Annotated in this window: 33 protein-coding genes and 1 riboswitch; of the genes, 20 read left to right on the top strand and 13 right to left on the bottom strand. The window is 73.5% G+C overall.

Going from position 1 to position 41,645, the window contains the following annotated elements; genetic code table 11:
- The coding region (locus ACNTMW_RS02790; RefSeq protein ID WP_426631709.1) for a class F sortase at positions 1-338 on the top strand (338 nt) is incomplete at its 5' end.
- 71 nt (positions 339-409) lie between these two features.
- Here the strand turns inward: ACNTMW_RS02790 and ACNTMW_RS02785 are convergent.
- Positions 410-2,572, bottom strand: coding sequence for an amylo-alpha-1,6-glucosidase (locus tag ACNTMW_RS02785; protein ID WP_426631708.1), 2,163 nt, complete (start codon positions 2,570-2,572; stop codon positions 410-412).
- A gap of 331 nt (positions 2,573-2,903) precedes the next feature.
- On the opposite strand from ACNTMW_RS02785, the gene ACNTMW_RS02780 reads away from it, so the two are divergent.
- From ACNTMW_RS02780 to ACNTMW_RS02770, 3 genes are all read left to right on the top strand, one after another.
- A complete protein-coding gene (locus ACNTMW_RS02780; protein ID WP_426631707.1) occupies positions 2,904-4,688 on the top strand; it encodes a S8 family serine peptidase in 1,785 nt (594 codons plus the stop codon).
- A 28-nt stretch (positions 4,689-4,716) separates the two neighbouring features.
- Complete coding sequence (locus tag ACNTMW_RS02775) at positions 4,717-7,239, top strand: putative bifunctional diguanylate cyclase/phosphodiesterase (protein ID WP_426631706.1); 2,523 nt, start codon at positions 4,717-4,719, stop codon at positions 7,237-7,239.
- Between the two features lie 102 nt (positions 7,240-7,341).
- Complete coding sequence (locus ACNTMW_RS02770; protein WP_426631705.1) at positions 7,342-7,911, top strand: hypothetical protein; 570 nt, start codon at positions 7,342-7,344, stop codon at positions 7,909-7,911.
- 49 nt (positions 7,912-7,960) lie between these two features.
- Here ACNTMW_RS02770 and ACNTMW_RS02765 read toward each other — a convergent pair whose 3' ends face one another.
- Together ACNTMW_RS02765 and ACNTMW_RS02760 are read right to left on the bottom strand one after the other, a co-directional pair.
- Positions 7,961-9,169: a hypothetical protein gene (locus tag ACNTMW_RS02765; RefSeq protein WP_426631704.1), complete on the bottom strand. Its 1,209-nt coding sequence runs from the start codon at positions 9,167-9,169 to the stop codon at positions 7,961-7,963.
- Positions 9,170-9,275: 106 nt separating this feature from the next.
- Positions 9,276-10,556 carry a S1 family peptidase gene (locus ACNTMW_RS02760; RefSeq protein WP_426631703.1) on the bottom strand — a complete coding sequence of 427 codons (1,281 nt, stop codon included), beginning with the start codon at positions 10,554-10,556 and terminating at the stop codon, positions 9,276-9,278.
- Positions 10,557-10,668: 112 nt separating this feature from the next.
- Between ACNTMW_RS02760 and ACNTMW_RS02755 the strand changes: the two genes are divergently transcribed.
- Positions 10,669-13,674 (top strand): AfsR/SARP family transcriptional regulator, encoded by a 3,006-nt coding sequence (locus ACNTMW_RS02755; RefSeq protein WP_426631702.1) that lies wholly within the window; start codon positions 10,669-10,671, stop codon positions 13,672-13,674.
- 60 nt (positions 13,675-13,734) lie between these two features.
- On the opposite strand, the gene ACNTMW_RS02750 is transcribed toward ACNTMW_RS02755, so the two are convergent.
- Both ACNTMW_RS02750 and ACNTMW_RS02745 read right to left on the bottom strand, forming a co-directional pair.
- Positions 13,735-14,484 carry a hypothetical protein gene (locus tag ACNTMW_RS02750; RefSeq protein ID WP_426631701.1) on the bottom strand — a complete coding sequence of 250 codons (750 nt, stop codon included), beginning with the start codon at positions 14,482-14,484 and terminating at the stop codon, positions 13,735-13,737.
- Positions 14,485-14,846: 362 nt separating this feature from the next.
- Complete coding sequence (locus ACNTMW_RS02745; protein WP_426631700.1) at positions 14,847-15,257, bottom strand: transposase; 411 nt, start codon at positions 15,255-15,257, stop codon at positions 14,847-14,849.
- 275 nt (positions 15,258-15,532) lie between these two features.
- Positions 15,533-15,674, top strand: a riboswitch (cyclic di-AMP (ydaO/yuaA leader).
- 276 nt (positions 15,675-15,950) lie between these two features.
- Here ACNTMW_RS02745 and ACNTMW_RS02740 point away from each other — a divergent pair.
- On the top strand, positions 15,951-16,706 hold the full coding sequence (locus ACNTMW_RS02740) for a C39 family peptidase (protein WP_426631699.1): 756 nt from the start codon (positions 15,951-15,953) through the stop codon (positions 16,704-16,706).
- Between the two features lie 42 nt (positions 16,707-16,748).
- Here ACNTMW_RS02740 and ACNTMW_RS02735 read toward each other — a convergent pair whose 3' ends face one another.
- From ACNTMW_RS02735 to ACNTMW_RS02725, 3 genes are read right to left on the bottom strand one after another with little or no spacing between them, the layout of a single operon-like run.
- Positions 16,749-17,213 (bottom strand): hypothetical protein, encoded by a 465-nt coding sequence (locus tag ACNTMW_RS02735; RefSeq protein ID WP_426631698.1) that lies wholly within the window; start codon positions 17,211-17,213, stop codon positions 16,749-16,751.
- Positions 17,185-17,838, bottom strand: coding sequence for an RNA polymerase sigma factor (locus tag ACNTMW_RS02730; protein ID WP_426631697.1), 654 nt, complete (start codon positions 17,836-17,838; stop codon positions 17,185-17,187). Before ACNTMW_RS02730 ends, ACNTMW_RS02735 begins: the two co-directional genes overlap by 29 nt.
- 37 nt (positions 17,839-17,875) lie before the next feature.
- Positions 17,876-19,063, bottom strand: coding sequence for a S8 family peptidase (locus ACNTMW_RS02725; protein ID WP_426631696.1), 1,188 nt, complete (start codon positions 19,061-19,063; stop codon positions 17,876-17,878).
- 103 nt (positions 19,064-19,166) lie between these two features.
- Between ACNTMW_RS02725 and ACNTMW_RS02720 the strand changes: the two genes are divergently transcribed.
- The 8 genes from ACNTMW_RS02720 to ACNTMW_RS02685 all read left to right on the top strand — a co-directional run bounded on the left by ACNTMW_RS02720 (position 19,167) and on the right by ACNTMW_RS02685 (position 29,839).
- A complete protein-coding gene (locus ACNTMW_RS02720) occupies positions 19,167-21,791 on the top strand; it encodes a CHAT domain-containing protein (protein WP_426631695.1) in 2,625 nt (874 codons plus the stop codon).
- 178 nt (positions 21,792-21,969) lie between these two features.
- Positions 21,970-23,817: a DUF6345 domain-containing protein gene (locus tag ACNTMW_RS02715; protein ID WP_426631694.1), complete on the top strand. Its 1,848-nt coding sequence runs from the start codon at positions 21,970-21,972 to the stop codon at positions 23,815-23,817.
- A 410-nt stretch (positions 23,818-24,227) separates the two neighbouring features.
- Positions 24,228-25,742 (top strand): AMP-binding protein, encoded by a 1,515-nt coding sequence (locus ACNTMW_RS02710; RefSeq protein WP_426631693.1) that lies wholly within the window; start codon positions 24,228-24,230, stop codon positions 25,740-25,742.
- Positions 25,739-26,953, top strand: coding sequence for an acyltransferase (locus tag ACNTMW_RS02705; RefSeq protein ID WP_426631692.1), 1,215 nt, complete (start codon positions 25,739-25,741; stop codon positions 26,951-26,953). Before ACNTMW_RS02710 ends, ACNTMW_RS02705 begins: the two co-directional genes overlap by 4 nt.
- 82 nt (positions 26,954-27,035) lie before the next feature.
- Positions 27,036-27,809 (top strand): phosphosulfolactate synthase, encoded by a 774-nt coding sequence (locus ACNTMW_RS02700; protein WP_426631691.1) that lies wholly within the window; start codon positions 27,036-27,038, stop codon positions 27,807-27,809.
- A 24-nt stretch (positions 27,810-27,833) separates the two neighbouring features.
- A complete protein-coding gene (locus tag ACNTMW_RS02695) occupies positions 27,834-28,235 on the top strand; it encodes a VOC family protein (protein ID WP_426631690.1) in 402 nt (133 codons plus the stop codon).
- Between the two features lie 18 nt (positions 28,236-28,253).
- Complete coding sequence (locus ACNTMW_RS02690; RefSeq protein ID WP_426631689.1) at positions 28,254-29,252, top strand: CE1 family esterase; 999 nt, start codon at positions 28,254-28,256, stop codon at positions 29,250-29,252.
- Positions 29,249-29,839 carry a histidine phosphatase family protein gene (locus tag ACNTMW_RS02685; protein WP_426631688.1) on the top strand — a complete coding sequence of 197 codons (591 nt, stop codon included), beginning with the start codon at positions 29,249-29,251 and terminating at the stop codon, positions 29,837-29,839. The genes ACNTMW_RS02690 and ACNTMW_RS02685 overlap by 4 nt, the downstream gene beginning before the upstream one ends.
- A 33-nt stretch (positions 29,840-29,872) precedes the next feature.
- Here ACNTMW_RS02685 and ACNTMW_RS02680 read toward each other — a convergent pair whose 3' ends face one another.
- Positions 29,873-30,556, bottom strand: coding sequence for an MOSC domain-containing protein (locus tag ACNTMW_RS02680; RefSeq protein ID WP_426631686.1), 684 nt, complete (start codon positions 30,554-30,556; stop codon positions 29,873-29,875).
- A 213-nt stretch (positions 30,557-30,769) separates the two neighbouring features.
- Here ACNTMW_RS02680 and ACNTMW_RS02675 point away from each other — a divergent pair, with 213 nt between their 5' ends.
- Complete coding sequence (locus ACNTMW_RS02675; protein ID WP_426631685.1) at positions 30,770-32,419, top strand: GGDEF domain-containing protein; 1,650 nt, start codon at positions 30,770-30,772, stop codon at positions 32,417-32,419.
- Between the two features lie 53 nt (positions 32,420-32,472).
- Here the strand turns inward: ACNTMW_RS02675 and ACNTMW_RS02670 are convergent, their stop codons facing one another.
- The 3 genes from ACNTMW_RS02670 to ACNTMW_RS02660 all read right to left on the bottom strand — a co-directional run bounded on the left by ACNTMW_RS02670 (position 32,473) and on the right by ACNTMW_RS02660 (position 35,546).
- A complete protein-coding gene (locus tag ACNTMW_RS02670; protein ID WP_426631684.1) occupies positions 32,473-33,294 on the bottom strand; it encodes a peptidase in 822 nt (273 codons plus the stop codon).
- Positions 33,294-34,577 (bottom strand): VWA domain-containing protein, encoded by a 1,284-nt coding sequence (locus tag ACNTMW_RS02665; RefSeq protein ID WP_426631683.1) that lies wholly within the window; start codon positions 34,575-34,577, stop codon positions 33,294-33,296. The genes ACNTMW_RS02670 and ACNTMW_RS02665 overlap by 1 nt, the downstream gene beginning before the upstream one ends.
- Positions 34,578-34,772: 195 nt before the next feature.
- On the bottom strand, positions 34,773-35,546 hold the full coding sequence (locus ACNTMW_RS02660; RefSeq protein WP_426631682.1) for a class I SAM-dependent methyltransferase: 774 nt from the start codon (positions 35,544-35,546) through the stop codon (positions 34,773-34,775).
- A gap of 586 nt (positions 35,547-36,132) precedes the next feature.
- Between ACNTMW_RS02660 and ACNTMW_RS02655 the strand changes: the two genes are divergently transcribed.
- Both ACNTMW_RS02655 and ACNTMW_RS02650 read left to right on the top strand, forming a co-directional pair.
- Positions 36,133-36,309, top strand: a complete 177-nt coding sequence (locus ACNTMW_RS02655; protein WP_426631681.1) for a hypothetical protein — start codon at positions 36,133-36,135, stop codon at positions 36,307-36,309.
- Positions 36,306-38,663 carry a glycoside hydrolase family 65 protein gene (locus tag ACNTMW_RS02650; RefSeq protein WP_426631680.1) on the top strand — a complete coding sequence of 786 codons (2,358 nt, stop codon included), beginning with the start codon at positions 36,306-36,308 and terminating at the stop codon, positions 38,661-38,663. Before ACNTMW_RS02655 ends, ACNTMW_RS02650 begins: the two co-directional genes overlap by 4 nt.
- Before the next feature lie 51 nt (positions 38,664-38,714).
- Here the strand turns inward: ACNTMW_RS02650 and ACNTMW_RS02645 are convergent, their stop codons facing one another.
- Positions 38,715-39,008 (bottom strand): hypothetical protein, encoded by a 294-nt coding sequence (locus ACNTMW_RS02645; protein WP_426631679.1) that lies wholly within the window; start codon positions 39,006-39,008, stop codon positions 38,715-38,717.
- Positions 39,009-39,390: 382 nt separating this feature from the next.
- On the opposite strand from ACNTMW_RS02645, the gene ACNTMW_RS02640 reads away from it, so the two are divergent.
- The 3 genes from ACNTMW_RS02640 (at position 39,391) to ACNTMW_RS02630 (ending at position 41,625) form a co-directional block, all read left to right on the top strand.
- Positions 39,391-39,825 (top strand): hypothetical protein, encoded by a 435-nt coding sequence (locus ACNTMW_RS02640; protein ID WP_426631678.1) that lies wholly within the window; start codon positions 39,391-39,393, stop codon positions 39,823-39,825.
- A 131-nt stretch (positions 39,826-39,956) separates the two neighbouring features.
- On the top strand, positions 39,957-41,375 hold the full coding sequence (locus ACNTMW_RS02635) for a HAMP domain-containing sensor histidine kinase (RefSeq protein ID WP_426631677.1): 1,419 nt from the start codon (positions 39,957-39,959) through the stop codon (positions 41,373-41,375).
- 94 nt (positions 41,376-41,469) lie between these two features.
- Entirely contained in the window at positions 41,470-41,625 is a 156-nt protein-coding gene (locus tag ACNTMW_RS02630; protein ID WP_426631676.1) for a hypothetical protein, read from the top strand.
- Positions 41,626-41,645 lie beyond the last annotated feature (20 nt).

Raw genomic sequence — 41,645 nt, 5'->3', positions numbered from 1 at the left:
CCGGCTGGTACTCCCTCGGCCCGACCCCGGGCGAGCCGGGCGCCGCCGTGATCGTCGGGCACGTCGACGGCTACCACGAGCCGGGAATCTTCTACCTGCTGTACAAGCTCAAGCGCGGCGACCAGGTACGGGTCACCCGCGCCGACGGCACCACCGCCCGGTTCACCGTCTACCACACCGAACAGGTCGACAAGGAGGACTTCCCCACCAGCCAGGTCTACGCCACCACCACCCGGCCGGAACTGCGCCTGATCACCTGCGGCGGCACCTTCAACCGGGCGTCGGGCAACTACACCGACAACATCATCGTCTTCGCCGCCCTCACCGGGTCGCGCTGACCCGACTCTTCGCCGCCCTCGCCGGGTCGGGTCAGCCCGACCCGGCGGCCACTCGGGCGGCGGTACCGCCGCTATCCCGCCGGTCGGACGTGTCCGACCCGGCCCTCGGCTTCGATGTCCCAGCGGGTACCGAAGGCCTTGAGTCCCCGGATGCTCACGTGGCCGACGTTGTCACGCAGCAACGGATCGATGCTGAGCTGGCCGTCGTGCGGCTCGATGCCGAGCGCCACCCGGGTGAACAGCAGTGCCGCGCCGGACGACCAGGCCTGTGGACTGCAGGCGGTGGGGTAGGCGATGGGGATGCCGGTGTCGGCGCGCGGGTAGCCGCAGATCGCCTCCGGCAGCCGGTGGTGGAAGTGGTCCGCGGCGTCGGCCATGGCGTACGCCACGTCGTTGGCCTGATCGCGGTAGCCGTAGCGGGCCATCCCGGCGGCGATGATCGAGTTGTCGTGCGGCCAGACCGTACCGCGGTGGTAGCCGAGGGGGTTGTAGGCGGTGTCGGTGGTGGCCAGGGTGCGCACACCCCAGCCGGAGTACAGCTGGTCGGATCTGAGGTGGTCGACGACGGTGCCGGCGCGGTCGTCGGGCACGATGCCCGACCACAGCAGGTGGCCCATGTCCGAGGTCATGGAGTCGATGGGGCGTTTGTCGCCGTCGAGGCCGAGGGCGTAGTAGCCGCCCCGGGCGTCGAGCCAGAAGTCGGTGTTGAACCGGTCCCGCAGTCGCGCGGCCTCGCCACGTAGCCGGCGGGCCAGCGCCGGGTTGTCGAGCGGTCCGTCGGCCAGTTCGGCCATGCGCATCTTGGCGTCGTAGACGTAGCCCTGGATCTCGCAGGTGGCGATCGGCAGCGGCGGCATGCCACTGTCGGAGTACAGCACCCCGTCCCAGGAGTCGCGCCAGCACTGGTTGCCCAGGCCCTCCGGGGAGCGGGTCTGGTACTCGACGTACCCGTCGCCGTCGCGGTCGCCGTAGTGGTCGATCCAGTCCAGCGCCGCCATGGCATTGCCGTACAACTGCCGCACGAGAGTGTCGTCGTGGGTCCAGCGCCAGTACTCCGACAGCAGGACCAGCCACAGCGGGGTGGCGTCGGCGGTGCCGTAGTACGGGTTGTGCGGGTGCAGGCCCAGTTGGGTCAGCTCGCCGGTGCGGACCTCGTGCAGGATCTTGCCCGGCTCCTCGTCGTTGAGGCCGCCGCACCGGGTGCCCTGGTAGTCGGCGAGCATGATCAGTGCGCCCCGGGCCAGGGCGGGACCGTACAGCAGGGTCTGGTACGCGGTGATGATGGTGTCGCGGCCGAACAGGGTGAGGAACCAGGGCAGTCCGGCGGCGGGCAGCATCACGTCCTCGTGCCCGACCCGCATCATGATCCTCAGGGCGGTCAGGTCCCGCCAGGTCTGGTTGATGAGCTGCTCGATCTGGTGGGAGCCGCTGGAGAACCGGGCCAGGTTGTTGCGCCACTCGATGACCGGGTCGCGCGACACGCCCACCGTGGGGGCCGGGCGGCGGGTGGGCGAGGCGATCTCGTCGTCACCGGTCGGCAGTGGAATGTACAGGTCGCACCGCCACCGTTCGTGTACCGGCAGGTCCACCTCCCACACCAGGGCGTCACCGTCGACACGGTCGGCCGGCGGCACGGACCGCACCTCAGTGGACGCGCTGAAGATGTCGTGGCGGTAGGACAGGCGCAGCCGGGAGCCGTCCGGGGCGTGGTCGCGCCTGATGCGCGTCGACCGGTCCCGCACGTGCTGCTTGATCTCGAACAGGTCGGCGAAGTCGGTACCGGCGGCCAACCGGACCCGCAGGTGCAGCTCCTGGTCGGAGTGGTTGATCACCTCGATGCACTCACCGACGCCCCGGCCGACCACCCGGCGGCGGCGCACGCCGAGCGCCCGCGCGGGCAGATCCGGCAGTGTCGGATTGGTGAGGTGGAACGTCACCCGGAAGTGGTCGCTCAGATCGGAGTCCAGGAGAAGCAGGCGGGCGCCGTTGACGGTCAGTACCCACTCGTCGAGGTAGCGGGTGTCGGCGTGCACCAACCCGCCGACCGACCCCTTCGGGATGTCGCCGACCGCGTCGGAGTACAGGAACGTCCGGCCCTCCACCACGGCAACCGCACCGCAGCCCAGCTCCGGCGGTAACGAGCGTAGTTCGGACTCCAGCCGACCGTACACGTCGACCGCGCCAGGGTGCGGATCGGCCGGGGTCGCCCGACGCGGCTGCGTTCGCTCAGCCATCGCGACGCCTTTCCCTACGGCTGCCGGCCAGCCGCGCCCGGTCATCCACAGCACTCGTACAGGACTCGTACCGGGGAGGCCGCATACCGCGCCGCCGGCTCCTCGTCGCAGACGATGCCACGGCCGTCGACACCCGGCCTCACCCGGAACGGGCGAACCTGCTGTCCGGTGGGTAACCGGACGTCGGCGCCGCCGTCGTCCCCGGACCGCGTCCGGCACCAGCGACAGTGGCGTGGGCCATACCCATCCAGGAATGGCCGATCTGCTGACAACCGATCGTCACGGCACGCCCGACGATAGGCACACGGAGTCGTCGTTGCCAGGAGGGCAGATGCGGTTTTTGGTCCGACCCCGACTGCGCGCCGGGATGGTCGCCGGTCTCGTGATGCCAGCGGTGCTGGCCGTGACCGGGTCACCCGCGGTCGCGGCGTACGCGGATCCCGGGCCCGAGGTGCCCGTCATCGTCCAGTACGACGACGCGGCCGCGGCGGCGAAGGCCGTCGCGCGGGTGGGAGGCGTGCTCGGGCGGCGCTTCGAGGTGGCGCAGGCGTACCCGGCGCGCGTACCGGCGTCCGGCATCGGGGCGCTCCGCGCGGCCCCGGGCGTACGGGCGGTCACGCCCGACGGGGCGGTGGCGCTCACGGGCAAGGACTGGATCAGCGACAAGGACGACCTCGCGACGTACGCGGTCAGCTCGGCGACCGGCGTGGCGCAGACGATCGGCGCGCCGGACGTGTGGAAGAAGAAGGACGCGAGCGGCCGGCCGATCACCGGCACGGGTGTCGGTGTCGCGCTGATCGACTCGGGCATCGTGCCGGTCGAAGGCCTCACCGACTCCTCCCGGATCGTCAACGGTCCCGACCTGTCATTCGAGTCGCAGACGCCCGACCTGCGCAGTCTCGACACGTTCGGCCACGGCACCCACATGGCCGGCATCATCGCCGGGCGCGACACCGGGGTCACGCCCGGCACCGAACCGCCGACCGGCTTCGTCGGGGTCGCGCCGGGCGCCACGCTGGTCAACATCAAGGTCGCCGCGGCGGACGGCTCGGTGGACGTGTCCCAGGTCATCGCCGCGATCGACTGGGTCGTGGCGCACCGTGACGACCCGGGCCTCAACATCCGGGTGCTCAACCTGTCGTTCGGCACCGACTCGATGCAGGACCCGAGGTTCGACCCGCTGTCGTTCGCGGTCGAGGCCGCCTGGCGCAAGGGCATCGTGGTCGTCGTCGCCGCCGGCAACTCCGGCTCGGGCGCGACGCGGCTCGGCATGCCCGCGATGAACCCGTACGTGCTGGCCGTCGGCGGAGCCGACCAGCGCGGCACGCTGCCGACCGGTGACGACGCCGTCGGCGACTTCAGCAGCCGGGGCAGCAGCGTCCGGCACGCCGACCTGCTCGCGCCCGGCAGGTCCATCGTGTCGCTGCGCGACCCGAACTCCTTCATCGACACGAACTACCCGACCGGGCTGCTACCCGCCTCGATCGACCCCGGGCTGCGGTTCTTCCGGGGAACCGGCACGTCGCAGGCGGCCGCGGTGGTCTCCGGCGCGGCGGCTCTGCTGCTCCAGCAGCGGCCCGACCTCACCCCCGACCAGGTCAAGCGACTGCTGACGGCCACGGCCACGCCGCTGAAGGGCAGCGACGCGATCAGCCAGGGCGCGGGTGAGATCAACGTCAAGAAGGCGGTCGCCACCGCAACCCCGAAATACACCCAGGCCGCCGTACCGTCGCTCGGTACCGGCTCGTTGGAGGGGGCCCGCGGCGCCGCGCACGTGGTCGACCCCGACACCGGCGTCGAGCTGACCGGCGAGCAGGACATCATGGGCAACGCCTTCGACGCCGCGTGCTGGAGCGTCGCCGCCGGCAACGGATCCGCGTGGATCGACGGTACGTGGAACGGCGCCGCCTGGACCGGTGCGGACTGGAGCACCACCACGCCGTGGTCCGGGCGTACCTGGAGCGGTACGACGTGGGAGGGGCTTACCTGGTCCGGGCGTACCTGGAGCGGTGCGACGTGGGACGGGCGCACCTGGTCCGGGCGTACCTGGAGCGGTACGACCTGGTCCGGGCGCACCTGGAGCGGCGGCTACTGGTCCGGTACCACCTGGGACTGACGTCCCGGCACCGAACTGAGGAGATCAGATGAGCACACCCGGCGGGACCGCCGGCGCCGTAGCGGTCGCCGGTCCATGGCGGTCCCGCCCGGCGGTGCGGATCGGCGCGCTGACCGCCGGCATCGCCGCCGCCGCGATCGCGGCGTATCTGGGCACGTACGGGCCGGCCCTGCCGGTCGGCCGCGCTGATGCGCTCCCGGCCGGCCTGCTGGCGGTGGCGTTCGCGGTGACCGAAGGGTTCGTCGTCCACCTGCGCACGCGCCGCGGCGGGCACGCGATCAGTGTCAGCGAGGCCCCGATGGTGGTCGGCCTGCTGTTCGTGGCGCCGGTGCCGCTGATCCTCGCCCGGGTCGTGGGGAGCGTCGTCGGGCTGGTGCTGGTGCGGCGGCAGCGGGGATTGAAGCTGCTGTTCAACACGTGTCTACTGGCGCTGCAGGCGGTGGCGGCCACGGCGGTCTTCGACGCGGTCGGCGGCGGCGTACATACCGGCCCGCGGGGGTGGCTGGCCGCGTACCTGACCATGTTCACCCTCGAGATCATCGCGATCGTCCTCGTCACCACGGTGATCTCGTTGGTGGACGACCCGGGGGAGTGGCGCCGGCTGCCCGCCGCGCTCCGTGCCGTTCCCCTCGCGGCGGTGTCGACGACGATCGCGCTGCTCGGCGGAGCGGCGATGGTGAGCGACCCCCGTACCGTGGTGCTGATGGCCGCGGTGACCCTCCTGGTCTGCCTCGGCTACCGGGGCTACGTCCGGCAGGGGCAGGGACACGCCCAGGTCGACGCCCTGTACGGGTTCACCCGGGCGCTCGACGACTCGACCGACACGGCCGGGCTGGCACGTACCGTCCTCGACCAGGCGCGGGACCAGATCCGGGCGGAACGGGCCGAGCTGGTCATGCCGGCCGGTGACGGCGACGGCGACGGCTACACCGTGACGAGCATGAGCGGGCCGGGCACGGTCGAAACCGGCCGGATCGAGGGCGCGCCGGCCGGGGCCTGGTGGTCGCCGGCGCTCGCCGGTGACGTCGTGCACCGGCCGCTCGGGTCGGACGGCTTCGACGGGATCGCCGTGCCGCTGCCGATGGGGGAGGCCGGTACCGGCGTGCTCCTGGTCTCGCACAGCCTGCCCGACCTGCCGACGTTCCGGGTACCGGACGTGCGGCTGTTCCAGGCGCTGGCCAACCACGCCAGCGTGGCCCTGACCAAGGCGCAACTGGTGGACCGGTTGCGCAGGGAGGCCGCCGACCGGGAGCACCAGGCCCTGCACGACGCGCTGACCGGTCTGCCGAACCGGCGGCACTTCCAGCACCGCCTCGACCGGACCCTCGCCGGCGGGGTTCCCGCCGCGGTGATGCTCATGGACCTCGACCGGTTCAAAGAGGTCAACGACTCCCTGGGCCACGACGTCGGCGACGCCCTGCTGCGCGAGGTCGGCCGCCGGCTCCGGCAGCTGCTCACCGATGACCATCTCATCGCCCGGCTCGGCGGGGACGAGTTCGCCGTCCTGCTCGCGGGTGCGGACCCCGCCCACGCCGTGGCCATCGCCGAGGAGATGGTCCAGGTGATCGACGCCGCGATCCACGTCGACCACCTGGTCCTGCACGCCCGGGCCAGCATCGGCGTCGCGCTCGCCCCGGAACACGGCGACGACGCGCGTACGCTGATGCGCCACGCCGACGTGGCGATGTACGAGGCCAAGGAGAGCCGCTCCAGCGTCCGTGTCTACGACCCGCGCTACGACCGCAACACGCCCGAGCGTCTCGCGCTGCTGACCGACCTGCGCGACGCCGTGCAGAATCGCGAGCTGACGGTGGTGTACCAGCCCAAGCTCGATCCGGCGACCGGTCGGGTCGCCGGCGCGGAGGCCCTGGTCCGCTGGCACCATGCCACCCTCGGCACCGTTCCGCCCGACCGGTTCATCCCCCTCGCCGAGCATGCCGGGCTGATCCGCCCGCTGACCCTGCACGTGCTCGAGGTGGCCCTGCGCGGTTGTGCCGCGTGGCGCCGGGCCGGTCACGACCTGCACGTGGCGGTGAACCTGTCACCCAACAGCCTGCTCGACGACAACCTGCCCGACATCGTGGCGCGGCTGCTCGGGCAGGTCGGCGTGCCCGCCTGCGCGCTCGTCCTGGAGATCACCGAAGTGGCCCTCATGGCCGATCCCACCGGTAGCGTGGCGACCCTGGACCGCCTGCACACCCTGGGCGTGCGGCTGGCCATCGACGACTTCGGCACCGGGTACTCCTCCCTGGGACGCCTGCGTGAGCTGCCGATCCACGAGGTGAAGATCGACAAGTCGTTCGTGCAGCGGATCGGCGTTGACCCCCGCGACCGGGCGGTCGTCCGTTCCGCGGTGCAACTCGGACATGCCCTGGGACTCCAGGTAGTGGCCGAGGGGGTCGAGGACGCGGCGACCTACGACCAGCTCACCGCCGAGGGCTGCAACCTCGTGCAGGGGTACCTGGTGTCCCGTCCGCTGCCGGCCGAGGAGTTCGCCCGATGGCTGTCCGACCGGCAGGCCGTCACCCGGCACCCCAGCCTGATCGGCTGATCCGCCCCCGGTCGCCGTCGACGGTGCCGCGGCACGGCGCGCGACCGGCGCCGGCGGTGAGGGCGGCGTCGAGGTAGCTGACGAGGCGATCACCGCTGCGTCGTGGTGGGGCTGGGCACGGTGGTCGGGCTGGGCGTGGTGGTGGGGCTGGGCACGGTCGTCGTGATGGTCGAGGACGGCCCGCCGGGAGAGGTGGGTGGGACGACCACCGTCGTCGGGCTCGGCACCGTGGTGGGGCTGGGTACCGTCGTGGCGCTCGGTGTGGTCGTGGCGCTGGGCGAGGCTGTCGGCGACGCGCTGACCGTGGTCGGGCTGGGCACGGTGGTCGGGCTGGGCGTGGTGGTCGGGCTGGGCACGGTCGTCGTGATGGTCGAGGACGGCCCGCCGGGAGAGGTGGGTGGGACGACCACCGTCGTCGGGCTCGGCACCGTGGTGGGGCTGGGTACCGTCGTCGCGCTCGGTGTGGTCGTGGGGCTCGGTGCGGGCGTCGGTGGCTGGCCCCACGCCTCGCCGGCGGTGACGCCGGCCGCTACCGCGGTGCCCGCCGCAACCGTCATCGCGAGTCGACCGAGCGGCTTCATGGCGAACCTCCTGCCGCGCTCGACAGCGGCCGGCGGACCGACCGTCGGAGTCATCCTTCCACCCTGCCCGCTCCGGCTGAGGGCACGCTGAAGAGCATCCGGAGTCGGGCGGGACGGCGGCACGCCGCCGTCCCGCTCCGTCAGCTCGGCCAGGGTACGTGTACCGTCACCCGCTCCCGCAGCTGCTCGCTGATCAGCCACAGCTCGCCGGTGGCGGGCCAGTACGACAGGTTCTCGGTGTTCTTCGGTGCCTTGGTCCAGACGCTGGTCGACTGCCCGCCGACGCCCCGGTGCAGGCAACTCGGGTAGTCGACGCCGTCGCCGATGTTGCCGGCGTACTCCGGGCAGACGCCGGCGATGACGAACTGTCCACCGTGCGACACCGCGCCCTGCATGCCCCACACCGGCGACCCGAACGCCTCGACGGCGCGCACGTAGCCGTCGGCGTCGCGGCGGGGCAGGCCGGTCGCCGGGTCGACCGGCCAGCGTACGATCCGCCCGCCGCCGCGGGTGGTGTACTCCACCGCCACGAAGGAGTTGTCGGTACGGTCGAGTCCGAGGCTGGCGAAGCACGGCCGGTTCCCGGTCGTGTTCGCGCAGCCGCCGCCCTCGTACCAGTACGCGCCGACCTGCGGCAGCGCGTAGGCGTGGTAGGCGGCGTGGAAGTTGCCGTCGGTGCCGACCCCCACCTCGCCGCTTGCGGTGTCGGTGCGCCAGATGTGGGCGAGGTCGAACACGCGCAGCACCGCGCCGCCGGTGGCGACGACGAGCTTGTTGCCGTACCAGTACAGGCCGTGCCCGTGCCCGCTGATGGCCTGGAACGTGCCGGTCGAGGTCGGCTCGACCAGCAGCACGTGCCGGTACCGCAGGGTGGCCAGGTCCACAAACGACACCCGGATGAGCGAGTCGTCGGAGTAGTGCCACGTGGCGGCGACGACCCGCCGCCCGTTCAGTACGGTGCCCGCCGCCTGGGCGTCACCGGAGCCGGTGACCCCCTGCGGGATCCAGACGTTGGCGGTGTCGTCCTCGCCGGTGTCCCAGCAGAACCCGGCGGGCGACAGCGACGCCGCGAGGTTGGTCGGGTGGCACAGCGTGCGCCCCTGCCGGTTGGCGCCGTCGAGCACGGCCGCCAGCCCGGCCGGCGCCAGCCGGGGGTCGCGCTCCAGCGCGGTGATGCGGCTGCCGTAGGTGGCGAACGTGTCGCCGGCCACCAGCCGGAAGCCGCTGGCGTCGATGCGCGGGAAGGTGACGGCGGCCGTGGCCGGCGCGGGGCGGGTCGCCACGGTCCCCGCCACCGCCAGCAGCAGTGCGATGAGCGTCATCAGGGTACGAGCTGGACGGTTCGTCATGGTGAGCGTCCTCGGGTCCGGGGAAGCGATCGGGGTACGGGTCATGGCTGCGGGGGCGCACCGCGCACGGCGGTCCGCGCCGCCGCGCGCGGTGCGACCGGTCGGGTCAGCGGGTGGCGACGTCACCCGGTAGCGCGTTCACCGCGTCGGTGATCTCGGTGAAGAACCCGGTGCACCCGGAAGCGCCTCCACTGGTTACGCCCTTGGCGTGCACCTGTCCGTTGCTGTCGGTGTAGTAGACGGCGCCGCCGGAGTCCCCCTCGTTGAGGCAGGAGCCGCTCTTGGTGCCGCGGGTGACGTTGCGGGCGACCTCGCCGTCGTCGTACTTGACGTCGTAGCTGGTCTCCTGCGCGGTCCAGCCGCACAGTTCCCCGGTCTTGGCGCCGCTGGTGCAGTAACTGTCACCCTTGATCGACTTGCGGTTGTAGCGGGTGATCACGTTGCGCCAGTCGGTGGAGTTGACGCCGTAGACGTAGACCCGGGCGTCGCTGGCCGCGGCGCCGCCGGCGATCTGGATCAGGCCGAGGTCGCCCCGGTCGTACGGGTCGCCCGGGTAGCGCACCGTGCCGACGCCGTCGTTCCAGTTGTTGCTGATGACCGTACCGATCCTGGCCCCGGTCCCGCTGGTCACGGTGCCGCCGTTGGACACGCAGTGCCCGGCGGTCAGCATCCCGTGGTAGCCGCCGTTGCGCCAGGCGAACGCGGTGCTGCACCAATAGCCGCCGGGGACGTTGATGTAGGCGCCGCCGAGGAACGGGCTGGAGTCGTTCTGCCGGCCGCCGTAGTCGGCGCTGGGCAGCCCCACGTCCGGGGTGAGGTGGATGGCGACCCGCGACACCCCGTAGCGGTCGGCGAGGGCCTTGCGCAGCGCCGGGGTAACCGTCTTCGCCTCGACGACGACCCGGTTCTTCTCCTCCTGCACGAACGTGCCGTAGACCGTGTCACTGCCGGGCAGTTCGGTCGGGCTGAGCCCGATCGCCTCGTGCTGGATGCGGGTGAGCGTGGCGTGGCTGTTGGCGACCTGCCGCGCCCGGCCCCGGCCGGTCACCCCGGCGGGCAGGCTGGCGGCGGTCCGGACGCCGGCAGTGGTCGTCGCCTGCGTGACCACCTCACCGGTCGCACGGTCCAGATAGGCCCCGGCCAGGTCGTCGGGGTTCTGCTCGACCCGCTCCTGGGCGGCGGCCAGCGCCGTGGCGACCTGCTCCGACAGCGGCGAGAGGTCGCCGAACACATCGCCGGTGAACACCTCGACGCCGTCCGGGCCGGCGGCCGCGACCACGCGCGTGTCGGACGGTTCGGCGACGGCGGGCGCGGCGGGCACGGCGGCGGCCGCCAGCCCGCCGACCGCCAACACGGTCAGCAGGCTGCTTCGATACCGCAGTTGCATCTGCACTCCTAGGGGGAAAGGGAGTCCAGATCATGTGCGGCGCCGGTATCGCCGTGGTATCGCCGTCCATCGAGTACACTCGCTGGCTGGATCGATGCCACGGGGGTGGCGGGTGATCGAACAGGAAGGCGGTGCGCCGCTGCGCTACCGCATCCTCGGACCGGTCGAGGCCCGCGGGCGTGGCGGCTGGCGCCGCATCCCGGCCGCCCGGCAGCGCCTGCTGCTGGCGTTGCTGATCATCAATCACGACCGGGTGGTCTCCACCGAGCGGCTGCTGGACGAGATCTGGGACGGCCGCCCGCCGGCCAGCGGGGCGAAGGTGGTGCACAACTACGTGGCCCGGCTGCGCCGGCTGCTCGACGACACCGACGCCTGGCTGGTGACCACCCGACCACCCGGCTACGCGCTCGCCGTGACGGCCGGCGAGGTCGATGCGGTGGCCGCCGAGCGGGCGCTGGCGACCGGTCGGCGGCTGTCGGCCGCCGGTCGCCACGGTGAGGCGCGGGAGGTGCTGCGCCGGGCGCTGCGGCTGTGGCGCGGCGAGCCGCTGATGGACGTCCCGGCGGTTCCCACGGTCACCCACCACGCCGCGCGGCTGGAGGCGCTGCGCCTGGACCTGCTGGAGTCGAGCGCCGACGTCGACCTGACCACCGGCCGGCACGCCGGCCTCGCCGACACGCTCGGCGCCGCGCTGGCGGCCCACCCGCTGCGGGAGTCGCTGTGGGCGTGCTACATCCGGGCCCTGCGGGCCGCCGGCCGGCGGGCCGACGCGCTGGCGGCCTACCAGCGCGCGTACCGGACCCTCCGCGACCAGTTGGGCGTCGAGCCCGGCGAGGAGCTGCGGCGGCTGCACCGCGACCTGCTCGACGCGCCGGTCCGCGGGCGCGACGCACCGGTCCGCGGGCGCGAGGCGCTGGTCCGCGGGCGCGAGGCACCGGTCCGTCCCACGACGGCCGGCCCGGCACCCGTGGCCGCCGGGTGGCGACTGGTGCCCCGGCAGCTGCCACCCTCTCCGGGGACGTTCACCGGCCGGGCGGACGAACTCGCCGCACTGCTGACCTGCCTGGGGCGGGCCGGCGCGGCAACGGCCGACGTACCGGCACCGCGGGTGGCGTGCCTGCACGGCCCGGGCGGGGTGGGCAAGACCGCCCTGGCGGTACACGCGGCCCACCGACTGGCATCCCGGGCCCGCGACGGGCAGCTCTACCTCGACCTGCGCGGTGCCACCCCGGGGCTGCGCGCGGTCGGCACCGGCGAGGCCGTCGCCCGGCTGCTGCGCGCGCTGGGCGTCCCCGGCGGGGAGATCCCCGTGAACGCGACCGAGGCCGTCACGCTGTACCGGTCGGTGACGGCCGACCTGCGGCTGCTGATCGTGCTCGACAACGCGGTTGACGCCGCCCAGGTCACCCCGCTCCTGCCCGCCTCGTCCCGGTGCCTGGTACTGGTCACCAGCCGCGCCCCGGTCGCCATCGAGGGCGCCCACCAGCTGCGGCTGGGCACCCTCAGCCCGCAGGACTCCCGGACGTTGCTGACCAGTCTCGTCGGCACCCGGCGCTGCGACGCCGATCCGCCGGCGCTGGACGCCCTCGCCGACATGTGCGGGCATCTGCCGCTGGCGCTGCGCATCGCCGGCGGCCGGCTGGCCACCCGCCCGGCCTGGTCCATCCGCCGGCTGGCCGAGCGGATGTCCAGCCGCGCCCGGCTGCTCGACGAGCTGCGCCTGGATGACGTGTCGGTGCGTGGCAGCATCCTCACCAGCTACGACCTGCTCGGCACGGACGCCGCGCAACGCGCCTTCCGGCTGATCGGCGAGGTGGGTCTGACCAGCCTCGCCGCTCCGGCCGTGGCGGCCTTGACCGGCGAACCGCCGGCCGGCGTCGAGGCGGCGCTGGAACAGTTGGTCCACGCCCAGCTCGTCGATGAGCTGCCCGGCCGCCGTTACGGCGTGCACGACCTGAACCGGCTCGTGGGGGCGGAGCTCGCCGCGGACGTCGACCCGGCGCGGCAGCGGTCATCCGCACTGCTCCGCCTGGTCGAACACTACGCGGCGCCCGCGGCCCGGGCGCGCGACCTGCTGCGCCCGGCGTCCGGGCCGCCGAAGCCGGCGGGTTGCGGCGGTGTTCGGCTGGACGACCGGGACGACGCACTGGCCTGGTTCGAGCGGGAGCACCCCAACCTCGTCGTGCTGGTGGGCCGCGTGACGCCGGCCGACGGGCTCGACGCCGTGGCGGCGACGGCGCGCCTGAGCCAAGCGGTGGGCGTCTTCCTCCATCTCCGCATGTACCTGGATGAGCTGGACCTGGTCACCACCCGGAGCGTCGAACTGGCCGCGCACGTCGGCGACGCCGCCATGCAGGCGGTAGCGGCCGACCGCCGGGCGATCGCCTGCTACCTGACCGGACGGCTGCCAGAGGCGCGCGAGCACCAGCGCGCCGGGTTGCGGCTGTACCGCGAGACCGGGAACCTGCCCGGTGAGGCGCGGGCGTGGGGAAACCTGGGCGTGATCGAGCACGGCGCGGGACGGGCCCGGACCGCGCTGCGCTGCCACGAGACGAGCCGGCGGAGCCTGCTGGAACTGGGCGACCGGCTCGGCACGAGCGTCGTGCTGAACAACCTGGGCAACGTGCAGCGCGAGCTGGGGGAGTACCGCCGGGCGTTCGACCTGTTCCTGAGCAGTTACACGCTGTGCGAGAGCGTCGATGACACCTACGGGGTGGGGGTCGCGCTGGGTAACCTCGGCATGGTCCTGCTCGACGCCGCGCAGCCGGTGAAGGCGCGCGCGTACCTGCGCCGGGCGCTGGCGCTGCACCGCCGGGTCCGCTCCACCCAGGGGCAACTGAAGTGGCTGGGCCGGCTGGCCGAGGCGTACCGGCAGACGGGTGACCTGGTACGCGCGTCCGCCATCGCGGAGGAGGCGGCCGCACTGGCACGTCGCAACGGCTGGCGCTCCGGGCAGGTCGACGCGCTGGTGCTGCTCGCCCGGATCGCCCTGGACCAGGGCCGGCCCGCCCAGGCGCGTGCGCTGCTCGACACGGCCCGACCGTTGACGCCCGGCCTGCCGCACCAGGTTCTCTGCGAGTTCGACCGGGTACTCGCCGATCACCGCCTCGCCGGGTGAGCGCCGCGACGGTCCCGCGCCCTCGTCCCGACCGCCAGCGCCCGGCCGTCGGCCTCCCCGTCACACGATGGCGTCGACGATCTGCTCGGCGCGGGTCTGGTGCTTGGCGTACGCGTCGGGGAACGCGGATACCTGTACCCGCTGCGCCGCGACGGTGACGGCCAACTGTTCCCAGCCGGGGATCTTCACCAGGGCCTCGTAGAACCGACGGGCGGACTCCTGCGGGTTCATCAACTGGTCGACGGTGCCCCAGTTCGGGCGCTGCTGGAACAGCCCGACCGAGTCGTGGTCGTACCCGACACCCTGGTTGGGGCGGTTCATCGACCCCGGTACGTTCGGGTTGGCGAGGACACGCAGGTTGCTCTCCTGGAGAGCCGTGGAGATCGCGACGACGAACGCGCGGCGGGGCAGGTTCATCTGCCGGCCGGCCGCGACGATGGACACGGCGTTGTCCATCTGCGCCTGGTCGAGGTCGGCGACGGGGGCGGGCCTGGTGGGGGACGGCGCCGGCGCCGGCGCCGGCGCCGGCGCCGTCGGCATGGGCGGCTGCGTGCTGGGCGCCGGCGGTGCGGCGGTGTTCTGCTGCGGGCGGGGTTTCGGCGGTGTGGATTGCGGTGCGGATTCTCGTGGCTTCGCGCCGGGGGTCGCGGTTTCCCGGCTCTGGCTGCGGTCGGCCCTGGCGTCGGCTACCTGCGCGCGGTCGGCGAGGACCTGCGAGGTGGCCGCGGTGTTGCCGGGCCGGTCTGCCGGAGTGGCGGTGGCCGCCCAGACTGCGCCGCCGATCGAGGCGAGCGCGATCGCCGCTGCCATCGCGGCGGTGTGGGGTCGAAGTGTCGATTTCTGGGCGTGGCGTCCGCGTTGGTAGCGCCGGAGGCGGCTGGGGCGGTGGCTCGTTGCTTTTTGACGGTGGCCTGTTGGTTTTTCGAGGGGCTGGTCACTGTCGTTTTTGGGAGGCACCCCGGGGAGCGTAGACGATGTCTCATTTGGTGTCTCATTTGGCGGGGTGTGATCTGCGCGTTACGGGACGTCCGGAGTTTCCGGCCGACCGGTGGGGCAGGCGGCGGCGCCGACAGGTACGGCCGGTGGTGCACCGGTCGGCCACCGGGGCTCGTACGGTCGGAGCCGGGCGGCCGTCGGTGAGGTGATGGTGGGAATCGACCCGGATGCGGCCGTCACCGGGGATCGATGGGCCGGCCGCCTGGTCGGACCCGGCCGCTGCGGCCGGATCGCGCCTTCTCCGCCTGTGCCGCGATAGCCTCGGTCAGCGCCGGGGCCCAGGCGCTGCCCACGTCATCGGCGAGGCGGTCGGCGAGCACGTCATGGAGCCGGCCCCAGAAGCCGGCGGCGGTCCACTCGGTGAACCGGCGATGGGCGGTCGGCCGCGTGACCCCGAACGTCTTCTCGGGGAGCTGCCACCAGGAGCAGCCGGTCTGGATGAGGTACAGCATCGCGGCGAACGCCCGCCGGTCGTCCACCCGCCGGCGTCCGCCTCCCTGCGGGCGTACCGGAGCCGCGGGAAGCAGCGCTGCGGCGAGCTCCCACAGTGGGGCGGGTGCCCACTGCGCGATGACGTCTTCATCCACGAGTCTTGATCCTGGGGCCCGCGGGCCCTGGATCCAAGCCGGACACGCCCATGTCCCGCCGTTGCCGGGTGGCGAGCGAGCCCGTCGCGGGAGATGCCGGCGATGGTCGCCCGGTCGGATGTGCGGGAAACCAACACCAGGAAAACGACCATGATGATCTTCTGTGGTGTCACCAGTGCGGTTGATAACAGGTGGAGGGTCTTGGCAGAAAGTTGACCCGTCAGTAATGTCAACGCCCGTCCGATCCGGTCACTGTTCACCGAGCGGGTGGCACCGGAACGGACCCGCCGAGTCGTGCTCAACGAGCCGGGGACCCACCGCAAGTCTGGGGTGAATCCACGGGCCGACGGCCTGTGGTAGGGCGACCTTCGCGCCCGAATCCGTCAGCTAACCCGGTAGGCGGAAGCGTAAGGAGATCATGTTCGTGCACGTCTTCGCACCCCCTCTCCATCACCGACTCCTCCACCATGCTGTGTGTGCGCAGTGGACCGCTCCGTCCCTCGCCGGTCCCTGACCGTGAATCGATAGGTCGCACCAGCGCCTGAGGACCGCGGTCGGTCACCCCGGACATCGTGCCGGGCGTTGTCACCGAATGCCTCGTGGGTCCCGCGCGCCCATCTCACCGCGTCAGACCGAGTTTGCCCACTGATCAGCCCGTGCTGGCCAGCGGGTGGCACCCGCATGGAGAATCCAATGAATCGTGTACATACCCGTAAGCCCTTCCAGCATGCGGCTTCGGTCCGCCTGCCCCGGATGGCGGTCGTCTCGGGCGGCCTGCTCGCCGTGGCCGCAACCGTCGGCCTCGTGGTCAGCCAGGCGGACGGTTCGCAGCCGGCCCAGGCATCCGGTTCGGTCGTTGCGGCCGCCGCCCCGCGTGCCGGCGTCACCCAGGCCCCGCAGGGCGGCGCGACCGGTGCGGTCCCCGCGGCGCCGGTCCCGCCGTCGAAGGTGCTCGACTATGCGTTCCAGTTGCAGCCCAACTACTACTACTGCGGGCCGGCGGCCACCCGGATCGCCCTGAGCGCCAGTGGGCACATCCTCAGTCAGGACGAGATCGCCCGGCAGCTCGGCACCACGACCGGCGGGACGAACTCCGCCTACGACACGACACGTGCGCTCAACAATGTCATCGGCAGCAACGTGTACCAGACCAGGGAGATCCCGGCCTACCCCGCTACGCCGGCTCAGATGGACCAGCTTCAGGCCGACGTCCTGAAGACCGTCAACAGCGGGCGCGCCATCGTCGCCAACATCGCCGGCCACCTGACCGACACCGCCGGCACGTACCACTCCTACGAAGGCGGCCACTACCTCACCATCATCGGTTACAAGGACGACGGCCGGACGGTGAAGATCGCCGACCCGGCCAACCCCAACGGCGACGGTACGTACTGGGTGACCACCATCAACATGGCCAACTGGATCTCCCAGCGCGGCTACTCGTACTGACCTGGCGACCGGGCGCCGCTGAAAGACACGGTCGGCGCCCGGTCAGTCGGCGCACACCCATCCCGTCACCACGCCGTACGCACCGGTGCGGACTCGCACCCGGACCGGGCCGGGCGGCGGTGACCGCAGGAGGAAGCAGCCGATCCCGTCCACCTCGGCCCGGTCGAAGACGCCTCCCGGATGTTCTCCGGTGACCTGGCCGCCGCTGGCCGGGCTGAGCTGGCCGACGATGCCCGTCTCGGTCAGCTCGATCTCGACCGTCACCCCGTCGCCCTGGAAGGCCAGGGTCCGCGCCGAACGGCCGGAACGGGTGCGCGCGAGCTGGCCGGCGTCGGTCGCCGAGTCGAAGACGAGGGTCGCGAGGACAAGCTCGTCGTCCACCGTCCGCCACGTCCAGGCGGCGCGCGCCGCCGCGACGAAATCCGCAGGCGCCGGGGGCAGTCCACGGAGCGCCTCACCCAGGTCGGTCAGGAACCGCTCATCGTCGTCCCACCGCGGCGATGTCATGGCGTTCACCTCCGCCCGTCTCGGCCGCCCGCAGCGCGTCGCGGAACGCGACCACCGCGGAGCAGGTGCGCAACTTCTCCAGGCAGCGGGCCCGGGTCGGACCGATGCTGCCGACCGGGAGGTCGAGCCGTTCGCTGATCTCCTCGTAGCTCGCCGGTGGATCCGTCACGAGCATCGCCAGCAGGATCCGGCAGCGCGCGGGAAGCTGACCGAACGCGTCCCGGAGCACCTGCTGACGCTCGACCCGCAGCAGGTGGTCGTCGAGACCGGCGTCGTCGACGCCGGCGGTGCCGTCGACACCGGCCGGGCCGGCGCCGTCGACCGGGGTGGCCAGCGGGTCGAACGGCTGCGTCCGCCGGCCGGCGCGCAGCAGCCGGAGGCATTCGTGCCGGGCCGTGGTCACCAGCCAGCGCGGCAGCGTCCGCGGCTCGTGGATGTCGCCCAGGTGCTCCACCAGGCGTAGCCACACGGTCTGGTTGGCGTCAGCGGCGTCGGCCGGGCCAAGCCGGTAGCCGGCGATCACCGAGAACACCAGCGGCGTGTACCGGGCGACCAGTTCCGACCAGGCGTCCTCGTCACCCCGCGCGGCCGCGGAGACGAGGGCGTCAACCGGGGTCTCGGTCAACCTGGACCACCTCCCGCACGGTGGGGACATCGGGGTATCAGCGGACGAGCACGCCGTAGTCGGGGTGCCAGCGTGGCCTGCCGAGCAGGTCCAGCCGCGCCTGGTCCGCCGTGATCCCGTGGCGGGTCATCACCGTCGCCAGGTGGCCCGCGACGTACGGGGCCGCGAACGAGGTGCCGGCCCAGCGGGCGAAGCCGCCGAAGCCGACCGGCGCCGCGCCGGGCAGCTCCCAGCGCCCCTTGACGTACGTGCTGACGTGCTCGCCGGGTGCGCAGGCGTCGACCCACGGCCCGAAGTTGCTGTAGCCGGCCGGGGCGACCCCGGCCTCCGTCTCCGTCACCGCCGCCACCGCGACCACCTGGTCGAGGGCGGCCGGCCAGGCCGGCCGGCTGGTCCCGGCGTTGCCCGCGGCGGCCACCACGACCACGTCACGACCGAGCGCCGCCAGAGCGGAGACCATCGGCATCGGAGCGATGTCGTCCTGGGTGAAGCAGCCCAGCGACAGGTTGACGATCGCGGTCTTCGGGTCGAGGCCCGCCAGGGCGGCGGCCAGACTCTCCTCGTCGCCGACGCCGGCCTGGCTGCACGCCACCTCGGGGTCGAACCGCACGCCCGGCGCGGCCTGCCGCAGCACCCCGGCGACGAACGTGCCGTGTCCACCCTGCAGGTCCAGGACGTCGTCGTGGGCGTACAGGGGATCGTCGTCATCGGCCTGGATGGTGTAGCTGCCGCCGAGCCAGGCCGGGTGGCAGGCGCCGGCGTCACGCCAGATCCCGGTGTCGCAGACGCCGACCGTGACGCCCGCGCCGTCGGCGAGCCGGCCGGGGTCGGGATCGGGCAGGCCGGCCGCCGTCACGGGCCCGCCGTTCGGGTTGCCCATGATGTTGCCGAACCCGATCACGACGTGGTGCGGCTGGACCGCGGGTACCCGTTCGCCCGGCTTCCCGCGTCGTGGATCGCGTAGCTCGGCGACGACCCGCGGGATGTCCACCTGGTCGCCCAGGAGCAGGCGCTCGACGCCCGCGAACGGCTGGCCGCGGGTGACCTCGTACCGGCCCTCCCGCAGCCGCGCGACGACCCGGTCGAGGTCGCGCGGGGCGACCAGCAGCTGACCCGGCCGGTACAGGAACTCCAGCCCCGGCTCGCGGTACATCCGGATCCGGGGATCCTTGGTGATCATGGCACGGAACGCGTTCTCGTACGGCTGGTCGGCGTCCTTCGTCATCACGGCCTCATGTGGTCTCGGGCCCCGCACGATGACCGGGGCACTGCGCACCGTACGGCCGCCGCGTTGACGGCGCGATCAGAGATCGGACACTCTTCCGGGCATGACAGAAGGCGGGGCCGCCGCGATGGCCCAGCGTTCCCTGGACGCCGTCCAGCGGTCGCCCCGGGAATCAATCTCGCTGGCGCGGCGTGCCCTCGCGGCGGCGCGGACCACTGGCGACACCGAGGCGCGCTCGACCGCCTACCGGGCGATCGGGTTGGCCCTGCGCGAACTCAACGACTACCCCGCGGCGCTGCGCCACCTGCGGCGGGCGGTCGCCACGGCCGAGGCCGCCGGCTCGGCCCGGCTGGCCGCGCTGGCGCGGATGAGCCTCGGGTACGTGCTGGCCGGTGCCGGCCGCAACACCGCCGCGCTGCGGGCCGTCACCGCGGCGCTCGCCGAGTTGACCGGCGCCGACGCCGGCCGGGCACGCATGCAACGTGGCGTGGTGCACCACTACCGCGGCCATTACGTCGAGGCCGCCCGCGACTACGGCATGGCGGTGGAGATCGCGCGCAGCGAAGGGGACGCGGTGCTGGAGGCGCGCGCCCGCAACAACCGTGGGCTGCTGCGCGCCCATCTCGGTGCGCTGAGCACCGTCGACGACGACCTCGACCGGGCCGCGGAGATCTTCTCCCGGCTGGGGCTGGACCTGGCCGCCGCCGACGTGCGGTGGAACAGCGGGATCGCCGCCGCCCAGCGGGGGCACGTACCGCGGGCGCTGCGGGTGTTCGCCGAGGTCGAGCAGGAGTACCGCCGGCTGGACGTGCCCCGACCGGCGCTGGCGCTGGACCGCCTGGAGCTGTTGCTGTCGATCCCGCTGGTCGATGACGCCGGCGCGGTGGCCGCCGCCGCGGTACGGGAGCTCCGCCGCCGCCGCATGGCCTCGGACCTGGCGGAGGCGATGCTCGCGCAGGCCCGGGTCGCCCTGCTCGCCGGTGACCCGCAGGCAGCCATGGTGACCGCGACGCGGGCCCGCGACCGGCTGCGCCGCCAGGGGCGCCGGACCTGGGCGGTGTTCGCGCAGCACGTCGCGCTGCGCGCGGCGTACCGGGACGGGGTGCGGACGGCGCCCCTGCTGTCGAGCATGGTCCGGACCGCCGGCCAGCTCGACGAGGTGGGGTGGCAGGCGCCCGCGCTGGCCACCCGCATCGACGCCGCCCGGGTCGCCCGGGACCTCCACCGCCCGCGGCAGGCCCGCGAGCTGCTGGAGGTGGCGGCGCGGGCCCGTCGTGGCGGCACCGCCAGCCGGCGGGTACAGGGCTGGTACGCGCTGGCTCTGGCGCGGCGGCTGGACGGCGACGACGCCCGCGCCGCCGCCGCGCTGCGTCGCGGGCTGGCCGTGCTCGACGAGTACCGGGCCTCGCTCGGCGCGACCGAGCTGCGCGCGTCGAGCGGTACCCACGGTCAGGAGCTGGCCTCCGAAGGTCTCGACATCGCGCTGGCCGGCGGGCGGCCCGGCCAGGTCCTCGCCTGGGCGGAGTACGGGCGGGCCGGCGCGCTGCGGATGACGCCCGCGCTGCCGCCCGGCGACCCCCGGCTGGCGGCGGCGCTGGCCGAGCTGCGGGCGGTCAGCACCGAGCTGGAGGAGGCGCTACTGGCCGGGCGGCCGGCCGAGCCGCTGCGTGGCCGCCAGACCCGGCTGGAGCAGCAGATCCGGGAGCTGTCCCGGCGCGCCGGCGGGGGGCGCCGCGGCCAGCCGCCGCCGGGGGTGCGGCGACTGGCCGACCGGCTGGGTCCGGCGGTACTGGTCGAGCTGGTCGCCCACGGCGGGCGGCTGCGGGCGGTGGTGGTCGCGGACGGTCGTGCCACCCTGCACGACCTCGGCGGCGTCGAGGCGGCCCGGGAACAGCTGCGGCTGCTGCGCTTCGGGCTACGCCGGCTGGTGACGATGGCCGGTTCCGCGGCGGCCCGCGCCGCTTCGGAGCATGCCGCCCGCCGCCTCGACGCGCAGCTCTTCGGCCCGCTGCGCCGACGGACCGGCGAACGGCCGCTGGTGATCGTCGCGACCGGCGAACTCAACGCGCTTCCGTGGTCGGCGCTGCCGACTGCGGCAGGGGACCGCCCGGTGGCGGTCGTACCCTCGGCCGCGGCCTGGCTGCGCGCGGCCGGCCGGCCGGCGCCGGACGGGGACGCGGTCCTGGTCGCCGGCCCCCGGCTGCCCGCGGCCGTCGCCGAGGTGACCGCGCTGGCGGCCATCCATCCCACGGCCCGCGTGCTGTGCGACGAGCGGGCGGCCGCGGACGCGGTCGCCGGCGCGCTCAGCGGCGCCGGCCTCGCGCATGTGGCGGCGCACGGCACGTTCCGCGCCGACAACCCGCTGTTCTCCACCATCGAGCTCGCCGACGGGCCGCTCACGGCGTACGAGCTGGAGGGGTTGCGCCGGCCGCCGGGCTGTCTGGTGCTGTCCACCTGCGACTCGGGCAGGTCGGCGGTGGTACCCGGCGACGAGCTCATCGGGTTCACCGCCGTGCTGTTGGGGCTCGGCACCCGTACCCTCATCGCGAGTGTCCTGCCGGTACCGGCGGACGCGACCACCGCGCTGATGACCGACCTGCACCGGCGGATGCGGGCCGGGGCGGGGCCGGCGGCGGCCCTCGCCGCTGCCCGGCGGGCCAGCGTCGCGGACGGCGGTGACCTCGGTTACGCGGCGGCCGCCGCCTTCGTCTGTTTCGGCGCTGGCTGAGCCCGCCCACGCCAGGTGGCCGGCGTGGGCGAGCCGATGACATTGCCGTATGTCGAATTCTTGACAGCCGGGCCGGGTATCACGGCGGCCGGCGCCGCCTCTTCTGTGGTGTGGGTCGGGCGCAGTGGGTGCCTGACACGTTGGCGGGAGAGACATGTTCTTGAGGACACATCGCAGGGTGGCGGTCGGATCGTCGATCGTCCTCGGCGCGGCGCTGCTGGTCGGCGGTCCGGCCGCGGCAGCCGCCGAAGACAGCGCACCTGTCTACACGGTGACGCAGGAGGGCCTGACGGCAGACGAGGGCGCCGCCCTCGCCAAGACGTTCGACATTCCGAACGCGTTGCAGGGCAACGGCGCGTTCAGCTACGTCGACAGCGCCAGGTTCGGCCAGGCACCGCTGGTGACGACGGGCAAGGGCCGCGACGAGTCGGGCCGCGACACCGTGTCGCAGGCGCTCGACTACGCGGCGCTGGACCGGATCAAGCCGGTGCCCGACGACGAGGCGGTCAGGCGCGGCAGCCGCCTGCTCGAGCTGGCGGGGCTGTCCGCCGACCTGGTGGCGACGCCGACCGTGTCGCACACCGAGCTGACCACGTCCGACAACAATGACCGCGTCACCGGTGTCCGGCAACTCGACACCGCGGTCACGTACCAGCTCAGCCTCGACGGGCGGCCGGTGCGGGGCCAGGGTGCGAAGCTGCGCGTCACGTTCGGGCCGGACGGCACGGTGACCCAGTTGTCCCACTCGCTGCGCAAGGTGGAACGCGCGGAGAACGCGAAGATCATTAATCCGGACGAGGCCGCGGCGGCCTGCGCCAGGCTGTACCCGGAAGGTACCCGCCAGTTGGCGCCGACCCTGGGCTACCAGTTCCCGCCGCTGGCCGCGCAGGACGCGGGCGGCAAGGGTACCGTCTCGACGATCTTCCCGCAGTACACCTGCAACCCGGTGGCGGAGACGGGTGCGCTGGCGCACCGCCTCGTGCCGGCGGTGCCCGAGGTCGCACCGGGCGGCAAGCTGGGCGCCAGCCGGGCCGGTGACCGGATCAAGGCGGAGGTGTCGGTGTCCGGGGGCACCGCGCCGTACACCTACCAGTGGTCGTCGTCGACCACGACGCTGCCGTCCGACGGCCGTGACGGTCCGTCAGTCGCGTACACCCGCAGCCCGCGGGACGCCAAGGCGGCGGGCTCGGAGACGGTCACCGTCGAGGTCACCGACGCCAACGGACTGGTCGCCACCGCGTCGATCGAACTGAGCGGCGACGGTACCCGGACCGTGGAGACCGTGCCCGGCGGCGGTGGGTTCGGCGCGCTGGCGATCGGCCCGGTCGACGTCGGCATCGAGCAGACCGTCGACGAGTGGCAGTGCGCCCAGGACAGCGCGGTCGGGTTCAAGAAGGTGATGGCCTCGCACGGCGTGGGGACGGCCTTCGACTGGCGTGGCGCCAACGCCTGGGAGTGGGACTTCAAGGACACCAGCCTGGGCGGCGGCGATTCATCCTATGTGGACAACGTGGACGCGGCCTGGTACACCGGCCACGGCTGGTCGGGCGGCTTCACGTTCAAGAGCAGTGTCACCGACACGCAGATCACGCCCGCCGACGCGCGATGGGGCAACGGCGACCTGGAATGGCTGCAGCTCGAGTCCTGCCAGGTCCTGCGCGACACCAACGGCAAGGCGGACTACTTCGGCCGCTGGGGTCCGGCCTTCACGGGCCTGCACATCCTCAACGGCTTCCACACCAACGCGTACTGCGTCTCGGGCGGCACCGGCGGCACCTTCGCCGAGTACCTGTTCCCGAAGAAGTTCCTGTGGTGGGAGCTGCGGCCGGCGCTGCGGGTCCAGAGCGCCTGGGCGAGCATGGCGCTCGACCGCGAGCCGAGCGGCGTCGTGTACCGCTCGATGGGTCTGATCGGCCCCGGTGGCGTCACCAACATCGGTGACTACTTCTGGGGCCAGGGCCCGGTCGGCCCGGACATCTCGCCGTCGACCGCGGTCGGCAAGTGGGCGATCAGCGGAACGGTGTAACCCCCGGCACCACCGGTGGCCGGGCGCGCGACGCGTGCCCGGCCACCGGGTGACCTCGGCCGCCACGCCGACGCGGGGAAGTGCCCGGCACCTCGCATACGTATGCGGCCGGGCGTATCTGGGGGCCTGCTCGGTATGCGCTGGGAGGCCTCTGACAGCCGAGAGCGCGCTGGTTCGTTGCGGGATACAGTCGCAAGAGGACCGCGCGCGACGTGTCGTACGCCGCACGACAAGGCGATAGGCGCCGTGTGACGAGGTGGCGGAAAAACCTGCCGCCTCCCGCATCGCCACGGCGACCGCACGGATGGCCGACCGTCCCACGGCGGGGAGCAAAGGCCTGGTTGAGCCCCTTCACACGAACGTGGCAAAGGCTTCGTCTGTCGCTGTACGTCGCAGAGGAAGGCAGGCGCATGGTCGTGGCGTCCCGACTGATGGCTGCCCGGGCGCAGGAACGACCGGAGGAGCCGGCGTTCATCGTCGGTGCCGATGGCCGGTCGATGTCGTGGCGCGCGCTGGCCGCCTACGCCGAACGGTTGCGGAAGCTGGCCGCCGGCCGCCGGTTACCGGTCCGGGCGCGACTCGGTCTGGTCGTCGCCGATCCGCTCGCCTTCACGGCCGCGTACCTCGGCGCGCTGGCGGCCGGCCTCACCGTGGTACCCGTCGATCCCTGGCTGTCGGCGGCCGAGTGTGACGCGGTCCTCGGCCGGCTGCGGGTGGACGTGGTGGTCACCGACGCGCCGGCGGAGCGGTGGGCGGCAGGCAGGGAGACCTGGCTGGCCGGCCGTGGCCGCCCGGTGCTGGGGCGCGCGGCGGTGACCGCCGCCTGGCCGAGTGCCGGCGCCGCGATGCGCCCCGCCGTGCTGCTGACCAGTTCGGGCACCACCGGGGAGCCGAAGGGAGTCCCGCTGTCGGAGGGACAGCTGCTGCACGCGGCGCGCCGGGTGGCCGGGCACCACCGCATCGGACCGGGCCAGCGCGGTTACAGCCCGCTGCCGCTGTTCCACGTGAACGCGCAGGTGATAGGGGTGCTCGCGACGCTGGTCAGTGGTGCGTCGCTGGTGTTGGACCGGCGCTTCGAGCCCGACGCGTACTGGTCACGGGTGGCCGAGTGGTCGCCGACCTGGTTGAACACCGTCCCGGCGGTGCTGGCGGCCCTGATGGCGCAGCCCGCGCCGCCGGAGGCGGTGGCCGCACGGCTGCGGTTCGCCCGGTCCGCCTCAGCGCCGCTGCCGGATGTGACGCGCCGTGCCTTCGCCGCGCACACGGGCGTCGGCGTGCTGGAGACGTACGGCATGACCGAGGCGGCGGGCCAGATCACCGCCAATCCGCTCGACGTCGCCGCGCGTCGCGACGGCTCGGTCGGGCTGCCGGTCGGCGTCCGGCTGGCGGTCGTCGACACCGACGGCCGGCCGGTCCCGCCCGGCTCACCGGGCATGGTCGTGCTGCGGGGGCGGCAGGTGGTCGGCAGGTACCTGGAGCTGACCGGGCACGGGGCCGAAACGAGCCGGTCGGCCCGGGACGCCTGCGGCTGGCTGCCCACCCAGGACCTGGGGTTCCGCGACGAGGACGGCTTCGTGTACCTGGTCGGACGGGCCGACGACGTGATCAACCGGGGCGGGGAGAAGGTCTACCCGCAGGAGGTGGAGAACGTTCTGCTGGGCCACGCTGCCGTGGGCTCGGCCGCCGTGGTCGCGGCACCGCACGACCGCCTCGGCCAGGTACCGGTCGCGTTCGTCACGCGCCGCGCGCACCGGGCCGGTCCCGGCCTGGTCGAGGAGCTGTACCGGCTGTGCGAGCGCCGGCTGCCCCGGTACAAACGGCCGGCACGCATCGAGATCGCCGCCGCACTGCCGACCGGCCCCACCGGCAAGGTGCTGCGCCGTACGCTCCGCGACGACCTGCTCGCCCTGGATGGCCGCCGGTGAGCGCGCCGACGGGGTCGGAGATGCTCACCGAAGCGGTCCCGCGATCGGACGGCCGACCTCGGCCACCGCGCGACGCACCGGTGGTGCCGGTCGCCCGCCCGGCGGCGCCCGCCCATCTCGGCTCCGTGGACCTGGTCCGGGTGCTGACCGTCGCGCTCGTCATCGCCGTGCACGTGGTCGCGCAGCAACCCGGCGGCGTGTCGCTGGCAGGCGGTGCCCTGCTGACCGTGATGCACGTCAGCCGTGAGGTGTTCTTCCTGCTCACCGCGTTCGTACTCACCTACAGCCACCGCGACCGGGCGCCGTCGGGGTGGTCGGCGTTCTGGCGCCGGCGCTACCTGCTGATCGGCGTGCCGTACCTGCTGTGGAGCGTGGTGTACTTCCTCGCCGACGGCGGGTCCCTGTGGCCGGCCGGCCAAGCACTGGACCGGCTGTCGCGGGACCTGCTGACCGGGGCCGCGCGCTACCACCTGTACTTCCTGCTGGTGTCCATGCAGCTGTACCTCGCGTTCCCGCTGCTGCGTCGGCTGCTGTCGGCCACCCGTGGGCACCACGGCCGGCTGCTGGCCGGCGCCGCCGTCTACCAGGTCGGCTGCTACGCCCTCGTGCAGTGGGGACCGGCGCTCGGCCCGCTGACCGGCTGGCTGCGCAATCCGGGCCCGTACCTGCCCAGCTATCTGGGGTTCGTCATCGCCGGCGGGGTGGCGGCCTGCCATGCGGAGGGGTTCCTGCTCCTGACCGCCGGCCGGACGCGGTGGATCGCCACCGGGTGCGCGGCCGTCGCCGCCGCGGGCATCGCGGTCTTCTTCGCCCAGACCTGCTGGCTCGGATGGTCCCCGGCGGTCGCCAGCGACGTCTTCCAACCGGTCGTCGTGGCCGAGAGCGTGGTCATCGCCTGGGCGTTCCTGGCCCTCGGCCTGGCCTGGCAGCGGCGGTGCGCGCCGGGCAGGCGGCTGGTGCGCTCGGCCTCGGACGCCTCGTTCGGGGTCTACCTGGCCCATCCGCTGCTACTCCAGGGCCTGCTCGCGGTGAGCGCGGCCACCGGGCTGACGGCCACGGCGCAGCGGGCGCCCGGTCCGCTGGTCACGGCGGTGGCGGTCGTCGTCATCGTCCCGCTGACCTATCTCACGTGTTGGTCGGTGGTCTCCGTGGGGCGGCGCACCCCGCTGAGCCTGGCGATGACCGGCCGCACCAGGCGCGGCGTGCCATGAGGCCGGGCAAGACCGGTACCCGCCGAACCGGGCGGTCCGCCCCGGACCGGCCACAGTCCCCGCGTCCCCAGAGGAGAATGCGATGCGAACGCCACCCGGCATGACGATGGTGATCGACAGCGGCCTGCCCACCGGCGCGTTCACCGACCTCATCACCAGCCACGGCGAGTACATCGACCTGGTCAAGTTCGGCTGGGGTACGGCCCTGGTCACCCGCGACCTCGACCGCAAGATCCGGGTCCTGCGGGACGCCGCCATCGGGTTCTACTTCGGCGGTACCCTGTTCGAGCACCACCTGTGGACCGGCCAGCTGGACGAGTACCTCCGCCTGGTCCACCGCACCGGCGCCACGCACATCGAGGTGTCCAACGGCACCATCCCCCTCGACCAGGGCAGCAAGGCCGGGTACGTGCGGCGGCTGGCGCAGTACCGGCCCGTGCTGTCCGAGGTCGGCTACAAGGACGCCGACCGTTCGGCACTGCTCACCCCGGCCGATTGGGTCGACGCGCTGCGCGAGGACCTCGACGCCGGCGCCTTCCTGGTCATCACCGAGGCGCGCGAGAGCGGCCGCAGCGGCATCGCCCGGGCCGACGGGCACGTGCGCCGGGACGTCCTGGACGCGGTGCTCGCCGCCGTCGACACCGACCGGGTGATGTTCGAGACGCCGACCAAGGATCTCCAGGTGGGGCTGATCAACGCCGTGGGGCCGGACGTGAACCTCGGCAACGTCGCCGCGGCCGACGTCGTCGCGGTGGAGACGCTCCGCCGCGGGCTGCGCGGCGACACCCTGCTCCAGCTGACCACCGGCGCGAACGCCACCGGACGCGCGCACCTGCGCTTCCCCTCCGTCGCCTGACATCCGCATACCCGAGGAGCCACGATGCGATCCCGCCACGACGCCTTCCACGTCGCCGTGCCCACCCACGACCTCGACGAGGCGGTCCGGTTCTACGTCTTCGGGCTCGGCGCCAGGCTGGCCCGCCGCTACGCCGACCGGGTCACCTTCGACTTCTTCGGCGATCAGCTCGTCTGCCACCTCGACGAGCGCGCGGTACCCGACGAGCCGGCGGCGTACCCGCGTCACTTCGGCGTCACCTTCGCGCGCGCGGCGGACTTCGACCGGCTGATCAGGCTGGTCGAACACCGCAAGCTGCGGGTGCTGTCCGGCCCGGCGACCCGGTTCGAGGGCACCGCGGAGCAGCACCGCACCATCTTCCTCGTCGACCCGTCCAACAACGTGCTCGAGTTCAAGCAGTACGACGATCCGCGGCTGCAGTACTGACCACGGGCGGGGCGTCAGATGTCGGGCACCGACCGTGCGAGGCCGCCCCTGCCGGCCACCCGGCAGGGGTACCGGCGCCGGCGGTACGGCTGCGGCGTCGTCGCCGCCCTCGCGCTCGTCGCGCTCGTCCTCCTGGTCGTGACCGCCTCCGGGCGCGCCCCGCTCACCCCGGCCCCGGCGGTCGCGGCGCTGAGCGCCGCCCCGCTGCCGGCCGGCTGGACGCAGACCACCGTCCCGGTCACGGTGGGCGGCCTGGACCGCAGCTACCTGCTGATCCGCCCGCGGGCCACCGTCACGGGCCAGCTGCCGGTGCTGGTGGAGCTGCACGGCTGCTGCGTCGCGCCGCACGAGGAGGCGCAGCGCAGCGGGTTCGTCGACGTGACGCGGCCGGCGATCCTGGTCTACCCGGCCGGAGTGGCACGATCCTGGAACGCGGGCTTCTGCTGCCACCGGGCACAGGAGAGCGGGGTCGACGACGTCGCCTTCCTCACGGCCGTCGTCACCCACGTGCTGGCCACCCAGGCCGACGCCGCCTCGGGGCAGGTCTACCTGGCCGGGTACAGCAACGGCGGGAAGATGGCCCTGCGGATGGCGTGCGAGGCGCCCGGCCTGTTCGCGGCCGTCGCGTCGTACGGCGCCGTCGACGCCATGCCGTGCCCGGACCCCGCGCCGGTGTCGCTGCTGGAGGCCGCCTCCACCGACGACCCGGAACTGAGCATCAGGCCCGGTGACACACCCCACACCGTGAACGGGTACACCGAGCCCACCGTCGAGGCGGAGGTCGACCGGTACCGGCAGGCCGACGGCTGTCCGGACAGCGCCGACGTCCGCCACCGGGGAAGCCTCACCGTCACCACGTGGACGGGGTGCGACTCCGGCCGGATCGTCCAGCTCGCCCTCTACCGGGGCGGCGGGCACGGCTGGCCGCAGGGGGACCGGGCCACCCCGTCGGCGGCTGAGGTGATCTGGGGCTTCTTCCTCACCGCCCGCGCGGCGACCCGGCGGGGCCCGGGATGAGCACGCCGCCACGCCTCGTCGTCGTCCGGCACGGCCGTACCGGGTGGAACGCCACCGGACGGTTCCAGGGCCAGGCCGACCCGCCACTGGACCGGGTCGGGTACCGCCAGGCCGAGGCGGTCGCCGACGCCGTCGCCGCCCTGCGACCGGACCTCCTCGTCGCCTCCGACCTGCGCCGCGCCCGGCAGACCGCCCAGCCGGTCAGCGCGCGGTGCGGGCTGCCCGTCGTCCTCGACGCCCGGCTGCGGGAGGTCGACCTCGGCGGCTGGGCCGGTCTGGACCGGCGCCAGGTCGCGCACCGCTACCCCGACGAGTACGACCGGTGGAGCCGGGGCGCCGACCTCCGCCGGGGCGGTGGCGAGACCCTGGCCGAAGCCGGTACCCGTGCGGCCGCGGCGCTGGTGGCCGCGCTCGCCGGGGCCGCGCCGGGGGCCACCGTGGTCGCCGTCTCGCACGGCCTCGTGCTCCGGGCCGCGCTGTCCCGCCTTGCCGCGTTCAGGCTGGTCCGGCTGCCCGGCGCGGTGCCGCACCTGGCCAACGGGGAGTGGATGTGCGTACCGCTGACGTCGCGCCGCGGCGGCCGGTGAGGCGGTGTCGTCGTGGCCCGTGGGAGCGCGCGCTCAGTCCAGCCAGCGGGCCTCGTCACCGACGCGGATCCGGCCGGGCGCCTCGACCTCGGCGTACACCCCCAGGGTGTTGTCGAGTTCGCGCGCGACCCACCGCAGTACGGCGCGGTCGTGCGGTACGGTCGGCGTCTCCTTCGTGATCATCACGCACCGGTCGCAGCCCCCGGTGACGCGCAACCGCAGCGCACCGATGGCCATCCGGCGGCCGATCCAGCCGTGCTCGGGGTATCCGGTCCCGGCCGCGTCGGGCACCCCGTCCAGGACCAGGTTGGGCCGGAACCTCGTGGCGTCGATCGCGCTGTCCGGCAACGCCGCGCTCAGGCTGCGTAGCGCGGTCGTCGTCAGGATGTGCAGCGCGGCCCCCGGCGGATCCGGCCGGCGCCCGGCCAGCCTGACCTTCGCGTGGACGGCGGCGCTGAGCCGGCTGTCGGCGTCGGGCGCGTCGGTGCGGAACCGCCCGCCGTCCGGCAGGATCAGTTCGGCCACGCCCGCGTCCACCGTGACGGCCCGCACCCGCATGAGCGCCGGAACGGCGCCGGCCCACGTGACCTCGTCCCGCTCGTCGTGGACGGCGATGATCCGGTCACCCTCGATCCCGTGCGCCCCGACGGTGGCGGCGGTGAGCGGTTCGCCACCCACCGACTTCACCGGATACCGCCACAGTTGATCGACCCGCATGCGTCCCTCATCAGCCGGCGAACACCCGTCCCGGGATCGTAGCCGGACCGGCGTGTGCGCGCTGACCGCCCGTACCGCCGGCCGGTCGGCCGCGTGGGACGCACCCGCACGGCAACCGACGTGTGCCGGGCATCGCAACCCGGCCGGCGTAGCGTCGCGTCCTACCCCTGGGCGAGTTGCCCCTGGGCGACGCGAAGGTGGATGTGAGCGGCCATGGACCTGGCATTGCGCACGGCGTCGGCGCGGAGCTCCGTCGGCGCGGCGGAGCCGGTCGTCGACGTGATCGACGACCTCTCCGACCTGTCGGCGTGGTCGCCGCAGGCCGAAGCCAGGGTGGCGGCGGCGTTGGGGGAGATGGAGCTGGTCTCCCTCGGGCGGTACCGGACGGTCGTGGTGCCGGCCGAGCGCGCCGAGCGGCTCGCGACCGAGTGGGGCCTGCCCGGCCTGCGGATGCGGGCCCGGCTGGTGCGTGCCGACGCGTTGCTGCGGGACGGCGACGCGGTCGAGGCGGGCCGGATCGCCGAGCAGGCGCGGGCGTGGGCCACCGAACACGGCGACGCCCACCTGCTGGCCCGCAGCCACCGCCAGCTCGCTCTGTTCTTCTACCACGTCGGTGACGTCTCCGACGCGTTCGCGCACGCGGTCCAGTGCGTGGCGGCCCTCGCCGAGGACGTGCCGGCGCGGCTGCGCGCCAAGCACCTGGCGATCCTGGCGATGGTGGCCTACGACGCCGGAGCGCCCGAGGACGCCCGCCGCCGCAACCAGGAGGCGCTCGAGATCGCCACCGCCATCGGCGACGGCGAGCTGTCGTTGCAGATCCTCAACAACCTGGCGTACACGGCGTGCCGGAGCGGTGACCACGAGCGGGCCGAGCGCCTCATCGACCAGATCCACGCCGTCGCCGCCCGGCATGGCAGCGCGCTCGGCGCCAGTGTCCTCGACACCATCGCGCGCATCCAGCTGGCCCGCGGCCGGTACGCCGAGGCGGAGGCGACCCTGCGCCCGCTTCTGGACGGGTCGGCCGGGCACCTGCTCACCGAACCGAACGCGCTGGCCGAGTGCCTGCTGACGGTGGCCGAGGCGCAGCGCCTGCGCGGGCACGTCGACGCCGCGCAGGCCAGCCTGGACCGGGCGACCGGGGTGTGCGAGGAGCGGAACCTGGCGTCGGCCAGATCCCGGGTACGCGAGGAGCAGGCGCAGCTGCACGCGGCGACCGGCCGGTACCGGGAGGCGTACGAGGAGTACCGCGCCTTCCACGCCGAGACCCAGGCGCAGCAGTCCACCCAGCGCGAGGCCCGGGCCCGTACCCTGCAGGCGGTGTTCGAGACCGAGGAGGCGCGCCGGGAGAGCCTGCGGTTCCGCGAGCTGGCCCTGCGGGATGCGCTGACCGGCCTGTACAACCGGCGCTTCGTCGACGAGCGGCTGCCGCTGGTGCTGGAGCAGGCGGCCGACCGCCGCGCCCCGCTGTCGGTGGCCCTGGTCGACCTCGACCACTTCAAGCGCATCAACGACACGTTGTCGCACGCCACCGGTGACGCCGTGCTCCAGCGGCTCGCCGACCTGCTCAGCGACGCGGCCACCGGCCCGGCGGTGGCCGCCCGGTTCGGCGGCGAGGAGTTCGTGCTCGTCCTTCCCGACACCGGGGCCGACGAGGCGGTGCGCCGGTGCGAGCGGCTGCGCCGGGCGATCGCCGACCACGGCTGGCAGGCGGTCACCGGCGACCTCCCGGTGACCGCCAGCATCGGCGTCACGACCGTCGCGGATGGACAGGGTACGGTCGCCGCGCTGCTCGCCCGGGCCGACCGGAACCTCTACGCCGCCAAGCGCGCCGGTCGCAACCGCGTCGTCGCCGACCCCGGCTGACCGCGGGGTGCCGGAGCCCCTTCCCGCGCGGCGACGGGAAGGGGCCGGTCACGTCACGTCCGGCGGCGCCAGGTCAGCGAGAAACCGACGACGCCGGCGACGGCGGCCAGCACACCACCGACCGTGGTCCAGATCCAGCGGGCGGACAGGTCGGGCAGCCAGTCCAGCGCCCCGGTCGCTGCCACCGGCACCGGGGCGGGACTGGCCGAAGGATCGGCCGAGCCGGCCGCCGTGGCCTTGCCGGGCCTGGCCGCCGGGACGAGTGGCGCCTTGAGCTCGCCGTCGTCGGCGCTGGTGCCGGCGTCGGTGGCGCCGATCAGCATGTCGACCTGGATGGGCAGGCCGAGGTCCGGTTCGGGCAGGTCGGTGACCGACAGCCGGACGTAGTACGTGCCGGGGAGCGGGTCGCCCGACCACGGCTCGGCCCAGGAACGTACCCGCCGCAGGGTGCAGCCGAGGGCGACCGTGGTGGCGTCGGCCTTCGCGGTCGGTGTCTGCGAGCCGGCCGTGCATGCCTGCCGCCGGCGGAGCCCGTCGAAGACGTCGACGGTCCAGGTGGACGCGCCGGTGCGCTTGGCGGCGGGCGGGAGCGCGACGGTCAGTGTGACCTCCATGGTCTGCCCGGCGGTGGCGCGGAACGACCAGTACAGGTAGTCACCGGTGGAGGCGGCGACCTGGACCGGTTGGCCGGGGTCGACCGACGTGGCGGTGAGGAACGAGGTTCCCGCCCGGTCGACGGTGCTGGCGCCGGGCGAGGGGGACGGGGTGGCCGCGGCGGCCGTCGGCAGCGCGACGGTGCCGGCCGTCGCGGCGAGCGCGGCGGCGGCGAGGCGGAGGTACGGTCGGGGACGTGCCCGGCGGGTGCGGTTGGGCATCAGTTGGTCCTCCAGGTCGCGACCCACCAGCGGGTCAACCAGCCGGCGAGTACACCGGTGAGCAGGCCGGCGGCGGTCAGCACGAGCAGTAGGAGCCAGCCCCGGCCGAGGCCCGGCGCGTCCGGCGCGGGCGAGGCGGCGACGACGTCGACGGTCAGTTCGAAGGGCATCCCCGGGGCGGCGTCCGCCCCGGCCGGGCTGGCGAACGAGTTGCTGATGACCAGACAGACGGCTCTCGCTGTGGCGGGGTCGCCCGCCGACGGGTCGGCATCCGCGTCCGGCTCCGAAGCCGACCAGCGCAGGCCGGTGGAGAGCGCATCGGTACGTCCGCTGCCCGCGTCCGTGCCGCGGACGAGTTCCCGGCCGTCGGCGGCGGTCGCCCGCAGGAGTACCCCGTAGTCGGGGTTGACCGGGCGGTCCAGCGCGATGCTCACCGAGGCGCGCAGCTCCTGGCCGGCGCCGACCGGCACCCGGTACCAGCGGTGCTCGGAGATCTTCTCCCGATCGGTGTAGACACCGGGGGAGAGCAGGGGTGCCCCGGCGCACTCCTTGCCGCCGGCCACGAGCGCGGGGGCCGGGGCGTTGGTGTCCTTGGCCCGCTTGACGAGCTGCTTGACCCGGCCGGTCAGCTCCTCGGGTGTCTGTGCGGAGGCGTACGTTCCGCCGGTCGCGGTCGCGATGCAGACCAGCTGCCGGCGCACCTTCTCGTCGGGCGCGAGGCCGAGGGTGTCCACCACCAGCTGGGTGCCCCGGGCGGCGAGTTCGCGGGCGACGTCGCAGGGGTCCGGTGGGGCGCAGGTGTCCTCGCCGTCGGTGATCAGCACGATCCGGCGGGGGGTCTCACCGGTGCCCAGGTCGTCGGCGGCGCCCCGCAGCGCCAACCCGACCGGGGTGAATCCGGTGGGGCGCAGGGTGGCGATGGCGCCCTTGGCGGCGGCCCGGTCGACCGGTCCTACCGGCACGAGCTGCTGGGTGTCCTTGCAGCCGAGGGCCTTGTCGTCGCCCGGATAGGTCGCGCCGAGCACCCGGATGCCGAGCTGGGTCTGGTCGGGGAGGGCGTCCACCACCTCGTTGAACGCCTGCTGGGCCACGGAGATCCGACTGCGGCCGCCGATGTCGTTGGCGCGCATCGATCCGCTGACGTCGAGTACCAGCTCCACCCTCGGCGGCTCGGTGGCCTTGGCGGGTTCGGTCTCGTCAGCGTGGGCCGGTGGCAGGGCGACCGCCGACAGGGTGACCGAAAGTCCTAAAAGGACAGCGAAGGGCCGTCGTTTCATGATCACGGCCGGGATCCTATCCATCGGCGACCGGTCCGATCGCGGGGGGCCGCAACGACTTCGCCACCGTCTATTCGCGACTGTCGGTCGCGCCGCCGACCTCGGCCTCCTCGTACTCGCGCTGCGACAGGAAGGTGCCGGCGAGGGGTGCCGGCCGGGGCCGGTCCCGAGTGTCGACCCGGCTGAGGCGACGCGGGCCGGTTACCGATCCTCGGGACGGCGCAGCACCAGCAACAGCGCGCGGTGCCCGTCCTGGCCGGGTCGCGCCGTCCGTGCCTCGCGCAGCAGGTTGTCGGTCGCGCGCTCGCCCACCTCGGACCGCAGCTCCGCCTCGTGTGCCTCCCACAGCGCGTAGAGCCGTGGCCAGAAGTCATCGGCATACGGGTTGACCAACGACTCCTCCAGGTCGAGGTCCGCGGCGGCCGCCATGCTCGGCCAGTCGTCGGTATCCGCGGGCCGCTCACGCGCCGTGAGCACCACCCGCCCTCCGGGAACCACGATCCGTCGGGCTTCCCGTAGCGCCGCCACCCGGTCGTTGGCGAACGGCAGCGCGTCGACGCTCACCACCCCGTCGGCGCACTCGTCTGGTAGGCCCGTTTGTGCGAACGTCCCCTGCCGAAACTCCGCACGCTCCGGTGAAACGAACTCGCCGGCGCGCTGCCGGGCGAGTTCCACCGCGACGGCGCTGAAATCGATCCCGACCAGATGTACGCACAGGGCACGCGCCAGCCAGAGGCCCGCACCGCCGCGACCGCAGCCGAGGTCGACAAGCCGTCCGCCGGGTCGCAGTCGCAACGCGGCCACGACGTGACCCAGCAGCCACCAGGAGCACGAACTGAACGGTTCGACCTCCGCCGGATACTGGTCGCCCATCGCCTCCGACCACAGGCGCCGCATCAGCGGGCTCGCGTGCGCGCCCGCATGTGCCGCGTCATAGTCATCGGACGCCACGCGTACCGTTTCCATCTCCGTCATGCCGACATTCTGTTCCATCAATCTGAGCTGTGGTGCGGGCGGGTCACCGGCCCCCCGGCCGCGCCGGAAGCGGCATTCTCGATGACCGTGACGACGAGGCAGCCGCGGTTGGAGATCGAGTACTGCACGCAGTGCCGCTGGCAGCTCCCGCGCCGCCCGGGCGGCGCGGGAGCTGCTCACCACGTTCCCGCTCCGGCTCAGCGAGGTGGTGCTCGCGCCGGGGACCTCGATCGGCGGGTGCCCCGATCGCAGGGGTCGCCACGTCCTCCGGACTGTCCTATGGAGATTTCGGCCGGCCGTGGCGCTTCCGCCGGCCACGGCCTGACCCTCCGCTCCGTTGCGGGACCTCGGCGCCGTCGGCGCGCTACCTGTCGACGAGCCGGTAGAAGCCGTCGGGAGCCTCGACGACCTCCGTGGCGGGTGGCTTGCTCGCCGGCACCGCCGCGCCCGCGGACCAGGATGATAGGCCGGATCCGGTCACGGCACCGGCGCGTCACGCGGCTTCGTGATCACCGGGAGCGGCGGCGGGCCGGCGGTTCGACCGCGCAGGAGGAGTAGCCGGCCCGGCGATGGGTAACAGCAGATCATGGATGGCAGCGCCCCCGGCGCCGACACCGTGGCCACGGACCTCGCCGGACTAACCGACCGGGCCGAACTACCCGACCGGGCCGAACTACCCGACCGGGCGGAACTACCCGACCGGGCGGAACCGGGCGACCGGGCCGAACCGCGCGACCGGGTCGAACCGGAAACCAGCCGATGATCACGCATTCGGCCTTCCCGCCCGATCCGTGGGACATCCGCGAGTGCCGTCTCGACCTCACCGTACTGGCCCAGTCGGAGTCGGTGTTCGCACTGTCCAACGGGCACATCGGCCTGCGCGGCAACCTCGACGAGGGCGAGCCGCACGGGCTGCCCGGCACCTACCTCAACTCGGTGTTCGAGTTCCGGCCGCTGCCGTACGCCGAGGCCGGCTACGGCTATCCCGAGTCGGGTCAGACGGTCATCGACGTGACCAACGGCAAGCTGATCCGGCTGCTGGTCGAGGACGAGCCGTTCGACGTGCGCTACGGCGACCTGCGCGCGCACGAGCGGGTACTGGACCTGCGCGACGGGGTGCTGCGGCGCACCGCCGAGTGGACCTCTCCGTCGGGTCGCGGCGTGCACGTCACGTCGACCCGGCTGGTGTCGTTCACCCAGCGCGCGACCGCGGCGATCGCGTACGAGGTGCGCCCGGTCGACGCGCCGCTGCACGTCGTGCTCCAGTCCGAGCTGGTGGCCAACGAGCAGTTGCCGCTGGTGTCCGGCGACCCGCGGACCGCGGCCGTCCTCACGACGCCGCTGCGGCCCGAGCAGCACACCGCGCACGGCGCGCGGGCCCGGTTGGTGCACAGCACGCGCGAGAGCGGCCGCCGGATCGGCGCGGCCATGGACCACACCGTGCACTGCCCGGCGGAGGTACACACCGAGATCGAGTGCTCCGAGGACACCGCCCGGTACACGCTGGCCACCCGGCTGGCCGCCGGCCAGTCGCTGCGGGTGGTGAAGTTCCTGGCGTACGGCTGGTCCAGCCAGCGCACGATCCCGGCCATCTCCGCCCAGGTCGAGGCCGCGCTGACGCTCGCCCGGGAGACCGGCTGGGACGGCCTGCTGGCCGAGCAGCGTGCGTACCTCGACGACTACTGGTCCCGCGCCGACGTCGACCTGGAGGGCGATCCGGAGGTGCAGCAGGCCGTGCGGTTCGCCCTGTTCCAGGTGCTGCAGGCCAGCGCCCGGGCCGAACAGCGGCCCATCCCCGCCAAGGGGCTGACCGGCCCCGGCTACGACGGCCACGCGTTCTGGGACACCGAGACGTACGTGCTGCCGGCGCTGACCTACACCACCCCGCACGCCGCGGCCGACGCGCTGCGGTGGCGGCACCGGACGCTCCCGAACGCGCGGAAGCGGGCCCGCCAGCTCACCCTCGACGGCGCGACGTTCCCCTGGCGGACCATCAACGGCGACGAGTGCTCGGGCTACTGGCCGGCCGGCACCGCGGCGTTCCACATCAACGCCGACATCGCCGACGCGGTGATCCGGCTGGTCGACGCGACCGGCGACGAGAGGTTCGACCGTGAGATCGGGCTCGCCCTGCTGGTGGAGACCGCCCGGCTGTGGACCTCGCTGGGCTACCACCATCCCGACGGCGGCTTCCGTATCGACGGGGTGACGGGCCCGGATGAGTACAGTGCCCTGGCCGACAACAACGTTTACACCAACCTGATGGCCCAGCGGAACCTGCGCGGCGCCGCCGAGGCCGCGAGGCGCCACCCGGACGAGGCGTCGGCGCTGGGCGTCGACGACGACGAGATCGCCGCCTGGCAGCGGGCCGCCGACGAGATGTGCGTGCCCTACGACGACAAGCTCGACGTGCATCCGCAGGCGGAGGAGTTCACCGACCACGCGGTGTGGGACTTCGCCAACACCCGACCCGACCAGTACCCGCTGCTGCTGCACTTCCCGTACTTCCAGATCTACCGCAAGCAGGTGGTCAAGCAGGCCGACCTGGTACTCGCGTTGCACAAGCGGGGCGACGCGTTCACCGCCGACTCCAAGGCCCGCGACTTCGCCTACTACGAGCCGCTGACCGTACGGGACTCGTCGCTGTCGGCCTGCACCCAGGCGGTGATGGCCGCCGAGACCGGCCACCTCGACCTCGCCTACGAGTATCTGGGCGAGGCCGCCCGCATGGACCTCGACGACCTCGAGCACAACACCAGCGACGGGCTGCACATCGCGTCCCTGGCCGGCGCGTGGATCGCGCTGGTATCGGGGTTCGGCGGCATGCGCGACACCGGCGGTACGCTGTCGTTCGCCCCGCGCCTGCCCGGACCGTTGACCCGTCTCACGTTCGGCCTGCTGTGGCGTGGACAGCGGCTGTGCGTGAACGTCACCGGTGCCGCGGCGACCTACTCGCTGGACAGTGGCGACCCGGTCGAGCTGGTCCATCACGGCCGGGTCTTCCGCCTGGTGGCCGGCCAGCCGGCCAGGTACCCCATCCCGCCGGTCGAGCCCGGTCCGCGCCCCAGCCAGCCGCCGGGTCGCGAGCCGGTCCGGCGTCGGCTCGGCTCCGCGTAGCGGCCGGCGACGCGGAGCGCCCACCGGGTGACACGTACCAGGACGGCGCGGTCACCGGTCGGGTGGGGCGACCAGCGGATGGCGCCGTGCGTCCCGCGCGGCGAGCACGGCCATCTCGTCCCGGTATTCGTCCGCCGAGAGGCGGCCGGTGAGCAGCGACGTGGTGAGCACGGACTCCGCGCGCTCGCCGTGCGGGTCGGTCCGGGCGACCGTCCCGAGGCCGGCCCGCAGCTGCGCCGGCCGCGGCCCGGCCGCATCCCGGGTTCGGTGCCTGGCGACCGCCCCGGCGGCGGACACCACGGCCGCCACTGTCGTCAGCACGATCAAGAGGACGGCGAACGTCATTGTCGATCACCCCGCCGGCATCCGGGTTCCGTGTTCCACCTTTGCTCAGGGAACCTGCGGGGGGACAGGGCCGAAGGTCCCTCGGCGGGGTGCGCCGTCGCGGGTCCCGAGGTCGCAGACCGGCCTGCCGTATCGCGTACGCACCTGGTGCGGCAGGTACGCGGTGGTGCCGGAGCGCGCGGACGGCACGATCACCGGCGCGGGCGGCACGCTTACACAAGCTTTACCTGGGTTTGGTGGACAGTGAGCATGTCATCGGCAGGATGGGAACCGGGTACGGAGCGGGAGGACGGGTCCTTCGGTTCGACCCTTTCCTTCCGGTTCGACTTCGAGGGAGTCGCTACCGATGAAACTGACTCACAAAGCAATCACCGTAAGCGCAATGGTGGCTGCCCTGCTCGGCTCCGGCGCCACCGCCGCCGCGGCGCAGACCACTCCGCCACCGCCATCGCCACCGGGAGCCGGCACGAGTGCCTCGCCGTGGTCGGTGTCCCAGATCAAGCAGCGGCTCGACGCGCACCTGGCCAAGGAGATCAACCAGGCGACCGCCGCACGCCAGCGCGTCAACGCCAGCTCGACGTTGACCGCTGCGGAGAAGGCCAAGCTCAACGGCGATCTCAACAAGCTCATCGCCGACGCCACGACGGCCCGGCGTGAAGTGGACGCGGCGACGAACCGTGCCGGTCTCGAGGCCGCCCGGCCCGCGCTGCAGGCGGTGAAGGCGGACCGCCAGCAGGTGCACAAGGACTGGAAGGCCATCAGCGGCGCTCACGGTACGGCGAAGCCGACGGCGCCGCCGACCGCGTCGACCAGTTGAGGATCTGAGGCCGGGTAAGGACCCGGCGTCGCGGCGCCGGGTCCGGTCGCCGCGCCGATCGTCCATCGCGGCGCGGACATCCCCCGCGGGCTCGTCACGGATCATGACGGCGGCCGAGGGATGATGGCAGCATGGTGGGCCGGTCACACCGCCGACGACCGCCGATGATCCGTACCTTCTCCGCCCGCGCGATCCTGGTCACCTGCGTCACGGTGATCGTGTCGGTGGTCGTCACGGCGTTGGTGGCGATGCCGGTGGCGGTCGGCTCCGCCAACCGCCAGGCACGCCAGGGGCTCGTGGACAAGAGCACGCTCACCGGCGATGTGCTGGCCACCGCGCACCCGGCCGACCGGGAGAACCTCGTCCGCCGCCTGCGCCAGCAGGGCATCGAGGTGTACCTGATCCGTCGTGGCGGCGCCGACCAGCCCGGCCTGCCCGCCCGGCTCGTCACGCGGGTGGCGGCCGGGTCGCCGGTCGACCAGCGCGGGGTGGTGAACGGCACGAGGGTGCTCGTCGTCGGACGCCCGCTCGCCGCGACCGGCAACGGCGTGGTGCTGACCACGCCGGTCGTCACCGCGTCCGTCGCGCCGCTCCTGGGTGATCTCTGGTTCGCGCTCGCCGCCGGCCTGGCCGGCGGCATCGGCGCCGGTGTGCTGCTGGCCCGGTTGGTGACCACCCCGATCCGGGACGCTGCCGTGGCGGCCGCCCGGCTCGGGGCCGGCGACCGCACGGTACGGCTCCCGGTGCGCTCGCCCACCGAGATGGCCGAGCTGGCCACGGCGTTCAACCAGCTCGCCGCCGACCTGGCGACGAGCGAGGGACGCCAGCGTGAATTCCTGCTGTCGGTCTCCCATGACCTGCGTACCCCGCTGACGACCATCCGCGGGTACGCGGAAGCGCTCACCGACGGTGTCCTGGGGGCCGGCGATGCGCCGGCGTCCGGCCGCACGATCCTCGACGAGGCCGCTCGTCTCGACCGTCTCATCTCCGACCTGCTCGTCCTGGCCCGGTTGGAGGCGGCGGACCTGCCGGTGGAACTGATACCGGCGGACCTGACCGAGCTGATCGGCGCGGCGGCCCGGGCGTGGGCTCCGCGCTCCGCGGCCGTCGGCGTGCCGCTGCGCACCGACCTGCCGGCCGGCCCGGTCGTGGTGCGCACCGACCCGGGGCGCATCCGTCAGGTCGTGGACGGTCTGTGCGAGAACGCGCTGCGGGTGACTCCGCCGGGCGGGCCACTGGTGCTCGCGGTACGGGCCGACCCGGACGGCGGGATCGTCGAGGTACGCGACGGCGGTCCCGGCTTCACCGACGACGACCTGGCGGTCGCGTTCGAGCGGGGCGCCCTGTACCGGCGGTACCGGGGCGTCCGCAAAGTCGGCAGCGGGCTCGGCCTGGCGTTGGCCGCCCGGCTGGTACGGCGGCTCGGCGGTGCGATCGAGGCCGGCCACGCCGCTGAGGGCGGTGCCCGGTTCACCGTCGCCCTCCCGCGCGGAACGAGCAGCGACGACGGCTCGTTGTCGATGAACGACGCGCTCGGCTACCGTCGATGACGGCCCGGCCTTTCGGGAGGCTGCGGGCTGTTTCTGACGCCGGTGGCGCCGGCGGAACGGTGGGCCTGGACGAGGTCGAGGGAGGCGACGGGACGTGGTCTCCCCGATGGCGGTGGAGCGGCTGCGGCGGGGTGGTGGCGCCTGCTGGCGGTACGACGACGAGGTACAGCGGCTGGTCGTCACGGCGGACGGGTACTCGACGTCACCGGGCTGCGGTTCGCCGACATGGCGACCGCGGATCTGCTGGTGACCGCTCGTCGTCCGGGAGCG

It is taken from the genome of Planosporangium spinosum, from assembly GCF_049999945.1.
Classification (GTDB): domain Bacteria; phylum Actinomycetota; class Actinomycetes; order Mycobacteriales; family Micromonosporaceae; genus Planosporangium; species Planosporangium spinosum.
This window is presented reverse-complemented; position numbering and strand designations above follow the sequence as displayed.

Bases quoted from the DNA above. Each gene is read 5' to 3' on its own strand.
- ACNTMW_RS02785 (WP_426631708.1), bottom strand. From the start codon at position 2,572: ATGGCTGAGCGAACGCAGCCGCGTCGGGCGACCCCGGCCGATCCGCAC.
- ACNTMW_RS02710 (WP_426631693.1), top strand. From the start codon at position 24,228: ATGGTCGTGGCGTCCCGACTGATGGCTGCCCGGGCGCAGGAACGACCG.
- ACNTMW_RS02765 (WP_426631704.1), bottom strand. From the start codon at position 9,169: ATGACGAACCGTCCAGCTCGTACCCTGATGACGCTCATCGCACTGCTG.
- ACNTMW_RS02690 (WP_426631689.1), top strand. From the start codon at position 28,254: ATGTCGGGCACCGACCGTGCGAGGCCGCCCCTGCCGGCCACCCGGCAG.
- ACNTMW_RS02640 (WP_426631678.1), top strand. From the start codon at position 39,391: ATGGTGGCTGCCCTGCTCGGCTCCGGCGCCACCGCCGCCGCGGCGCAG.
- ACNTMW_RS02680 (WP_426631686.1), bottom strand. From the start codon at position 30,556: ATGCGGGTCGATCAACTGTGGCGGTATCCGGTGAAGTCGGTGGGTGGC.
- ACNTMW_RS02685 (WP_426631688.1), top strand. From the start codon at position 29,249: ATGAGCACGCCGCCACGCCTCGTCGTCGTCCGGCACGGCCGTACCGGG.
- ACNTMW_RS02655 (WP_426631681.1), top strand. From the start codon at position 36,133: ATGGATGGCAGCGCCCCCGGCGCCGACACCGTGGCCACGGACCTCGCC.
- ACNTMW_RS02660 (WP_426631682.1), bottom strand. From the start codon at position 35,546: ATGACGGAGATGGAAACGGTACGCGTGGCGTCCGATGACTATGACGCG.
- ACNTMW_RS02735 (WP_426631698.1), bottom strand. From the start codon at position 17,213: ATGACATCGCCGCGGTGGGACGACGATGAGCGGTTCCTGACCGACCTG.
- ACNTMW_RS02675 (WP_426631685.1), top strand. From the start codon at position 30,770: ATGGACCTGGCATTGCGCACGGCGTCGGCGCGGAGCTCCGTCGGCGCG.
- ACNTMW_RS02645 (WP_426631679.1), bottom strand. From the start codon at position 39,008: ATGACGTTCGCCGTCCTCTTGATCGTGCTGACGACAGTGGCGGCCGTG.
- ACNTMW_RS02780 (WP_426631707.1), top strand. From the start codon at position 2,904: ATGCGGTTTTTGGTCCGACCCCGACTGCGCGCCGGGATGGTCGCCGGT.
- ACNTMW_RS02750 (WP_426631701.1), bottom strand. From the start codon at position 14,484: ATGGCAGCGGCGATCGCGCTCGCCTCGATCGGCGGCGCAGTCTGGGCG.
- ACNTMW_RS02650 (WP_426631680.1), top strand. From the start codon at position 36,306: ATGATCACGCATTCGGCCTTCCCGCCCGATCCGTGGGACATCCGCGAG.
- ACNTMW_RS02695 (WP_426631690.1), top strand. From the start codon at position 27,834: ATGCGATCCCGCCACGACGCCTTCCACGTCGCCGTGCCCACCCACGAC.
- ACNTMW_RS02740 (WP_426631699.1), top strand. From the start codon at position 15,951: ATGAATCGTGTACATACCCGTAAGCCCTTCCAGCATGCGGCTTCGGTC.
- ACNTMW_RS02670 (WP_426631684.1), bottom strand. From the start codon at position 33,294: ATGCCCAACCGCACCCGCCGGGCACGTCCCCGACCGTACCTCCGCCTC.
- ACNTMW_RS02700 (WP_426631691.1), top strand. From the start codon at position 27,036: ATGCGAACGCCACCCGGCATGACGATGGTGATCGACAGCGGCCTGCCC.
- ACNTMW_RS02725 (WP_426631696.1), bottom strand. From the start codon at position 19,063: ATGACGAAGGACGCCGACCAGCCGTACGAGAACGCGTTCCGTGCCATG.
- ACNTMW_RS02635 (WP_426631677.1), top strand. From the start codon at position 39,957: ATGGTGGGCCGGTCACACCGCCGACGACCGCCGATGATCCGTACCTTC.
- ACNTMW_RS02720 (WP_426631695.1), top strand. From the start codon at position 19,167: ATGACAGAAGGCGGGGCCGCCGCGATGGCCCAGCGTTCCCTGGACGCC.
- ACNTMW_RS02775 (WP_426631706.1), top strand. From the start codon at position 4,717: ATGAGCACACCCGGCGGGACCGCCGGCGCCGTAGCGGTCGCCGGTCCA.
- ACNTMW_RS02760 (WP_426631703.1), bottom strand. From the start codon at position 10,556: ATGCAACTGCGGTATCGAAGCAGCCTGCTGACCGTGTTGGCGGTCGGC.